Here is a 57,671-nt window from a genome sequence, read left to right as displayed (position 1 = left end):
GCAGCGGAAGTGCGAGTGGGTTGCTGCGAAACGTGGATTTCGGCGCGGGGCGAATCCGGCGGCGCGCACCGGCTCGTCGAGCGCGCCCGGCGGGCCCGATAGTCGGCGGCCGGGTTGTCGTAATCGGAGCATAGGGTTGACGCCGTGAGCCCTGCCAAGACCGCACCGGCGACCGACGTCAAGCCCACCCTGATGCTGCTGGACGGCAACTCGCTGGCGTTTCGCGCGTTCTACGCACTACCGGCCGAGAACTTCAAGACCCGGGGCGGCCTGACCACCAACGCGGTCTACGGATTCACCGCGATGCTGATCAACCTGCTGCGCGACGAGCAGCCGACGCATGTGGCCGCGGCGTTCGATGTGTCGCGGCAGACGTTCCGGTCGGAGAAATACCCGGAGTACAAAGCCAACCGGTCCTCGACACCCGACGAGTTCCGCGGGCAGATCGACATCACCAAGGAGGTGCTGCTGGCGCTGGGCATCACCGTGCTGGCCGAACCGGGATTCGAAGCCGACGATGTCATCGCCACGCTGGCCACCCAGGCGGAGGGCGACGGCTATCGGGTGCTGGTCGTGACCGGTGACCGGGACTCGCTGCAGCTCGTCAGCGACGACGTCACCGTGCTCTACCCCCGCAAGGGCGTCAGTGAGCTCACCCGTTTCACGCCGGAGGCCGTCGTCGAGAAGTACGGCCTGACCCCGCGGCAGTACCCGGATTTCGCGGCGTTGCGCGGCGATCCGAGTGACAACCTGCCCGGCATCCCCGGTGTGGGGGAGAAGACGGCGACCAAGTGGATCGCCGAGTACGGCTCGCTGCAATCGCTGGTCGACAACGTCGACAAGGTGAAGGGCAAGGTCGGCGAAGCCCTGCGCGCCCACCTGTCCGGCGTGGTGCTCAACCGTGAACTCACCGATCTGGTCAAAGACGTGCCGCTGGCCCAGACACCGGACACCCTTCGGATGCAGCCGTGGGACCGCGACCATATCCATCGGCTCTTCGACGACCTGGAGTTCCGGGTGCTGCGCGAGCGGCTGTTCGAGACACTGGCATCGGCCGATCCGGAGGTGGATGCCGGGTTCGACGTCACCGGTGGTGCGCTGGCGCCAGGAACGGTGCGGGCGTGGCTGGCCGGGCATGTCAGCGACGGCCGCCGCGCCGGGCTGGCCGTGGTCGGCACCCACCTGGCCTTCGATGCCGATGCGACCGCGCTGTCGATCGCCTCCCTCGACGGCGACAGCGCCTACATCGATCTGACGGGCAACGACCCCGACGACGATGCTGCGCTGGCGGCATGGCTCGCCGACCCCGATTCGCCCAAGTCGTTGCACGAGGCCAAACTCGCGATGCACGACCTGGACGGCCGCGGATGGCGGCTGGCCGGCGTCACCTCCGACACCGCGCTGGCCGCCTACCTGGTGCGGCCCGGGCAGCGCAGCTTCGCACTCGACGATCTGTCGCTGCGCTACCTGCGTCGTGAGCTGCGTGCGGAAAGTGCTGAGCAGCAACAGCTCTCGCTCCTCGATGATGCGGACGGGGTCGACGACCAGGCGGTCCAGACGCTGATCCTGCGGGCCAGGGCAGTCGTCGATCTCGCCGATGCGCTCGACGCGGAGCTGACCCGCATCGACTCGTCGTCTCTGCTCGGCGACATGGAGCTGCCGGTGCAGCGCGTGCTGGCCGAGATGGAATCCGCAGGCATCGCGGTCGACCTGCCGCAGTTGGCCGAGCTGCAAAGCGAATTCGCCGGCCAGATCCGTGACGCCGCGGAAGCCGCCTACTCGGTGATCGGCAAACAGATCAACCTCGGCTCACCCAAACAGCTGCAGGTGGTGCTGTTCGACGAACTGGAGATGCCGAAGACCAAGCGGACCAAGACCGGCTACACCACGGATGCGGATGCTCTACAGGGCCTTTTCGACAAGACCGGTCATCCGTTCCTGCAGCATATGCTCGCTCACCGCGACGCCACCCGGCTCAAGGTCACCGTCGACGGGCTGCTGAACTCGGTGGCCTCCGATGGGCGTATCCACACGACGTTCAACCAGACGATCGCCGCGACCGGCAGACTGTCCTCGACGGAGCCCAACCTGCAGAACATCCCGATCCGGACCGAGGCGGGGCGCCGGATCCGCGACGCGTTCGTGGTCGGGAAGAACTATTCCGAGCTGATGACGGCCGACTACAGCCAGATCGAGATGCGGATCATGGCCCACCTGTCCCGCGACGAGGGCCTCATCGAAGCGTTCAACACGGGGGAGGACCTGCACTCCTTCGTCGCGTCGCGGGCGTTCGGGGTGCCGATCGACGAGGTGACCGGTGAACTGCGGCGCCGGGTCAAGGCGATGTCCTACGGCTTGGCGTACGGGCTGAGCGCCTACGGGCTGGCGTCGCAGCTCAAGATCTCCACCGAAGAGGCGAAGGTGCAGATGGAGCAGTACTTCGACCGCTTCGGCGGGGTGCGCGACTACCTGCGCGACGTCGTCGACCAGGCCCGCAAGGACGGCTATACGTCGACCGTGTTCGGACGGCGCCGGTATCTGCCCGAGTTGGACAGCAGCAACCGCAACGTCCGGGAGGCGGCCGAGCGGGCGGCGCTCAACGCCCCGATCCAGGGCAGCGCTGCCGACATCATCAAGGTGGCGATGATCAACGTCGACGCGGCGATCAAAGAGGTGGGGCTGGCGTCGCGAATGCTGCTGCAGGTGCACGACGAGTTGTTGTTCGAAGTCGCCGACGGTGAGCACGAGCAACTGGAAGTGCTGGTTCGCGACAAGATGGGTGGCGCCTACCCGCTGGACGTGCCGATGGAGGTGTCGGTGGGATACGGGCGCAGCTGGGATGCGGCAGCACACTAGTCACCGGCTCTGCTGCGGCGTAACGTGCGCCAGAGCTGTCAATTGCCTGTGAGGGTGGCTGTGACGCGCTGACGCTCCGGGGGAACCGATGTACACAGGCGCACATGTCAAGGTCCGGCCGAATCAGCCCGCGTTCATCATGGCATCGAGCGGCGAGGCGGTGACCTACGGCGAACTCGAAGGCCGGTCGAACCGGCTGGCGCATTTCCTGCGGGCTCGCGGCGTGAAACGCCTCGACCACTATTCGATCTTCATGGAGAACAACGCGCGCTACCTGGAGTGCTGCGGGGCAGGCGAGCGATCGGGCCTGTATTTCACCTGTATCAACTCGTTCCTCACACCGGATGAGGTCGCCTACATCGTCAGCAACAGCGAGTCGAAGGTGCTGATCTTCTCCGAGGCGAAGCGTGCCGTCGCGACCGCGGCGCTCAAGCAGTGCCCGAATGTCGAGGTGGCGTTGGTCGCCGACGGGCCGGGTGACGGTGCCGAAATCCTGAATCTCGATGAGGCCACCGCCGGCATGCCCTGCACACCGATCCCGGACGAGTCGCTCGGCACCGCGATGCTGTACTCCTCGGGCACCACCGGACAGCCCAAAGGCATCCTGCGGCCGATACCGGAGCATCCGCCGGCGCAACCGTTGCCCGTAACGCAGTTCCTCGGCGGACTCTGGCGCTACCGGGAGGGCATCACCTATCTTTCGCCGGCCCCCCTCTATCACGCCGCACCCAATTTCGCCGTGAACCTCACCATCAGAAACGGCGGCACCGCCGTCATCATGGAACATTTCGACCCCGAGGCATACCTCAAGCTGGTCGAGAAGTACCGGGTGACCCACAGCCAGCTGGTGCCCACCATGTTCTGGCGGATGCTCAAACTTCCAGAAGACGTGCGTGCTCGGTACGACGTGTCGTCGCTGGAGGTGGTGGTGCATGCCGCCGCACCGTGCCCCGTCCAGGTCAAGGAACAGATGATCGACTGGTGGGGACCCATCATCCTGGAGTATTACGGCGCCACCGAGGGACTCGGTTTCACGGCATGTGACACCCACGAGTGGCTGGCGCACCGCGGGACGGTCGGCAAGGTGGTGTTCGGCGACCTTTCTGTGCTCGACGACGACATGCAACCCGTTCCGGTCGGCGAGCCCGGCACGCTCTGGTTCAAACCGGGCACCGAGTTCTACTACTTCAACGATCCGGTCAAGACGGCCGAGGGACGCTCACCCGATGGCACCATGAACACCGTCGGCGACGTCGGCTACGTCGATGCCGACGGATATGTGTACCTCACCGATCGGACCACGTTCACGATCGTCTCGGGCGGTGTCAACATCTACCCGCAGGAATGCGAGAACCTGCTCATCACCCATCCGAAAGTCGCGGATGCCGCAGTGTTCGGCGTGCCCAACGAGGATCTCGGCGAGGAGGTCAAGGCTGTCGTTCAGCCCATGCCCGGGGTGCCGGCCGGCCCCGAGCTTGCCGACGAGCTGATCGCATTCTGCGCCGAGCACCTGTCACGCCAGAAGGTGCCCCGCTCGATGGATTTCGACGACGCGTTGCCGAGGCTCCCGACGGGAAAGCTGTACAAACGCCAGTTGCGGGATCGCTACTGGGACGGTCACGCGAGCCGGATCGCGCACTGATCGGCAGCGGCGCTACGTGCTACGCGCCCGGTGCCAGCGCCGACGCGACCATCGCGCCGACGGTGAGTACCAGAAGGAAGACCCAGAAGGAAGACAGAGACACCGAATCGCGGAGGCCGATCTACGCTATAGCGACCAGGCCTCAGTTCGACGTGGTGTCGTGCCGAAGGGATTCTCGGGATGGTTCTCTTTGTGAGCTACGCGAGTAGCGACGAGGCCGCGGTTCGGGACTTGGTGAGCCATCTGGAAGCCGCCCGCATGTCGGTGTGGGTCGACCACGAGCTGAAGGGCGGAGATTCCTGGTGGGCGGAGATACTCCACCAGATTCGGTCGTGCTCCGTGTTCATCTGTGCAGTGTCGGAGAGATCGCTGCGTTCGGAACCGTGCAGAAGGGAATGGTGGTACGCGGGCGCCCTGAACAAGCCGATGCTGCCGGTCCAGATTGCCGATGTGCCCAGTCGCGGCGTGCACGAGAGTTTCCGGCAGCCGATGGTGGACTATCGCAATCCGACTCCCGCCAGCGCAGGGGCGCTGGTCATGAAGTTGAGGGAGTTGTCGCAACAGCGGACCGGGTTCCCGAATCCGATGCCCATGCCGCCACCGGTCCCGTACGAGTACCTGCTGAGGCTTTCGGCCGATATCGATCGCCCTGATCTGATTCCACCGACCGATCAGGGCAGGATCCTCGACGATCTGCGCAAGGCCCTGCGCGACGAAACGGAGCAAACGGTTCACCACGACATCCAGCAGTTGTTGCGCAAGCTGCGCGATCGGCCGGAGGTCACGAACGCGATTTTCAGCGAGATCGGGCAGTTGCTGCCGGCCCAGGTGGCAGTCGCCGGTCCGCAAACCGCCCGCGGCGTCGCCGCCGGGTGGTTTCCCGATCCGGCCGGAAATCCCGCACTGCTGCGCTATTGGGACGGCACGCACTGGACCCACCACGTTGCCCCCTCCGTGCGGTCCCACCTTGAGCCGGATGCGCCGGGCAATTGGCAGGCGAAAGCGGGTCATGCCCTCAAGAAGCTCGCCGACGTACCGGCGGTCGAGCGCGTCACTCGCCGCCGGCCACCGCCTTGACCACGATGCGTCTCTACGTGAGTGCGGCTGCCAGTGACGACGCCGCCGTCGCCGTGCTGGTGAGTGACTTGCAAGCCGCGGGCCACAGCGTTTGGGTGGACCGGAAACGATGGGGTGACGACAAGTGGTTCGCCGAGATCCTCGACAAGATCCGCGGCTGCTCCGTCTTTGTCTCCGCGGTGTCGGAGAACTCGCTGAACTCCAAGCTGTGCCGAACAGAACTGCAATACGCCCAGCGCCTGGGACTTCCGTATCTGCCGGTTCAGATCGGTGACGTGCTGAGTTATCGTTCGGCGGAGCTGTTGCAGCGGCAGACGGTGGACTATCGAAATCCCACGGCCGTATCCGGCGCGGAACTTCAGGCCACACTCCTCGAACTAGAGGCGAAACGCAGGCGATTGCCGGAACCGCTGCCGCCGCCCCCCGCGATGCCCTACCAGAACCTGCTGAGGATCGCTGTGGCCATCCATGGGGCTGCGCACATCCCGCCGTCCGACCAGGATGCCATCGTCAGCCAGCTCAGTCGTGGCCTGCGGGAGGAGAAAGAGGAGAACATCCGCGGTGAGATCCGCGGCTTGCTGACCACTCTGCAGCGACGCGGCGACACAACGAGGGCGGCCACCGAGGATGTCGACGCCATCCTGGCCGATGTGGCGGGTTCGAGATCGGCGGGCCGCGGCCTCGCCCAGCAGAGCGGCCCCGCGGGCTGGTTCGCCGACCCGTCGGGGGTGCCGGGAACAATGCGCTACTGGGACGGCTCCGGGTGGACGCAGCACACCACGAGCGCGGGGGCCGGCGCCCCGGTTGCGGGCGGGTACGCGGCGATACCGGCGGCCCCGGCCAAACCGGCGGGTGCGGGCAATACCAGGACCGTGCTGATCGTCGTCGGAGTCCTCGTCGTTGCGGGCATCCTGCTGGTCCTCGGTCTGGCGATGGCAGGCATGGACGCGGGGGATCCGTACCACGATGTGCCACCGGAACCCGTCGGGCCGGGCTACTTCGAGGAGTGCGACCCGTTCATGCAGCCGTGTTGAGCGCCGCGCGTCACAGCGCGCGGTAACCGGCCATCGCCTGCAGTGCCGGCGCGTGGGCGCGCGCGGCATACACGCCCTGCGTCTCCTCGTTCAGCAGGTTGTGCACCCGCTGGTCGCCGAACCCTCGGTCGATCCGGTCCCGCACGAACGCCAGCTCGATCACCTGAGCGGCAAAACTCTTCACTTCGTTGCCTGCCCGCTTTCCGCCGAACCGTCGCGCATGGTCTATCGCGGCCTTGCGGGCAGGAATCGAGCTCAGCCAGGTCGCCTCATTCGGTGTGACCAGTCCCGCGGCCACCATGCCCGGCAGCTTGGCCGCCGTGATCCGCTGCTCCCTGCGGCGGCTGTGCACCGCGAGGGTGATCGTCAGCGCGAAGATCGGCACCATCCACAGCGCGTAGACCGTGAAGTAGGCCTCGATGCCCACCAGCGCCGACCCGTTCCACAGCCCGTGCATGATCACCGCGACCGCGTACCCGAGCATCAGGCAGGCGAGCTTGCCCAGGACGTTGCGCCTCTGCAGCGCGAAGTACACCCCGATGCCGATGAACGTCGTGAACAGCGAATGGGCGAACGGCGCCATGATCAGCCGCATCGCCGCGGTGGCCAGCGAAGCGCCCAGCGACTCGGCGTTGGCGATGTAGAAGATGTCCTCCATCCAGCCGAATCCGGCGCCGACCAGGCCCGCGTAGACCAGGCAGTCGGTCAGCGAGTTGAGTTCGTTGCGGCGTATGCCGGTCATCATGACCAGCAGGAACATGCCCTTGGCCGCCTCCTCGATCAGGGGTGCCCCCACAGCAACGGTGAAGAAGCTGGTCTCCGACTCGACGGTGGCCGTCGGGTTCACCACCCCTTCGGCGATGACCTCGAGCACCACCGACAGCACGACCGCGATCGAGGCGCCCCAAAGGAATGCGAAGACGAGCAGCCGCGGCGGCTCGGGCTCCCAGCGGTCCAGCCACAGGTACGCCAGCAGCACGACGGCCATCGCGGCCGTGGTGAGCACGAACCCGATCAACGCCCCGACAGGGTTGACGGACGTGATCAGGATCAGCACCAGCGCCGCGAGCGTGCCGAGCAGAATGATGACGGTCAGTGGCGCGCCGACCTTGCGGATCTTCTTCGGCAGCGGGGACCCGAAGGAATACCGCGGCTGTGTCACCGGGTTGTGCACGTCAGAAGGGTAACGGTTAGGTGGGACCTGGTTTGTTCAGCGTGTACCCAGTCGAGTAGCCTCGGTAGGTACCTGTGTGCACGCTGCGCGGGTACTCGGCGATGATGTCGGCGCTGCCGCGCCGAAGCCAATCACAACTGTCCAATGAAGTCCCTACGAACAAACCTGTCCGGAGCAACCCAACAACATGCCAAGTCCCTCCGTCACCTCGCCGCAAGTAGCCGTCAACGACATCGGCTCGTCCGAGGACTTTCTCGCCGCCATCGACAAAACCATCAAATACTTCAACGATGGCGACATCGTCGAAGGGACCATCGTCAAGGTTGACCGCGACGAAGTCCTGCTCGACATCGGTTATAAGACCGAAGGCGTCATCCCGTCCCGTGAGCTCTCCATCAAGCACGACGTCGACCCCAACGAGGTCGTTTCCGTCGGCGATGAGGTCGAAGCACTGGTCCTCACCAAGGAGGACAAAGAGGGCCGGCTGATCCTGTCCAAGAAGCGTGCCCAGTACGAGCGCGCCTGGGGCACCATCGAGGAGCTCAAGGAGAAGGACGAGGCCGTCAAGGGCACCGTCATCGAGGTCGTCAAGGGCGGCCTGATCCTCGACATCGGCCTGCGTGGCTTCCTGCCCGCCTCCCTGGTCGAGATGCGACGCGTCCGCGATCTGCAGCCGTACATCGGCAAGGAGATCGAGGCCAAGATCATCGAGCTCGATAAGAACCGCAACAACGTGGTGCTGAGCCGCCGCGCCTGGCTGGAGCAGACCCAGTCCGAGGTGCGCAGCGAATTCCTCAACCAGCTGCAGAAGGGCGCCATCCGCAAGGGCGTCGTGTCCTCGATCGTCAACTTCGGCGCATTCGTCGATCTCGGCGGGGTCGACGGCCTGGTGCACGTCTCCGAGCTGTCCTGGAAGCACATCGACCACCCCTCCGAGGTGGTCCAGGTGGGCGACGAGGTCACCGTCGAGGTGCTCGACGTCGACATGGACCGCGAGCGGGTTTCGTTGTCGCTCAAGGCCACTCAGGAAGACCCGTGGCGCCACTTCGCCCGCACCCACGCCATCGGCCAGATCGTGCCCGGCAAGGTCACCAAGCTGGTGCCCTTCGGTGCGTTCGTCCGTGTCGAGGAGGGCATCGAGGGTCTGGTGCACATCTCCGAGCTCTCGGAGCGCCACGTCGAGGTTCCCGATCAGGTGGTCCAGGTCGGCGACGACGCGATGGTCAAGGTGATCGACATCGACCTGGAGCGGCGCCGGATCTCGCTGAGCCTCAAGCAGGCCAACGAGGACTACACCGAGGAGTTCGACCCGTCGAAGTACGGCATGGCCGACAGCTACGACGAGCAGGGCAACTACATCTTCCCCGAGGGCTTCGATCCCGAGACCAACGAATGGCTCGAGGGCTTCGACAAGCAGCGTGAGGAGTGGGAAGCCCGCTACGCCGAGGCCGAGCGCCGTCACAAGATGCACACCGCGCAGATGGAGAAGTTCGCCGCCGCGGAGGCCGAGGCCGCCAGCAAGCCGCAGTCCAGCAGCTCGTCGCGGTCCGAGGAGTCCGCGGGTGGTTCGCTGGCCAGCGACGCGCAGCTCGCCGCGCGCCGCCGCTCGTTGTGGACCTCCTGCCAGACTGGTGCGATGCTGCGAATCGGCCTGACCGGCGGTATCGGTGCCGGCAAGTCCACGGTGTCGGCCGCATTCCGCGACTGTGGCGGCATCATCGTCGACGGTGACGTCATCGCACGTGAGGTCGTCGAGCCCGGCACCGCGGGTCTGGCGGCCCTCGTCGACGCGTTCGGCCACGACATCCTGCTGGCCAGTGGCGGGCTCAATCGGCCCGCGCTGGCTGCCAAGGCGTTCACCGACGATGCGCAGCGGGCCCGGCTGAATGCGATCGTGCACCCGCTGGTCGCCCGTCGCCGATCGGAGATCGTCTCGGCGGTGGCCGACGATGCAGTAGTCGTCGAGGACATCCCGTTGCTGGTGGAAACCGGTCTGGCGCCGTCGTTTCCACTCGTCGTGGTGGTCTACGCCGACGTGGAGACGAGGGTTGGACGGCTCGTCGGATCTCGGGGCATGCCCGAAGTCGACGCCAGGGCGAGGATCGCGGCGCAAGCGTCCGACGACCAGCGGCGTGCGATCGCCGATGTGCTACTGGACAATTCGGGGTCGCCGGGCGCCGTCGTCGAGAAGGCCCGCGACCTTTGGCACCAGCGGATTGTGCCGCTGGCGCACAACATCCGTGCCCGCCAGTGCGTTTCGGGCGAGTACCGGGTGGTGCCCTACGACCCGGAGTGGCCGGCGCAGGCGCACCGCATCGTCAACCGGCTGAAGTTGGCGTGCGGGTCGCAGGCCGTGCGTATCGACCACATCGGCTCGACCGCGGTCCCCGGGATGGACGCCAAGGACATCATCGACATCCAGATCACCGTGGCTTCTCTCGACGCGGCCGGCGCGATCTCCGACGCGCTGGCCGATGCGGGATATCCCCGCGTCGGCCACATCACTCCCGACATCACCTCCGACATCACCTCCGACATCACCTCCGACGTCGCCAAGACCGATTCGCGCAGCACCGTAGCCGAGTTCGACCATCGCGATGATCCCGCGTTGTGGCGCAAGCGAATTCACTGTTCGGCCGATCCCGGGCGGCCCACCAATGTGCACGTGCGGGTGGACGGTTGGCCGGGTCAACAGTTCGCCTTGCTGTTCACCGCGTGGTTGGCGGCCAATCGCGGGGTGCAGGCCGACTACCTCGTCGTGAAACGCCGGGCACTCGAGCACGGACCCGACGGCTACGCCGACGCCAAGGAGCCGTGGTTCCTCGACGCCTACTGCCGGGCGTGGGAGTGGGCCGACACCACCGGATGGCGTCCCTAGCCGGCGGGTGCGGCCGGTTCGGGGATCGGCGATCCGACGGGTGCGGTGTTCACGACATTTCCAGGATCGGCAACAGGACTACCGCTGAGCGGCGCGCCGCAAATGAGTACGCCGTAGCCCGGGTCGTCGCGGGCGGGGGTCAGCCGCGGCGCGATGAACTGGTCGGCCTGTGCGACGGTCTGGTCGTCGACCAGGATCTCGCAGTGGAGGTTGGCCGAGTAGGGCCAGTCGATGGACACCTCCATGCCCGCCAATTGCGGATCCGACAGCACCGCGGAGGCCTCGAAGATGCGGCCCGGCAGCATCGTCGGGTCGGCGCTGTTGAGCTTTGTGTCGTCGAGTCTGTAGGTGATGGTGGCGCCGCGCGCCACGCCGTCCACCCGCGCCCGGTAGGTGACATTGTGCAGGTCAGTGGCTGGCGCCGGGTCGTCCTGCGGTTGGGGAGGGACTGCCGGGTCGGCCTGTGCGGTCGTCGGGCTCAGCAGCGACCCGGACAGCAGGGCGGCGAGTAACGCAGCCCCCGTCCATGGGTGCTTAGTCGGGCTCATGAGTCCAGAGACTACGCGTCCGCCCATGTGAGGGCCATGCCGTGACCTCCCAGCCAGCGGTGCAGGTCGTAGCCGTTGTTCGCTAGGCCGTCGACCGCGGCGACGGCCGATCGCATCGCGCGCTCCCCGTCTTCGGGCGAGAGCAGGCCGTGCCTGACCGCGGTGAGCAGCTCGTCGACATCGGCCAATTCCACTCCGAGTCCCGTGCGAAGTACGAGATCCAGGTAGTGGTCCTCGGCGTGCCAGCTGCGCTCGCCGGGGGTGTAGCGGCCGATGTCGAGGTAGAAGTCCTGCTCTCGTTCATGGCCGGGGTTGAAGTGGAAGACGGTCACCCGCAGGTCGAGCGAGGGCAGCAGCCAGGACTCCAGGTAGTGGAACTGTTCCCGGCCGGGGGTGGGCCTGGCGATGTACAGCCCCCACGGCTCGAGTTCGTAGACGTCGACACCGCGCCGGACACCCTTCGGATCCGTGTTGGTCCGGCCGACCAGGTCGAATGTCTCGTGCTTGGGCGCGTGAATGCCCTCAGGATAGGCCGTCGGGGTCGTCGCGGCGACGGTCGCGGGAAGAGAACATGTCGGTGCCTGGTTCTAGTCTTGGCATATGGCTTTCGCGACCGAACATCCCGTCCTGGCGCATTCGGAGTACCGCGCCGTCGAGGAGATCGTCCGTACCGGCGGTCGCTTCGAGGTCGTCAGCCAGTACGCACCCGCGGGGGACCAACCGGCCGCCATCGAGGACCTCGAACGGCGGATCAGGGCGGGGGAGCGCGACGTGGTGCTGCTCGGCGCGACGGGCACCGGCAAATCGGCGACCACGGCGTGGCTGATCGAGCGGCTGCAACGGCCGACCCTGGTGATGGCGCCCAATAAGACGCTGGCCGCTCAGCTCGCCAACGAGCTGCGGGAGATGTTGCCGCACAACGCCGTCGAGTACTTCGTCTCGTACTACGACTACTACCAGCCCGAGGCCTATATCGCCCAGACCGACACCTACATCGAGAAGGACAGCTCGATCAACGACGACGTCGAACGGTTGAGGCACTCCGCGACGTCGAGCCTATTGTCCCGCCGCGACGTGGTGGTGGTCGCATCGGTGTCGTGCATCTACGGTCTGGGCACCCCGCAGTCCTATCTGGACCGGTCGGTGGAGCTGCAGGTCGGCGACGAGGTGCCCCGTGACGGACTGCTGCGGTTGCTGGTGGACGTGCAGTACAACCGCAACGACACCGCGTTCACCCGCGGCTCCTTCCGGGTCCGCGGCGACACCGTCGAGATCATCCCGTCCTACGAAGAGCTCGCGGTGCGCATCGAGTTCTTCGGCGACGAGATCGAGGCGCTGTACTACCTGCACCCGCTGACGGGCGATGTCGTGCGCCAGGTGGATTCGCTGCGGATCTTCCCGGCCACCCACTACGTCGCAGGTCCGGACCGGATGGCGCACGCGATCTCGACGATCGAGGAGGAGCTGGCGGCGCGGCTCTCGGAATTGGAGACGCAGGGCAAGCTGCTGGAAGCGCAGCGGCTGCGGATGCGGACGAACTACGACGTCGAGATGATGCGCCAGGTCGGGTTCTGCTCGGGCATCGAGAACTATTCGCGCCACATCGACGCCAGGCCCGCGGGGTCCGCGCCCGCCACGCTGCTCGACTACTTTCCGGAGGACTTCCTGCTGGTCATCGACGAGTCGCATGTGACGGTGCCGCAGATCGGCGGCATGTACGAGGGCGATATCTCGCGCAAACGCAACCTCGTCGACTTCGGCTTCCGGTTGCCGTCGGCCATCGATAACCGGCCCCTGACTTGGGAGGAGTTCGCCGACCGGATCGGTCAGACGGTGTATCTGTCGGCGACCCCCGGCCCCTACGAACTGAGCCAGTCCGGCGGCGAGTTCGTCGAGCAGGTGATCCGCCCGACCGGGCTGGTCGATCCGCAGGTGGTGGTCAAGCCGACGAAGGGCCAGATCGACGACCTGATCGGCGAGATCCGGGTGCGCGCCGAGCGCGACGAGAGGGTGCTGGTCACCACGCTGACCAAGAAGATGGCCGAGGACCTCACCGACTATCTGCTGGAACTCGGCATCCGGGTGCGCTACCTGCATTCGGAGGTCGACACCTTGCGCCGTGTCGAGCTGCTGCGTCAGCTGCGGCTGGGCGACTACGACGTGCTCGTCGGCATCAACCTGCTGCGCGAGGGTCTGGACCTGCCCGAGGTGTCGCTGGTGTCGATCCTCGACGCCGACAAGGAGGGCTTTCTGCGCTCGACGCGCAGCCTGATCCAGACCATCGGGCGTGCCGCGCGCAACGTGTCGGGCGAGGTGCACATGTATGCCGACAAGATCACCGATTCGATGCGGGAGGCGATCGACGAGACCGAGCGGCGCCGGGCCAAGCAGACCGCCTACAACGAGGCCAACGGCATCGATCCGCAACCGCTGCGCAAGAAGATCGCCGACATCCTCGATCAGGTCTACCGCGAGGCGGCCGACACCGAAGCCAGCGAAGCGATCCCGGTGGGCGGTTCCGGGCGCAACGCCTCCCGCGGCCGCCGCGCACAGGGCGAGCCGGGACGGGCGGTCAGCGCGGGCGTGTTCGAGGGACGTGACACCTCGAACATGCCGCGGGCCGAGCTGGCCGACCTCATCAAGGACATGACCGAGCAGATGATGGCCGCCGCCCGCGACCTGCAATTCGAGCTCGCGGCCCGGATCCGCGACGAGATCGCAGACCTCAAAAAGGAGCTGCGCGGCATGGACGCTGCGGGCCTGAAGTAGCGCCGCCCGGGGGCCGGTCGCGGGGGTTGCCTTCCCCGCTGGAATGTGAAGCACGCCTGGGCGGCTTGATCTCAATCGCGGTTGAGAATCTAGTGTTCCTGCCATGGCCGATGTCACCGCCACCCATACCGGGTCCTGGCGTGACCTGCTGGGCCCGCGCAACCTGGGCACGTCGACAGTGCTCGCCGGCGGTGTGCTGCTGTACGCGACGAACGAGTTCCTGACCATCAGTCTGTTGCCCAGCGCGGTGGCAGACATCGGCGGCCAGCGGTTCTACGCCTGGGTCACCACCGTCTACCTGGTGGGTTCGGTCATCGCGGCCACCACGGTCCCCTCCTTGTTGGCCCGGCTCGGCCCGCGCGCCGCCTATCTGGTGGGTCTCGGGTTGTTCGGCGTCGGCAGCCTCGGCTGCGCGATGGCGCCCGACATGGAGATCCTGCTGGTGGCGCGCACCGTCCAGGGCGTGGCCGGTGGATTGCTGGCCGGGCTGGGTTATGCCGTCATCAACGCGGCGCTGCCGAGCACGTTGTGGACCAAGGCGTCGGCGCTGGTGTCGGCGATGTGGGGGGTCGGCACCCTGATCGGGCCCGCGTCGGGTGGACTGTTCGCGCAGTTCGGGCTGTGGCGATGGGCATTCGGGGTGCTGGTCATCCTCACCGGCGCGATCGCCTTGCTGGTGCCGCTGTCGCTGCCGGCACGCGAGACCGCACGAAGCCATCCGACGACTGCGCTGCGCATTCCGGTGGTGTCGCTGCTGCTACTGGGGGCAGCGGCGCTGGTGGTCAGTGTCGCGGCCATTCCCCACGACGCCCGGGCAACGGCATCCCTGTTGGTCCTCGGCGTGGCGATCGTCGCGGTGTTCGTGGTGGTCGACCGGCGTGCCACGGTGGCGGTGCTGCCGCCGAGCACGTTCAGGCCCGGTCCGCTGAAGTGGATCTACCTGACCCTCGGTGTGCTGATGGCCGCCACCATGGTCGACATGTACGTGCCGCTGTTCGGGCAGCGGCTCGCGCACCTGGCGCCGGTAATCGCCGGCTTCTTCGGGGCCGTGCTGTCGGTCGGCTGGACGGCCGGCGAGATCGGCAGCGCCACACTGCGCAACTCCCGGGTGATCGTGCGGACGGTAGCGGTGGCGCCGTTGGTTGTGGCCGCCGGCCTGGCTCTGGGGGCGTTGACGATGCGTGACGACACCGCCCCGTGGCTGCTGGCGCTGTGGGCGCTGGCCCTGCTGATCACCGGCGCGGGCATCGGCACGGCGTGGCCGCACCTGTCGGCGTGGGCGATGAGCCGCGTCGACGATCCGGCGGAGGGTCCCGCCGCGGCCGCGGCGATCAGCACCGTGCAGTTGATCTGCGGTGCGTTCGGCGCCGGCCTCGCGGGTGTGGTGGTCAACCTCAGCGACTCCGGCGATGCCACCGCCGCACGCTGGCTGTTCGCCGTGTTCGCTGTGCTGGCCGCACTGGCCACCGTCGCGTCCGTGCGAGCCGGCCGGCATCACCCATCGACCTGACATCACAGCACGGGAAGCAACCTCCGCAGGATCATGGCCGAGGAGGCGGCGACCTCACCGGCGAACGCGTCGAAGTCGAAACGCGAATCGCGCCCGGCGAGGTCGGACAGCGCCCGGATCACCAGCCACGGAATAGCGAAGGATTCACAGACCTGGGCGAGCGCGCCGCCCTCCATCTCGATGGCACGCCCGGCGAACTCGCGGCGAAGCCGGCCGCGCGTGTTCTCGCAATGCAGGAACTGGTCGCCGGAGAGCACTGTTCCGTAGGTGACCAGCGGTGCGCGGCCCGGCCCGCCGGCGTCGGGAGACAGGGCGGGTAGCGCGATCCCGTCGAGCCGTTCGCTCACCCGCACAAGGAGATCCGTGGCCACGGCGTAGCCGAGTTGGTCGGTCGGGTTGATGAACGGTACGTGCCCGGCCTGGTAGGTCCGCAAGCGCTCGTCCTCGATCAGACCCGCGTCATGCTGGATGATCCGGTCGGCCACCACGACATCGCCGATGCTCAGCATGGGATCGAGGCCCCCGGCGACACCGGAGAAAACGATTGCGCGACAACCGAATCTGTCGGCGAGCAGGGTTGCGGCCAGAGCCGCGTTGACCTTGCCCATCCCCGCGCCCGCCAGCACGACGTCGTGGCCGTCCAGCGCGCCGGTCTCGAACTGCACACCGGCCACGTCATTTCGCCGGGCCGACCGCATGGCGTCGCGCAGATGCTCGATCTCCTGGGGGATGGCGCAGATCAGCCCGATCGTCACGACCGCAGTGTGGCACGCGGTGTGGGCGATGAGTTCGGACGCCCACCGGGGTCGGTATGGACGAGGACCGATTCCAGCACATCGCCGAGGAGTGATCTGACATGCCGTCAACGCCGTCCGCCTACCCCGATATCGTCAGCCGAGACCAGTGGCTGCTCGCCCGCAGGGAACTGCTAGCCCGCGAACGGGAGGCCACCCACCTGCGGGATGCGGTCAACGCCCAACGGCGCAGGCTGCCGATGGTGAAGGTGGACAAGGAGTACCTGTTCGACGGGCCCGACGGTGAGGTCGGGCTGATCGACCTGTTCGAGGGCCGCTCCCAGCTGTACATCCATCACTTCATGTGGATCGACGACATCGATGAGGGCTGTCCGAGCTGCACGGCCGCGGCGGATCTGACGTTCACCGAACAGGACCGGGCGCTGCTGCACGGCCGGGGAGTGACGTTCGCCGCCGTGTCCCGCGCCCCCTACGCCAGCATCGCCCGCTACCGCGACGAGCACGGCTGGACGTTCCCGTGGTACTCCTCGCGCGACGGCGACTTCACCTACGACTACCACGTCACGCTCGACCCGCGACGGGGCCCAATCACGTACAACTACAAGACGATCGACGAGCTGCGCGCCGAGGGGTCCGGCGACGACGACCTCCGCGGTGACTGGCCGGGCGCGAGTGTCTTCCTGCGCCGCGGAGACGAGGTCTTCCACACTTACTCGACCTACGCGCGCGGCCTGGACCACACGTCGGCGGGGTACCCGTTCCTGGATCTCACCCCGTACGGAAGGCAGGAAGGCTGGGAGGATTCGCCGGCGGGCTGGCCGCAGGACGGCGTCGCCGCGGGGGTGCCGCTCGACAGCGCAGCGGAGCGGTAACGAATCACGGCGATCCGAATGGTGGGCAGCCGCGGGCACTCCTGGCAGGCTCATGGGTGTTCGCGGGTGTGGCCGAGTGGCTAGGCACCGGCCTGCAAAGCCGTTAACGCGGGTTCGACTCCCGCCACTCGCTCGTGCGCCGTACCGCGCCCCGGAAAATGGGGTACCGGATTACGCGTGTGGCGTAGCTGGCTCCATCGCTAGTTTGCAGGTGTCAGCGGCGAGACGACTCGTCGCCACCAGCAAGGATTCGCCATGTCGGACAGACGAGCATTTCGCCAGCTCACTGACCCGCGGGACGATGCCTCTGCGAACTGTTGTGAGGCAGTGATGCGGGTCTTCATTTGTCACTCCAGTCGGGACGACATCGCTGTCCGGGCGTTGGCCGAGCATCTGCGGGCCGCACGAGCGGCGGTATGGCTGGACCAGTCAATTCTCGGTGGTGATGCCTGGTGGTCGGAAATACTCAGCCAAATCCGTTCGTGCACAGTCTTTCTTGTGGCACTGTCCACCAGTTCTCTGCAGTCCAAGCCGTGCCAAGCGGAGATGGGATACGCGAAGGCGCTTGGACTTCCGATGCTGCCCGTGCTGGTCGCGGACGTCTACAGCTACCGGATCGACCCGATATTCACGCTGCAGTCTGTCGACTACCGCAAACCCGATGTGGCCTCAGGCATGGCCCTGATCGCGGCCCTTCATGACCTGGCTGCAGACCGGGCCGAGCTGCCCCGGCCGTTGCCCGAGCCTCCACCGGTTCCCTACGCGTACCTGCAGCGGCACGGCATTGCCATCGACTCCTCCGAAGGGCTATCGCCTGCCGCGCAGGAAACCATCGTCGCCGAACTGCGCGGGGCGCTTCGCGGCGAGGACGACGAGAGCGTGCGCGAGGACATCCGGCGGTTGTTGCGCGACCTACGGCGGCGGCCCGACACCACGCAATCCACGGTCGCCGAGATCGACGATCTGGTCGGGGACCCAGACACCGCCGAACGTCCCCCGGAGCGCGCAGCCACATGCACTTCCGAACACAACGGATCATCCACATCCGTCCCACCGCGTCGGCGGGTACCCAAAGCCGCCCTCGTCGTGGCTGTGCTGGCGGGCGTGGTGTCGGCCGGCATCGTCGGCGTCGCCGTCTTCGGTCGGGACCCCGGCGCAGCCGCATCGATCCCCGGCACAGCCGCATCGATCCCCGGCACAGCCGCATCGATCCCCGGCGCGCCCGCCCCCGCTGCGGTCGCCATGGTCGCCACCGTCATCGCCGACGTCGACGTCTATGACCGGCCGGACGGTGTCGGGAACCCCTACGACGGAACCTACCTACACGTGGGCCAGCAGTTTGCCCTTGTGGAGCCCTGCCGTGACAACTGGTGTCGGCTCGTCATCCCCGACGCTCCCGGCGGTTGGGGCTGGGTGTACCAGGACGGCTTCCTGCGGATCGCGGTCAGTTGAACGCGAGACGGCATCTGGGCGCACGGATGATGTTGTGCCGGTGATGGTCTGGGTCACGTCACGGGTCGGAACGCGACGCGGTCCGGCCTGTCCCGTGAGCCATCGTGTCGATCACCGTGCGCCCATCCGCAGCGATTCCGGGACTACCATCGATGCCGGTAGAACGTGGTTCGTGGCCTGCTTGTCGGGTGTCGTGATTTGCACCCGTGCGTAGAGGTGACGGGTTACTGTCGCGGGTGGCGTCGCACGCCGAGCACATTGACACCGGGAGGATACGGATGGGTGCCTATCGCACAGTGGTGGTCGGCACGGACGGATCGGATTCGTCCCTGCGCGCGGTCGAGCGGGCCGGTGAGATTGCCGCCGGGGCCAACGCCAAGCTGGTCGTCGCCACCGCCTACTTCCCGCAGAGCGAAGACCACCACGCCGCCGACGTGCTGCGCGACGAGGGCTACAAGATGGCGGGCAACGCCCCGATCTACGCGATCCTGCGGGAGGCGCGCGACCGGGCCAAGGCCGCTGGAGCCACCGACGTCGAGGAGAAGGCCATCGTGGGCGCACCCGTCGACGCCCTTGTCGACCTCGCCAACGACGTCAAGGCCGACCTGGTGGTGGTCGGCAACGTCGGCCTGAGCACGATCGCCGGCCGGCTGCTGGGCTCGGTGCCCGCCAACGTCGCACGTCGCTCCAAGACCGACGTGCTGATAGTGCACACCACGCCGTAATCGCACGGCACTCTTGACGGCAGCGCGGACTTCGACCGGGTGGCGCCGACCGCCGTGGAGGAGATCGTGCGGTGGGCTTCGCCGCTGAAGTTCATGCGCCGCAACCTGACCGAGGACGTCGATATGCGCTCCTGCGTTCGGCGTTCGTGCACGGCATCAAGCGGCTGTCGGTGGCCTGGACACCACCGGACTGAACGGCAGCCGACTTAACCGCTCTACCAGCCGCGCTCGCGCCACTCCGCGAGGTTCGGACGTTCCGCGCCGAGGACGGTGTCGTCGCCGTGCCCGGGATACACCACCGTCGAATCCTCGAAGGCGTCGAACACGCGGCTGGTGACGTCGCCGATCAGCTCCTCGAACTCGGCGGGTTTCGTCGTGCGCCCGACGCCGCCGGGGAACAGACAATCACCCGTGAACAGCTGCGTCACGTCGCCGGTCGCCGGGGATGTTACGGCCAGCGCGATCGATCCCGGCGTGTGGCCGCGCAGGTGAATGACGTCGAAGGACAGCTCACCGATCGTGATCGTGTCGCCGTTGGCCAGCAGGCGGTCGGGTTTGACGGGCAGGGGACCCGCATCGAGCTGGTGCGCCGCCGTCGGGGCGCCGGTGGCCTTGGCGACCTCGGTGAGGGCCTGCCAGTGATCCTGGTGCTGATGGGTGGTGACGATCAGTGACAGCTTGGGTGCGTAGCGCTCGATCAGGTCGAGCAGGATTCCGGCCTCGTTCGCCGCGTCGATGAGGAGCGTCTCGCCCGTCTGGGAACAGGACACCAGGTAGGAATCGTTGTCCATCGGACCCACCGACGCCTTGACGATGGTCGCACCGGGAAGTGTGCGCACGGCTGCGGTGTGGGGCCTGACATGGCCCGTGTAGTTGTCGTCGACGACTGTCATAGTGGTCACGTTACTGCGCGCCCACGCGCCCGAAGGCTTGTCGGTGGGCGGACATAGCATGGACCGGTACTGGGTTTGAGCGTCCGGATACATGTCCGGAGGGAGAGGACACCGTTGGCTGATCGCCTCGTTGTCAAGGGTGCCCGTGAGCACAATCTGCGAAGCGTCGACCTCGATTTGCCGCGCGACGCGTTGATCGTGTTCACCGGGCTGTCGGGTTCGGGTAAGTCGTCGCTGGCGTTCGACACGATCTTCGCCGAGGGGCAGCGCCGCTACGTCGAGTCGCTGTCGGCGTACGCGCGCCAGTTCCTCGGGCAGATGGACAAACCCGACGTCGACTTCATCGAGGGGCTGTCCCCGGCGGTGTCGATCGACCAGAAGTCCACCAACCGCAATCCGCGGTCGACGGTGGGCACCATCACCGAGGTGTACGACTACCTGCGCCTGCTCTACGCGCGGGCCGGCACCCCGCACTGCCCGATCTGCGGTGAGCGCATCGCGCGCCAAACCCCTCAGCAGATCGTCGACCAGGTGCTGGCGATGCCAGAAGGCACCCGGTTCCAGGTGCTCGCGCCGGTGGTGCGCACCCGCAAGGGTGAGTTCGTCGACCTGTTCGACAAACTCAACTCGCAGGGGTACAGCCGGGTCCGCGTCGACGGGGTGGTGCACTCCCTCACCGATCCGCCCAAGCTCAAGAAGCAGGAGAAGCACGACATCGAGGTCGTGGTCGACCGGCTCACCGTCAAGGCCAGCGCCAAGCAGCGGCTGACGGATTCGGTGGAGACGGCGCTGAACCTCGCCGACGGGATCGTCGTCCTGGAATTCGTCGATCGTGAGGATGACCATCCCCATCGTGAACAGCGGTTCTCCGAAAAGCTGGCCTGCCCCAACGGCCATCCGCTGGCGGTCGACGACCTCGAGCCGCGGTCATTCTCGTTCAACTCGCCCTACGGCGCCTGCCCCGAATGCACCGGCCTTGGCATCCGCAAAGAGGTCGATCCCGACCTCGTCGTGCCCGATCCCGACCTGACGCTGGCGGAAGGTGCCGTGGCCCCATGGTCGATGGGGCAGACCGCCGAGTACTTCACCCGGATGATGGCCGGCCTGGGCGAATCGCTGGGGTTCAACGTCGACACACCGTGGAAGAAGCTGCCCGCCAAGGCGCGCAAGGCGATTCTCGAGGGCTGCGACGAGCAGGTCCACGTCCGGTACAAGAACCGGTACGGCCGCACCCGGTCGTATTACGCCGACTTCGAAGGCGTGATGGCGTTCCTGCAGCGCCGCATGGAGCAGACCGACTCCGAACAGATGAAGGAACGCTACGAGGGCTTCATGCGTGACGTGCCCTGCCCGGAGTGCAACGGCACCAGGCTCAAACCCGAGATCCTCGCCGTATCGCTGACGGCGGGCAGTCACGGCACCAAGTCGATCGCCGAGGTGGCCGAGCTGTCGATTGCCGACTGCGCCGAGTTCCTCAACGCGCTCACCCTCGGTACCCGTGAGCAGGCGATCGCGGGTCAGGTGCTCAAGGAGATCCAGTCGCGGCTCGGATTCCTGCTCGACGTCGGGCTGGAGTACCTGTCGCTGTCGCGGGCGGCCGCCACCCTGTCCGGCGGCGAGGCGCAACGCATCCGGCTGGCTACCCAGATCGGTTCGGGCCTGGTCGGCGTCCTGTACGTGCTCGACGAGCCGTCGATCGGGCTGCATCAGCGCGACAACCGCAGGCTGATCGAAACCCTGCTGCGGCTCAAGGATCTGGGCAACACCCTGATCGTGGTGGAACACGACCTGGACACCATCGCCCACGCCGACTGGGTGGTCGACATCGGTCCTGCGGCGGGCGAACACGGTGGCCGGATCGTGCACAGCGGTCCCTACGCTGAGCTGCTGCGCAATCCCGAGTCGCTGACCGGCGCGTACCTATCGGGCAGGGAGAGCATCGAGATCCCCGCCATCCGCAGGCCCGTCGACCGCAAACGGCAGCTGACGGTGGTCGGCGCCAGGGAACACAACCTGCGCGAGATCGACGTGTCCTTCCCGCTTGGCGTGCTCACCGCGGTCACCGGCGTCTCCGGATCCGGCAAGTCCACCCTGGTCAACGACATCCTGGCCGCCGTGCTGGCGAACAAGCTCAACGGTGCGCGCCTGGTGCCCGGCCGGCACACCCGGGTCAACGGGCTCGATCGCGTCGACAAGCTGGTGCGGGTGGACCAGTCGCCCATCGGACGGACCCCGCGGTCCAATCCGGCCACTTACACCGGCGTATTCGACAAGATTCGGTCGCTGTTCGCCGCCACCACCGAAGCGAAGGTTCGGGGCTATCAGCCGGGCCGGTTCTCGTTCAACGTCAAGGGCGGCCGCTGCGAAGCCTGTTCGGGCGACGGCACGATCAAAATCGAGATGAACTTCCTGCCCGACGTGTACGTCCCGTGCGAGGTGTGCCACGGCGCGCGCTACAACCGCGAGACGCTGGAGGTGCACTACAAGGGCAAGACGATCTCCGAGGTCCTCGACATGTCCATCGAGGAGGCCGCGGAGTTCTTCGAACCGATCAGCAGCATTCACCGCTATCTCAAGACGCTGGTCGACGTGGGCCTGGGCTATGTCCGGTTGGGGCAGCCCGCGCCAACCCTGTCCGGCGGGGAGGCGCAGCGGGTGAAGCTGGCGGCCGAACTGCAGAAGCGGTCCACCGGACGGACGGTCTACATCCTCGACGAACCCACCACCGGCCTGCACTTCGAGGACATCCGCAAGCTGCTCAAGGTAATCAACGGCCTTGTCGACAAAGGCAATACGGTGATCGTCATCGAACACAACCTGGACGTGATCAAGACGTCGGACTGGATCGTCGACATGGGGCCGGAGGGCGGCGCCGGGGGTGGCACGGTCGTCGCCGCGGGCACGCCCGAGGACGTTGCGGCGAACCCACAGAGCTACACCGGGCATTTCCTCGCCGAGGAGTTGGGGCTACCAAGGGCGACGCGGAAGGCCAGCAAGGTCAGCGCCTGATCGGTACCCCGAAAACCGATTGCACGACCGCGGCCTGATTCCCGACACTTGCCACCATGGGCCATGTCGAGGTGGGGCACGTCAGCCATACGCTCCCGGACGGTCGGCTGCTGCTCGACGACGTCTCCTTCCGCGTCGGCGACGGTGCGACGGCGGCGCTGGTCGGACCCAACGGCGCCGGTAAGACGACGCTGCTGCGCCTGATAGCCGGAGACCTGAACGCACAGCGGGGCACCGTTTCGCACAGCGGCGGGCTGGGGGTGATGCGGCAGTTCATCGGCGGCATCCGCGACACCACCGACATCTCCGAGCTGCTGCTATCGGTGGCCCAACCGCGGATCCGCGCCGCCGCGGAGGTCGTCGACGCCGCGGAGCTGGCGCTGATGGAATGCGACGACGAACCCACCCAGCTGCGCTACGCACACGCCTTGGCGACCTGGGGCGACGCCGGCGGTTACGAAGCCGAGATCCTTTGGGACGCTTGCGCAGTTGCCGCGCTAGGGGTGGCGTTCCAATCCTGCCGGTGGCGCCGGGTCGCCACCCTGTCGGGTGGCGAGCAGAAGCGGCTGGTGCTCGAGGCGCTGCTGCGCGGGCCCGACCAGGTGCTTCTTCTCGACGAGCCGGACAACTATCTCGACGTCCCCGCGAAGCGCTGGCTGGAGGCGCGGCTGCGCGAGACCGCCAAGACGGTGCTGCTGGTGTCCCACGACCGGGAGCTGCTCAACCAGTGCGCCGAACGCATCGTCACCGTGGAATCCCGCAAGGTGTGGGTCCACGGCGGGCGGTTCGAAAGCTACGCGCAGGCGCGCCGGGACCGCAGCAGCCGGCTGGACGAACTGCGCAGGCGCTGGGACGAGGAGCACGCGAAACTGAAGCAGCTGGTGGCCGAGCTGCGGCGCAAGGCGGCCTACAACGACGGGATGTCGTCGCGCTACCAGGCGGCGCTGACTCGGCTGCACAGGTTCGAGGAGGCAGGCCCGCCCGAATCGGCTCCGCGCGACCAGGACATCGCCATGCGGCTGCGCGGGGGCCGGACCGGTCGCAGGGCGGTGATCTGCGAGCGCCTCGAGCTCACCGGTCTGATGCGGCCGTTCGATGCCGAGATCTGGTTCGGTGAACGGGTCGCGGTGCTCGGCTCCAACGGTTCGGGGAAATCGCACTTTCTGCGGCTGCTGATGTCGGTGGCCGAGGAGGTCCCGCGCGGCGCGCTGGCGGCCGATCAGGTGGCACACACCGGAATCGGCCGGCTCGGCGCGCGCGTCGTCCCAGGACTCTTCGCGCAGACCCACGCCCGCCACGACCTTGCCGGGCGCACCCCGTGCGAGATCGTGATGACCGAGCACGCCCGGCTGCGCAACGACGCGATGGGTGCGCTGGCCCGCTACGAACTCGCCGTCTGTGCCGAGCAGCCGTTCGAGACGCTGTCCGGCGGTCAGCAGGCCCGGCTGCAGATCCTTCTGCTGGAGCTGGGCGGGGCGACGCTGCTGCTGCTCGACGAGCCGACCGACAACCTCGACCTGGCCAGCGCCGAAGCCCTGCAGGAGGCGCTGGGCAGCTACCAGGGCACCGTGGTGGCCGTCACCCACGACCGGTGGTTTGCCCGTTCCTTCGACCGCTTCCTGGTGTTCGGCGCCGATGGTTCGGTGTACGAGTCACCCGATCCGGTGTGGGATGAGGCAAGGGTGGAGCGGCCTGCGACCGGGATTCGCTAGCGGCCGGCACAGCCGACGCGCCGTCGACTATTCGGCCATTTCCTGCCGCCGCCATTTGCCTGGGGTGAGAATGTAACTGCCCAGGTACGCGGCGACGATTGAATGCGCAGCAGAACGGCGATCGCACACGGGTTTCGGTGGTCTTACGGGGAGGACGATAGGCGAGAATGGCCGGAGAACGCACGAGCGACGGTCCACCCGCGGCGCAGGGCAGGATCGCCGCCGAGTTGGCCGACGCCGGATTCGCGGACGCCGTCGAGGTCGGCAGGGGCGGTGCGGGTGTGGTCTACCGCTGCTACCAGACGTCGCTGCGGCGAAGCGTCGCCATCAAGGTGCTCGCATCCGACCTCAACAAGGACAACCAAGAACGCTTCCTGCGTGAGGGTTACGCGATGGGCGGGCTGTCCGGCCACCCGAACATCATGAACATCCTCCAGGTCGGCGTGACCGAGAGCCGCAGGCCCTTCATCGTGATGCCCTACTACGCGGCGGGTTCACTCGCGGAGCGGCTGCGCCGGTCCGGGCGCATCGCCTGGCCCGACGCATTGCGCATCGGCGTGAAGCTGTCAGGGGCGTTGGAGACCGCGCACCGAGCGCGGACCCTGCACCGCGACATCAAGCCGGGCAACGTGCTCATCAACGAATACGGCGAGCCCCAGCTGAGCGACTTCGGGATCGCGCGCATCGCAGGCGGATACGAGACGGCCACCGGATTCTTCACCGGCACGTTGGCGTTCACCGCGCCCGAGGTGCTTGCCGGTTCGCCACCCACCGTCACCTCCGACGTGTATTCCCTGGGCGCCACCATCTACGCGCTGATCGCGGGGACGGCTGCGCACGAACGCAAGAGCGATGAAGAGGTGGTCGCGCATTACCTGCGGATCAGCTCGACGCCGGTGCCGGACCTGCGGCTGCAGGGGATCCCCTCCGATGTGTGCGCGGCGATCGAGAAGGCCATGTCGCTGGACCCGGCCGAACGCCACGGGTCGGCCTCGGAGTTCGGCCACGAGCTGCAGTCGGTGCAGCACCACTACGGATTGATCCCGGATTCGATGGCGCTCAGCGAGGTCAACGGCAGCCCGCCGGGAACCGACAGCACCGCGGCGATGCCGGTGGGCGCCTTCGGATTCACCGATGTGCATGGCGCCGATTCGGGTCCGCCGAGCGAACCACCGCACCCGCCCGCGCCGCCGCCCACCCCGCCGAGCACCCCGGAGCCATATCGCGTACCCGATGAGCCGACGCGCAACATCGGGGTGCAGCGCAGTCGGCGAAAGTCCCCGCTGCTGCTGGCCCTGGCCGCCATCCTGGCGGCGGTGCTCGTCGTCGTCGGCGGTGTCTACTTCATCTCCAACCGCGAGAGCGGCGACAGCACAGGCAGCTCCGCCGTCGCGGGCAGGCCGACCGTGGAGAACCAGTCCGGCTGGCGGCCGATCACCAATGCGCGCGTCGCCCGGGCCGCAGCGGCGACCACCGAGGCCGACGGCACCATCTGGATCTTCGGCGGCATCGGCGCGGACAACCGTCTCACCGGACGCCACGAGGGCTACGACCCGATCATCGACAGCTGGAAGGGCAGCGACGACCTGCCCGTCCCCGTGCAGCACGCGATGGCGGTGACCTGGCAGGGCACCCCGGTGGTGCTCGGCGGCTGGCGGGCCGAGGGCACCGACACCACCGTCGCGACCGACCGGGTGTGGCGGGTGGTCAACAGCCGCTGGGTCGAGCTACCACCCCTGCTGCAGCCCCGTGCCGCGGCCGCGGCGGCGGTGGTCGGGGACCGCATCATCGTCACGGGCGGCGTCGGCGCCAACGGCAGGCTGCTGGCCACTACCGAGATCTTCGACGGCACGTCATGGACGTTGGGTGCCGAGTTGCCAACGCCGAGGCAGTTGCTCAGCGCCGCAGCCGACGACTCCGTCATGTACACCGCCGGCGGATCCGACGGCTCGGCCGACCTGACGGCGGTGGAGGCCTACAACCCCGCCACGAACGCCTGGACCAGCCTGGCCGAACTTCCCGAGCCGCGCAGCGATCTGGGTGTTGCCGTCGCGGGAGGCAGGCTCGTCACGGTCGGCGGCAGATCCGGCGGGGAAGTCCTCGACAGCGTCGCCGCGCTGGATCTCACCACACTGACGTGGGCGGCGCTGCCGGACATGGGCACCGCGCGGCATGGCATGGCGGTCGCCGCGATCGGCAACAAGGTGTACGCGATCGGCGGGTCGTCTGGTCCGGGAGACACCCAGGTGACCTCCTCGGCCGAGGCGCTCACGCTGGCCGCCCGCAAGACGCAGCCCGACCAGTGGCGCACTCTGCCGGACGCCCCGACCGCCAGGCTGATGATGGCGTCGACAGTGCTCGACGGCAAGATCTGGATCATCGGCGGCATCCGGCACGGCGCGGCGCTCGACACCGTGGAGTCCTACGATCCACAGACCGGCCAGTGGCAGACGCAGCAGGCGCTGCCGATTCCGCTGCACCACGCAACCGCCGCCACCTACCGCGGACAGGTCGTCGTCATCGGGGGAGCCAGCGACGACATCGCGCAAGCGTCGAACAGGGTGTTCGTCATGACCGGAGGCAGCTGGACGGAGTTGCCCAGCCTCCAGCACGCGCGCGCCGGGGCGGCGGCCGCGGTAGCCGACGACAAGCTCGTGGTGGTCGGCGGGCAGAACGAGAAGCAGATCGTCCCCCAGACCGAGGTGTTCGATGGGCAGTCCTGGACGCAGGCCGCCGATCTGCCGACGCCGCGCGAACACCTCGCCGCGGTCTCCGACGGGGTGTATGTGTACACGGTCGGCGGCAGGTTCCTGGCCGCCGACAAGAACTCCGCCGCGTTCGAGCGCTTCGACCCGGCCTCGGGGGAGTGGGTCAGGCTGGTGGACATGCCGACGCCGCGTGGAAGCTACGGCGCGGCCTACATCGACGGCAGGATCGTGGTCGTCGGCGGAGAGGAGCCCACCCGGGTGCTCGACACCGTGGAGATGTACGACATCGCCGACGAGAAGTGGATCACCGTCCGGCCCTTGCCCACCGCGCGGCACGCGCAGGTGGTGGCCGCCGTCGGCCAGACCGTGTACTGCATCGGTGGCGCGAACAGGCCCGCTCACGAAGGCGCCGTCGCGACGATCGAAGCGCTGGACTTTGTCTGATTGCGGTCTGCGACCGCGTGTCTGATTGCGGTCTGCGACCGCGTGTCTGATTGCGGTCTGCGGTGTGTAATCCGGCCTAGCCGCCGTCGCGAAGCATGGCCAGGGTGACCGCGCCGCGCCGCAGCGCCTCGTTGGCCAGCCGAACGCGGCGTTCCCCGTCGGCGGCGATCGCGAACTTGTCGTACAGGTTCTGCAGATGCTGTTTGACCGCCGCCTCGGTGACCACCAGCTCGACGGCCAGCCTGCGCACCGAGGCCGGCTCGGGAAAGGGATCACCGGACACCAGGGGACGGCACAATGCGACCAGGACGTCCAGCTCGCGCGGAGTCAGCCGCGGCGGGATCGGTACGGGCTCCGCCGACACCGTGGCGTCGGCGATCGAGGTGTCCCCGGCCCGACGTTCCTCCCAGAACACCAACCGCGAATTGCCGACCCGGATCTCGTCACCGGCATGCAGGACGCGTTCGTGGGCGATCTTCTCGCCGTTGACGAACGTTCCGTTGCGGCTGCCGACGTCGCGGAGCGACCACGCGAAGCCGAGGTTCTCCAGTACCGCGTGAAGGCGTGAGACGGTCGAGTCGTGCTGGAGCGCCACGGTATTGGTCGAGGACTTGCCGATCGTCACCCGTGGCACGTCGAGCGAGATCAGCTCCCGTCCTGACGGTTTCCAGATCTCCAGGTGCGAAGGCATGCCGAAATCCTATTCAGTGCGGCGATCGACGCCGCCACCGCAGTGAAAACCGTCCCTCTCGGCGGGCTCCGCGGCCCATACCCCGGTAACCCCGGTCCACCTGGATCAGCCCTGCCGAAAGGATCCGATGAACACCAACCGCACCACATTGGCGCTGCGCAGACACAGCATCCGCACCCTGACCGCCACAGAGCTGCGGTCCGCATTCGGTGGCCCACACCGAGATCGACGTTAGCGCGGAGAAGTTCGAGTGGCGGCCGCGCCAGCGTCGATCTCGGCGATAGCCGGGGCCGGCGACCGGCCCCGAGACATCCAAAAACCATGACCGACGACGGCGACGTCCGCTACGAGTCGGTGGTCCGCCGTCCGCGCCGACGGGCGCCCTCCCGGGGTGAGCAGGTCCAATTCCGTGATTCCTCCGGCGCGACGCACGACGCCGTCGTCGTCGAGGTGACCGCGACCGAGGTCCTGGCCGAGCTGAACCGGTCGGGCCCGGCCGCGGCGGCGCCGGGCCAGCTCGCGGTCCCGGCGGGACGCGAACCGCTCATCAACATGCTGCTGCCGAGGTTCTGGTGACGCGGCGCGGGCGCGCGAGCCCGTTCAACGCGCAAGCCGAGATGGCCGACTGCGGCGCCGCCGCGCTGGCGATGGCGCTGCGCGCCCGTGAGGTCGCCACCGAACTCGACGACCTGCGCGAGCTGCCCAAGCTGCGCGACCCCGACAAACTGCGGCCGTGGCTCTACGCGATCGTGCGCCGCGCCGCGTTGCGAGAGTTGCACGTACAGCGCCGTGAACCCGCCTTCGAGGAGGTGCCCGACACCGTGGCGACCGGCCCCGGGCCCGTCACGGTCACCGCTCAGAACGAGCTCGCGCAGCTGATCTCCCACGTGTCGGCCCTGTCCGACCGCGACCGCCGCGTGCTGGAACTCGCCTACCGGCAGGGGCTCAGCGGCCCCGACCTCGCCAACGCCGTCGGCGTGAGCCACGAGTCGGCCAAAAAGCTGCTACAGCGGCTGCGCGACACGGTCGAACGCTCGCTGGGCGCCCCGCTGGTGGCGCGGCACGGGGCGCAGCACGGCTGCCCGCAACTGGCGCAGACACTGGCCCCATCCGACGGGGCGTTCACCATCCTGATGCGCAAACGCATTGCGCGCCACGTCGAGTCGTGCGCCGCCTGCGGTGCGTACCGCAGCAGCGTCGTCAACTCCGTCGCCGTCCTCAGCGGCGTCGTCCTCGACAGGCGCTCATAACCGAGACGGGCTCATAACCGCGACAGCCTCATGACCGAGACAGGGGCGACGGGAAGCGCGGACTGATCCGCACCCCGCCCAGCCAGTCGGTGAGCTCGGCGGCACACACGGTGAGCGCACGCAGGTCGTCGCGGCGGAGGTCTTCGGCGGGTCGCAGCACCACCCGTCCGTCGGCGTCCTGACTCCAGCTCCCGACGACACGGCCATTGCACCACGCGGTCGGCCCGGCGTTGCCGTTGGTGTCGAACACCTGGCCACGGTGCGCGCCGAGGTACCACGCCCGGTCCGACCAGCCCATCGGTGTGACATCCAGGCCGGGCAGCAGCGCCGCCCACGGCTCGACGTCGGGTTCCGGATCGAGATCGTCGGGCAGCACATAGCCCGTCCCGCCACCCTTTCCGTCACCCGTTGCGTCTTCGAAGTCCACCTCCAGCGCCCCGACGTCGCGCAGCGCGGTGCGCGCCCAGGTCACCGTCTGGCCGAACCACCATCGGACGTCGGCCAGGGTCGCCGGACCGAATGTGTAGAGCCAGCGCCGCACCAGCGCCGCGGACGAGCGATGGGCGGCGGGTGCGGGGGTGGGGTGCGGTGCGCCCAGCCAGTGCAGCCGGTCCGACCACAGCGGCCGGCTCGCTGTCCAGCCGCCGTCGTTGGGGCCGCGCACGATGTCGCCGCGGACCGCCAGCACCGTCAAAACCCTTGGCGCAAGCGGTGTCTCACCGCCCCAGCGGCGACCGGGCGCGGGGTCGTAGCGACCGGCCAACTCGGGTAGTGCGGTGCGCAGCTCGCTCGCGCTGGCCGGGCCGTTTCGGCGCAGATGCGCCAGCACCGCCGCGCAGGCGGCGTCGAGCCAGGTGGCGCCGTCGGGGGCCAGACCCGCCTTCTGCACGTCGGCGATCAACCGCCTGCGCTCGTTGGCGGCCACCCGATCGCTGGCGGCGGACTGGATCGCCGTCAGGTCGCTGCCGCACACCACCCACAGGGTGCGGCGCATCGCCAGATGCTTGACCATCGTCCGGTGTTCGTACAGTTGGGTGTCGAGGTCGGCGATCGTGAAGCCGGGCACCCGCGCCCACAACGTCAGATATGGCGTGGCGGGGTCGGTGGCGTGCAAGCCGACCAACTGCGAGGTCACCTGGGCGAGGGAGGCCGCCGCTTCCCCGGCGAGGAAGTGCCGCCGGGCCAGCCGGGCACGCCGCTCGGCGGTGCTGAACGTCCGCACCGGTCAGGCGTTCCCGCCGTGGTCCTTCCGCATGGATGCCCGGATCTGGGCGAGGCGTTCGGCCGCCGCCCGCTGCCGTTCCTCGTACTGTTCCGCTGCGGCTCGGCCCTCCGGTGTCTCACCGGCCAGCTCCGATGACCCGATCGCCGTCCCGAACCGCGTTTCGATCTTCTCCCGCACCGACTCGAACGTCGGGACTCCGCCCGGGGTGTAGCCGGTGTCGACCGGCTCCGCAGGCGGAACAGCCGGAGCCTGTTCGGGAGTGCGTTCATCGGCCATGACGTCACGGTACTCGCGGACGACGGGGTCCATCCGGAGGTACTGTCCGGGGATGGATGAGACCGAACCGGCGGGTGGGGACGATCTGGTCGTGGCACCGGGGTCGAGGGACGATCGCGAACTGGCTTATCCATCGGGAGAGGGCCACAGCTCCGCGCCGTCCGGCCATCAGCCGGCAGACATCGCGGAAGACGAAGGCCCACAAGGGCGAGCGACCGCAGGCACCGCCGTGCGCCGGGTCCCGTCGGACGGGGGAGAAGGCTGATGATGCGCTTCTGTAATTCACATCAGAGCGGGATCTGGGCGGCCATCTCGTTCTACAGCCCGCGACACTGCGGCGGGGAAGGCGGCAACTGGCGGAACATGGGCTGGTATCGCGTCGAGCCCAACGCGTGCAGGGTCGTGCACAACGCCGATGTCTGCGATGTCAACAGATACTGGTACTACTACGGCGAATCCGACGACGGCAGGACGTGGAGCGGCGATTACCGGACCTTCGTGAAGCGGCCGGACGCTTTCGACATCTGCGACGGCATCGGGTCCAGCGAATACTTCAGGGTCGGATTCCGCCAACTCGACGTCGGCGACGCCGACAACTACACGTTCACCTTCCTCCCGTAGCGCCCTACCTCGCCGCGGCCTGCACATACGGCGCGGCCGTCGGTGGGCCGGGCAGCGGGGCGGGGTCCACGTCCGGCGTCTCGAGTTGACCCGCCAGCCACGGCAGCGCGGCAGCGAATGCGGTCGACGCGAACGGCCAGTCATGGTTGCCGGGCTGCGTCACCACCGAGCAGCTGATCCCATTGGCCGAGCCGAGAGCGCACAGCGAGTCGGCGGCCGTCATCTGATCGCTGGGTTTGGTCGCGGCGGCGTTGGCGGAGCTGCCCGCGCCGACCGGGCCGGCAGACGCGCCGTTGACGTCGAACCATCCCGCGGTGTCGGCGTAGGGGCCGTGCTGCTTCATGACCGTCGAGGGGTCGAACGTCGCCCATTGGGCGGAGTTGCCGCCGAACAATCGCGCGATCGTCTGTTGCTTGTCGCCCGAGTTCGGCGTGAGGTCTCCGGCGATGTCCTCGAAGGCGCTGAACATATCCGGGTGCATGACGGTCAGGTCGACCGCGCAGGTGCCGCCCATCGACCAGCCCACCACACCCCAGTTCGTGCGGTCGGTGCTGACTCCGAAGTTCTGCTCCATGAACGGGACCACGTCGCGGGTCAGGTGATCGGCCGCGTTGCCGCGTGAGCCGTTGACGCACTCGGTGTCGTTGTTGAACGTCCCGCCGGGGTCGACGAACACGACCACCGGTGCGTAGCCGTGGTGCGCGGCGGCGAAGTCGTCGAGGGTTTTCACCGCTGCGCCCGTGCGCACCCAGTCGGCGGGCGTGTTGAACTCCCCGCCGATCATCATGATCGTCGGCAGGTGAGTGGGCGGGTTCGTGGCGTACCACGCCGGCGGCAGGTAGACGAGTTCGCCGCGATGCCGGAAGCCGGACGCGGAGTCGCCGATGGTCACCGGAACCACGCTGCCCGTGGCGGGCATCTTGTGCTGTTTGAGCATGGCGGTCACGGCGGCCTGGTCGGTCTGGTCGGGCAGCGGCCCCGCTGTCAGCTGGTTCCACATGGTGCCCGCGGTGGGGAAGTAGCCGACCCACATGTTCAGCGCCAGCGCAGTGCAGAGCACCGACAGGGGCAGCGCCAGCAGCGATACGCCGCGGCGCCACCACGCCGCGCTCGGCCAGCCCGCGATCAGGATCGCGGCCGCCACCCCGGACAGCGCGATCCAGATCCACAGCGACTGCGGCGCCGGATTGTCCGCCAGCCCCTGGGTGACGATGTACCAGTAGGTGGCGACGGCGAGCACGGCCCCGACGATCACCGCGATCGGCAGCCACAGCAGCCGCCAGCGCCGCGTTCGCCAGCCGACGGCCGTGATCAGCGTCAATGCGGCGACGACCTGAGCAGTCACCGGGATCCACCCGTGCATCAGCGAAAGGTGGCGGAAGGGTTCGGCCCACGTCACGGAAATCATGGTGGACGGCATTCCTTACGACCGGCTGTGCGCCCGCTGTCAACGCGCGGGGGGAAACTACCGGGGTTTGGCCAGCGGGAAAGGCAGCGTTTCGCGGATGCTGCGGCCGGTGATCAGCATGACCACGCGGTCCACGCCCATCCCGAGCCCGCCGGTCGGCGGCATCGCGTACTCCATGGCTTGCAGGAAGTCCTCGTCGAGCTCCATCGCCTCCGGGTCACCACCCGCGGCCAGCAGGGACTGCTCCTCGAGCCTGCGCCGCTGTTCGACCGGGTCGGTCAGCTCGCTGTAGGCGGTGCCCAGCTCGACGCCCCACGCCACCAGATCCCACCGCTCCGCGACACCGGGGATGCTGCGGTGCGGGCGGGTCAGCGGAGACACGGACGTCGGGAAGTCCTTGTAGAACGTCGGCGCCTCGGTGCGGTCCTCGACCAGGTGCTCGTACATCTCGAGCACCACCGCCCCGGCGTCCCAATGGGCCAGGTGGGGAATGCCGGCTGCGTCGGCCAGCGCGCGCAGGCGGGGCAGTTCGGTCTTGGCGTCGATGTGTTCACCGAGGGCCTCCGACACCGCCTCGTGCACGGTTCTGACGGCCCACTGCCCGGAGATGTCGACCGGTTGCAGTGTCCCGTCGGCGTCGGGCCGCCAGAACACGTGCTCTCCGTTGGCCGCCAGCGCCGCGTTCTGGATCAACTCGCGGCAACCGTCGATCCACACGTTGTAGTCCGCATGCGCCTGATAGGCCTCCAGCAGGGTGAACTCCGGGTTGTGCGAGAAGTCCACACCCTCGTTGCGGAATGCGCGGCCTAGTTCGAAGACCCGCTCCACCCCGCCGACGCACAGCCGTTTGAGGTAGAGCTCGGGTGCGATGCGCAGGTACAGGTCGAGGTCGTAGGCGTTGATGTGGGTGACGAACGGGCGGGCGTTGGCGCCGCCGTGGATCTGTTGCAGGATCGGGGTTTCAACTTCGAGAAAGCCTTTGGCGTAAAGGGTTTCGCGAATGGCGTGCAGTGCCGCGCTGCGAGCGCGGATCAGCTTGCGGGCGTCGGTGTTGACGGCCAGGTCAACGTAGCGTGCCCGTACCCGCGCCTCCTGGTCGGTCAGTCCCTTCCATTTGTCGGGCAACGGGCGCAGGCATTTTCCGGTCAGCCGCCACGTCTGCACCAGAAGCGAGTGCTCACCTTTGCGGCTGTATCCCATGGTGCCGGTCACCGAGATCAGGTCACCGAGATCGATGGCGGCCGTGTAGTCCGCGGTTGTCCCGGCGGCCAGTGTCGAATTGTCCAGCAGCACTTGGACTTCCCCGGACCAGTCGCGCAGCTGGGCGAACAGAACGCCGCCGTAGTCGCGGATCCGCAGCACCCGGCCGGCCACCGAGACCGCGGTGCCATCCGGTGCGTCCAGCGCCTCGGCGACGGTATGGCTGGGCTGCTCACCGACCGGGTAGGCGTCGACTCCACTGTCCTGCAATGCCTTGAGTTTGGCCATCCGCACCCGCACCTGCTCGGGCAGGTGGGCCAGGTCCTCGTCGTTCCTGTCGTCCTCGTCTGTCAGGCCGCTGATCTCGGGTGCCGAACCGTCGGCGTGTAACTGGACGCTGTAGGCGAGGTCGTTCGGGACGGCAGTGTGGTGGCCGGTGTGCGGCTGCTCGTGACGTTTCGAGAACGGAAGCACCAGAAAGCCTTCGGCGATGACGGAGGCGACACCCACCCGGGGGACCAATCGGGCGTCCTCGTAGCAGGCGTACCGCGGCACCCACTCCGGTTTGTATTTCATATTCGACCGGTACAGGGTCTCCAGTTGCCACCAGCGGGAGAAGAACACCAACAGTGCCCGCCAGAGCCGGGCCACCGGACCCGCCCCCAGCTGTGCGCCCTGTTCGAATGCCGAACGGAACATCGCGAAGTTGAGGGAGATCCGACTTACCCCGAAGTTCTCCGATTGCAGGCACAGTTCGCTGACCATCAGTTCGATGGTGCCGTTGGGGGACTTCGGAGAGCGCCGCATCAGGTCGAGTGAGACACCGTTGGCGCCCCACGGCACCAGCGAGAGCATCGCCACCGTGTGATCGCCCTGCAGGGCCTCGATCAGCATGCAATCGCCGTCGGCCGGATCACCCAGCCTGCCCAGCGCCATCGAGAATCCGCGTTCGTCCTCGGTGTCGCGCCAGGCGTCGGCCTGTTCGATCACCCGGGCCATCTCCTCACCCTTGAGTTGGCGGTGGCGCCGGATCCGCACGGTCAGGCCGGCTCGGCGCGCGCGGGTCACCGCCTGGCGCACCGCCCTCATGTCGGGGCCGGTCAGCCGGAACGAATCGGGGTGCAGGATGGCCTCGTCCCCGAGTTGCAGTGCGTTGAGTCCGGCGTCACGGAACGCCTGCGCCGCGGTGGAACTGGCCCCCATGGCACCCGGGGCCCAGCCATAGGTCTGGCACAGCTGCAGCCACGCCTCGATGGCCTGCGGCCAGGCCTTCGGATCGCCGACAGGGTCGCCGCTGGCCAGGCACACGCCGACTTCCACCCGGTAGGTGATGGCCGCGCGGCCGGTCGGGGCGAACACCACGGACTTGTCCCGGCGGGTGGCGAAGTAGCCAAGGGAGTCGTTCTTGCCGTAGATCTCGAGCAGACCCCGGATCGCCGATTCGTCCTCGCCGGTGAGAGCGTTCTCCGCACGCTGGGATTGGAACAGCACGATGGCTGCGGCCATCAGCGCCAGCGCGCCGAACAGGCCGAGCAGCGCGTTGACCAAGACGTGCGGATGGCCCGAGAAGATGTCGGAGTCGGCGCCTGCGAAGGCGCTGACTCGGTTGAGGGCGTAGAGGAACCGGTCCTCGCGGGCCAGGCTCCCCGGGAACAGTTCGAGCAGCCCCCAACCGACAAGCGTGCCGACGACCATCCCCGCCACGAGCGTTGCGGCGGCCTTGACCAGCGCCCCGCGGCGCACCTTGGCCCAGAACTCCTTGCGGGCCAGGATCAGGAAGGCCACCGCGGCACAGTGGAAGACGATGCCGATGACCTCGCCGATGTCCTCCATCACCGTGTCGCCGCCGACGACCAGATCCACGACGTTCCAGCCGATCGCCGCGACCATGTAGACAACCAGGATCCACCAGGCGATGCGTTTGCGCGCGGCCAGCGCCGCGGCCAGCAGCACCAGGACGAAGGCCCACGCGAAGCTGGTGTCGGGGAAGTTGAAGATGTAGTCGTTGACGAACTCGCGCGGCACCCTGATCAGCCACCGGACCCCCGGCGAGATGCTGGCGATCAGCGACAGGGTGGCGATGACGCCGACGGTCCACCCGGCCGCCGCGGGCACCCAGGCATACCTGGAGGTGCGCCGGTCAGTCGCGGTGCGAGCAAGGGTCACAGGCACGGAGGATATTCGCTCGGCGGCGGTAGTGGGGGGACGGACGGGCTACCAGACTGGACCCGTGTACTTCTCCCCGGGGCCGTGGCCGGGCTCGTCCGGGTGGGCGCTGGCGTCGCGGAATGCCAGCTGCAGCGACTTGAGTCCGTCGCGCACCGGCCCGGCGTGCGGACCTAGATACTCCGCCGACGCGGTCACCAGGCCGGCCAGCGCGGTGATGAGCCTGCGCGCCTCGTCGAGGTCGCGGTGGGGGCTGTCGTCGGGGTCGGGTGCCGAGAGGCCCAGTTTTTCGGCGGTCGCGCTCATCAACATCACCGCCGCGCGGGTGATCACCTCCACGGCGGGAATTTCGGCGAGCTCGCGGACGCTGGAACTGTCAGTCCGGGGGATGCCGGGATCATCGGTCATGGCTGCTAGACTTGCACGCGCGACCGTCCCGGCGAACGCCAGGGACAGCAAGTGGAGTCCCCTCCCACCGTTGGCCACGGAAACCTCCGAAGGCTCAGCGGTCCGGTCACCGGCATCAAGCATGCCGGTTTCGCGTTTCGGCGCGGGCGGTGAAAGCCGTGATCGGTCGGCATCGGGCCCTGCTCTTGAGCGGGGCCTTTCTGTTCTGACGAACAGAGGGCTGATGGCGTGGGCTCCCAGGACAACAGTGCCCAACTGTAGGAGGCCCCATCAGCACTGAGACCCGCGTCAACGAGCGCATTCGCGTACCGGAAGTACGCCTGATCGGACCAGGCGGCGAGCAGGTCGGAATCGTGCGCATCGAAGACGCTCTCCGCGTCGCCGCGGACGCCGATCTCGACCTTGTCGAAGTAGCCCCGGATGCCAAACCGCCGGTGTGCAAGATCATGGACTACGGCAAGTTCAAGTACGAGACGGCCCAGAAAGCGCGCGAGTCTCGCAAGAACCAGCAGCAGACCGTCGTCAAGGAACAGAAGCTGCGTCCCAAGATCGACCCGCATGATTACGAGACCAAGAAGGGTCACGTCATCCGCTTCTTGGAGGCGGGGTCAAAGGTCAAGGTGACCATCATGTTCCGCGGGCGGGAGCAGTCCCGGCCCGAACTGGGCTTCCGGCTCCTCCAACGGCTGGGTGCCGATGTCGCCGACTACGGCTTCATCGAGACGTCCGCCAAGCAGGACGGCCGCAACATGACGATGGTGCTGGCACCGCACCGCGGCGCGAAGACTCGTGCCAAGGCGGCGCAGCAGGCCGAGCGCCCCGCGCAGTCGGCCCCGCCAGCAGAACCCGACGTATCGCAGAACTGACTAGAACTGAGGACACATGCCCAAGGCCAAGACCCACAGCGGCGCCGCAAAGCGGTTCCGGCGCACCGGAACCGGAAAGATCGTGCGCCAGAAGGCCAACCGCCGCCACATGTTCGAGCACAAGCCGACCACGCGGACCCGCCGGCTTGACGGCCGCACCGTGGTGTCGTCCAACGACACCGCGCGCGTCACCAAGATGCTGAACGGCTGAGCCCGCCTTCGTTTGGCTGGCACACACGACCTTTTTGCCCGTACGAGAATAGGAACCACCCATGGCACGCGTTAAGCGCGCAGTCAACGCCCAGAAGAAGCGCCGTACAGTCCTGAAGGCTTCCAAGGGCTATCGCGGCCAGCGGTCGCGTCTGTACCGCAAGGCCAAGGAGCAGCAGCTCCATTCGCTCACCTACGCCTACCGGGACCGTCGTGCCCGCAAGGGAGATTTCCGCAAGCTGTGGATCTCGCGGATCAACGCCGCCGCCCGGGCCAACGACATCACCTACAACCGCCTCATCCAGGGCCTGAAGGCCGCCGGGGTCGAGGTGGACCGCAAGAACCTCGCCGAGATCGCAGTCAGCGATCCGGCGGCGTTCACCGCGCTGGTCGAGGTGGCCAAGGCCGCACTGCCCGCCGACGTGAATGCACCGTCGGCTGGCGCAGGCGAGGCCGCCTGACGGAGGGCAGGAGCGAATCGACCCGGGAGATGTCGACGCTCACCGAGCGCTCCGCCCGGGTTGCCGCGGCAGCCAAACTGCACCGCCACACCGGGCGCCGCCGCGCCGCACGCTTCCTAGCCGAGGGACCCAACCTGGTCGAGGCAGCGCTGCGGCGCGGTGTCGTTTCCGAGGTGTTCGCCACCGAAGCGGCGGTGCAGCGCTTCGGCGCCCTGCTCGGTGACGCACCAGTGCAGCTGGTCACCGACCGCGCCGCGAAGGCGTTGTCGGACACCGTGACACCGGTCGGGCTGGTCGCGGTGTGCGACGTGCCGCGCACCGCCCTCGACGACGTCCTGACGGCGCCGCGGCTGATCGCGGTCGCCGTGCAGATCTCCGAACCGGGCAATGCGGGCACCCTGATCCGCGTCGCCGACGCGATGGGTGCCGACGGTGTGGTGCTGGCCGGCCACAGCGTCGACCCGTACAACGCGAAGTGTCTGCGCGCCTCGGCCGGCAGCATATTCGCGATCCCGGTGGTCACCGAACCCGACGCCGACCGCGCGGTCGGGGCGCTGGGGGAGGCGGGCCTGCAGTTGCTCGCCACCACCATCGACGGTGAACTCACCCTCGACGACGCCGAGCCGCTGCTGTCCGCGCCGACGGCGTGGCTGTTCGGGCCGGAGGCGCAGGGTTTGCCGCCGGACCTCGCGGCGCGGGCCGACCACCGGGTGCGCATCGAGATGCCCGGGACCTCGGAGAGCCTCAACGTCGCCTCGTCCGCGGCAATCTGCCTGTACCAGAGCGCCAGGGCCGGTCGCACCGCCACCCGCTAGGCTGGCGCGGTGGATGCCGAGTCGTTCGACGAACGATCCGGCCCCGGCATCGACGGCGGACCGCTGCGATGGCTGAAGCGGACCAACCACAATCCTGCGCTGATCGCCCTCGTCAAACGCGCTCGCCACGCGCTGCCCGGCGATCCGGAATTCGGTGATCCGCTGTCGGCCACCGGTTTTGGTGGACCCCGCGCCGCCGCGCGAGTCGCGGACCGGCTGCTCGACCGCGACGCCGCAACTCGGGAGGTCAGCCTGGGGGCGCTGCAGGTGTGGCAGGCGCTCATCGAGCTGGTGTCGGGCCGGCCGGCCCAGCCCGAGGTCACGATCGTGTTCACCGACCTGGTTGGCTTCTCGTCGTGGTCGCTGCAGGCCGGCGACGAGGCGACGCTCAAGCTGCTGCGCAGGGTGGCTCAGGTTGTCGAGCCGCCGCTGCTGGAGGCCGGCGGGCACATCGTCAAACGGATGGGCGACGGGATCATGGCGGTGTTCCGCGATCCCTCCACCGCGGTGCGCGCGGTGATCGAATCGATGGACGCGCTGAAAAGCGTTGAGGTGCAAGGCTATACACCTAGAATGCGCGCGGGCGTGCACACCGGGCGGCCCCAGCGCATCGGCTCCGACTGGCTCGGCGTCGACGTCAATATCGCCGCCCGAGTCATGGAGCGCGCCACCCGGGGCGGCCTGGTGGTGTCGCAGCGGGCCCTCGAACGGATCTCGGACGACGATTTCGAGGCCCTTGAAGTGTCCGCCAAACGACAACGCAGGCCGCTGTTCACGGGCAGATCCGAGGGTGTGCCCGCAGATCTGACCATGTATCGCGTGAGAACTCGCAGGGATCTGCCAGGTGACGATGGCGGGGGACCGGGGTAGCGCGCGGATAGTGGTCACCGATGGTGTCGGCTGCCCTCTCGCTGGTGGCCAGGGTCCGGGTCACGGTGGCCTACGCAGTGATCCTGGCCGGTGTGACGACCGTCTTGGTGGCTCTCGGCCCGCGGGTCCAGGACCGGGTGATCAGCCACGCCAGCACCAACCTGCACAACCTCGGCCACGGTCACATCGCCACGCTGATCGGCAGCGCGTTCGTCACCGACGCAGGCCCGGTCTACCTGTGGCTGCCGGGCCTGGTGTGTCTGCTTGCGGTCGCCGAACTGATGTGGGGAAGCGGCAGGCTGGTCACCGCCTTCGCCGTCGGTCATATCGGCGCGACGCTGGTGGTGGCGGCAGGGCTGACCACCGCGGTGCGGCTGGGGTGGCTTCCGGTGTCGGTGAGCCGGGCCACCGACGTCGGGATGAGTTACGGCGCCGCGGCGGTCCTCGGCGCCCTTGCCCTGGCGATTGCGCCGCGATGGCGGCCCGCGTGGATCGGGTGGTGGCTGGCGGTGGCGATCGCCGTCGCCGTCATGGACGACGGCGACTTCACCGAAGTCGGCCATGCGGTGGCGCTGGTGCTGGGCATGCTCGCGTCGACGCGGTTCGGTGGCCCCGGCCGGTGGAGCCCACCCCGGTACCTGCTGTTGGCGGTGGCGGCCCTGTTCGGATACCTGATGCTGGTCGACACCGACTCCGCAATCCTGGCCGGCGTTGGGGGGCTGCTCGGCGCATCGCTGGCGTACGCCGTGTGGTGGCTGGTCCGGGACTTAAGGGCGCGCGAAGTCCCCGACGACGGTCATCTTGGTGCCGTCCCACGCGGTCGCGAAGCCACCTGCGGTGAATGAGCAGTCCATGATGATCGCCCGGTGCGCGGGACTTGCCATCCACAAGTCGAGTGCTGCGGACGGATCCGCAGCGGATCCGGTGCCCCAGAAGACGATCTCACCGTGGCCGGCGCCGGTGTAGCCCGCATCCGCGATACGCGCCCCCGGTGACGAGCCGTCCGACCCGATATGGCCGTCCACACCGTGCGTCAGCATGTCGTTGGCGTGCCGCTGCGCAGCCGCTGTCAATCGCGGATCGTCCTGGAGCGCGCCGCATGTCTGGCGCAGCCGTTCGACACCGTTGTATACCGCGGTCCCCGAATCATCCGCGTGCGCAGGGAACCCAGCAACCGTGCCAAGGGCCGCTGTGAGGACGGTGCAACTTACGACGACGGTCACGATCCTGCCTGTGATCATCTGTTGCCCCCTGCCATGTGCCCAGGTTTGTCTGCCCTCTGAGCAAACAAACGCTACCCATCGTGGACCCATAACGGGTTGGAATCCCGAATCTGTGCCACCGGCGCTCAGCGGAATTCGTCGGCGGACGCCTCGATCCAGTCCGAGCGCCACGCTTGCGGCGCGTCCTCGAGCAGTTCCCCGGGCATCAGCCAGTCGTAGATCTCGGCGTACGTGCGGCTGCGCTGACCCTCCACGCGGCGGTTGAGCATCGCGGGCGAGAGTTCGTGGAAGCCGGACAACCCCATGGACGCGACGATCTGGGCGGCGCTGGCCACGGTGGCGCGCTGGAAGTTGAAGACCCGCGCGGTCTTGTCGGTCACGTCGAGGGCGCGCGAACGTACCGGATCCTGGGTGGCCACACCCGTCGGGCAGCGGTTGGTGTTACACGCCTGCGCCTGGATGCAGCCGACGGCGAACATCATCGCCCGTGCCGACATGGTGAAATCCGCGCCCTGACAGATCCGGCTGACGATGTCGACGCCGCTGGCGACCTTGCCCGACGCCCCGACCCGGATGCGTTCACGCAGGCCGGTGCCGACCAGGCAGTTGTGCACGAGCATCAGCCCCTCCGTCAGAGGCATGCCGACGTGGTCCTCGAACTCCACCGGTCCCGAACCCGTCCCGCCCTCGGACCCGTCGACGATCACGAAATCCGGGGCGGTCCCGGTGGCCAGGATCCCCTTGCAGATCGAGAGGAACTCGGTGCGGGCACCGATGCACAGTTTGAACCCCACCGGCTTACCGCCGGACAGCCTGCGCAGCGTGGCGATGAACTGGGTGAACTCGATCGGCGTGCCGAAGGCGCTGTGCGCCGGCGGCGACACCACCGTCCGGCTGACGGGCACACCCCGGGTGGCCGCGATCTCCTTGCTGACCTTGGCGCCCGGTAGCACGCCGCCGAGGCCGGGCTTGGCGCCCTGTGACAGCTTGATCGAGATCGCCTTCACCGCTGGGATCTGCGCCTTCTGGCCGAATGCCACGGGGTCGAAGTGTCCGTCGGCGCTGCGGCACCCGAAGTAGCCCGACCCGATCTCCCAGATCAGATCGCCACCGCGAAGATGGTACGGACTGATCCCGCCTTCGCCGGTGTCGTGGGCGAACCCGCCCCGCGCCGCACCCTGGTTCAGCGCGGTGATGGCGTTGGCCGACAGCGCCCCGAAGCTCATCGCTGAAACATTCAGCAGCGCAATGTCATACGGCTGCGCACAGTCCGGCCCGCCCAGCCGCACCCGGGGATCGAGATTGTCGGCGAAGCGCGCCCGGATGGAGTGCCGCAGGAATTCGTAGCCGGTGGCGTTCACGTCGCGCTCGGTGCCGAACGGCTCGTCGCCCTTGGTGCCCTTGGCGCGCTCGTAGACGAGATCGCGGGTTTCCCGGTCGAACGGTGACGCCTCGGTGTTGGACTCGATGAAGTACTGGCGGATCTCGGGGCGGATGGCCTCCATCAGGAACCGGACATGCCCGACGATCGGATACAGCCGAAGGATGGTGTGGCGGGTCTGCACCAGATCCCAAGTGCCCAGCCCCGCCAGGCCTGCCAGCACCACGGCGACCGGCGCCCACCAGCCGTTCCACACCAGCGCGCAGAGCACGGCCGCGAGCGCGGCAAGCCATACGCAGGCGACGAGCAGTGGCCGCAGGATCACCGCGTGAGGGTATCGCCGGGGAAATGCCCGCGAGTGCCGATCCGGCCATCGCCTATGATCGCCGGGTGGCTGAGCGGCCAACCGACGTAGCGGGTCTTTCGGGGCTGTCCGAGGAAGCGTTGACCAAAGCGGTCAGCGCGGCTCGTCATGCGTTCGACCTTTCCGGTGACCTCGGTGCCCTGGCGCTGGCCAAGACCGAACACCTCGGTGACCGGTCGCCGATCGCGCTCGCGCGCCAGGCGCTGGGCTCGTTGCCGAAGGCCGACAGGGCCGATGCGGGCAAGCGGGTCAACGTCGCGCGCACCGAGGCGCAGCGTGCCTACGACGAGCGGCTGGTGACCCTGCGCGCGGAGCGGGACGCCGCGGTGCTGGTGGCCGAACGCATCGACGTCACGCTGCCTTCGACGCGTCAACCCCTCGGTGCGCGCCACCCGATCACCATCCTGGCTGAACACATCGCCGACACGTTCACCGCGATGGGTTGGGAACTGGCCGAGGGGCCGGAGGTCGAGACCGAGCAGTTCAACTTCGACGCGCTGAACTTCCCCGTCGACCATCCGGCCCGCAGCGAGCAGGACACCTTCTATATCGCGCCGGTATCACCTCCCGGCGCTTCGCTTGCCCAGGTATCACCTCCCGGCGCTTCGCTTGCCCAGGTATCGTCTCCCGGCGCTTCGCTTGCCCAGCAAGCCTCCCGGCAGGTGCTGCGCACCCACACCTCCCCGGTGCAGGTCCGCGCGCTGCTGGAGCGCGATCTGCCGGTGTACATCATCTCGATCGGGCGCACCTTCCGCACCGACGAACTCGACTCGACTCACACGCCCGTCTTCCACCAGGTGGAGGGCCTGGCCGTGGACAAGGGCCTGACGATGGCCAATCTGCGCGGCACCCTGGACGCGTTCGCCCGTTCCGAATTCGGCCCCCAGGGCCGCACCCGGTTCCGGCCGCACTTCTTCCCGTTCACCGAACCGTCCGCCGAGGTCGACATCTGGTTCGAGGGCAAGAAGGGCGGCGCCGGCTGGGTGGAATGGGGTGGCTGCGGGATGGTCAACCCGAATGTGTTGCGCGCCTGCGGCATCGACCCCGAGGTCTACTCGGGCTTCGCCTTCGGGATGGGACTGGAGCGCACCCTGCAGTTCCGCAACGGCATCCCCGACATGCGCGACATGGTGGAGGGTGACGTGCGATTCTCGCTGCCGTTCGGGGTGGGCGCCTGATGCGGCTCCCGTACAGCTGGCTGCGCGATGCTGTCCGCGCTGGCGCTCCCGGCTGGGACGTGCCCGCCGAGGAACTCGAGCAGACGCTGATCCGGATCGGCCACGAGGTCGAGGAGATCATCCCGGTCGGGCCGGTCTCCGGACCGCTGACCGTCGGACGGGTCGCCGACATCGAGGAACTCGCCGACTTCAAGAAGCCGATCCGGGCCGTCAAGGTCGACGTCGGCGAACAAGAGCTGCGCGACATCGTTTGCGGGGCAACGAATTTCGGCGTCGGCGACCTGGTCGTAGTGGCACTGCCGGGAGCCACGCTACCTGGGGACTTCACCATCGCCCGGCGCAAGACCTACGGGCGGACTTCCGACGGCATGATCTGCTCGTCGTCTGAATTGCGTTTGGGCGCAGACCATTCCGGGATCCTGGTGCTTCCACCGGGCACGGCGCGGCCCGGTGACGCGGCGGCCGACATCCTCGGCCTGAACGACGTGGTGTTCCACCTGGCCATCACCCCCGACCGCGGCTACTGCCTGTCGATTCGCGGCATGGCCCGTGAGATCGCCTGCGCCTACGACCTGGATTTCGTCGATCCGGCCGATGTCGCCCCGTTGCCCGTCGACGGCGAGGCGTGGCCGTTGACGGTGCAGCCCGGCACCGGCGTCATCCGGTTCGGTCTGCGGCCGGTGACCGGTATCGACCCCGCCGCGGTGTCGCCGTGGTGGATGCAGCGGCGGCTGCTGCTCAGTGGCATCCGGGCGATCTCACCCGCGGTCGACGTCACCAACTACGTGATGCTTGAGATCGGCCACCCGATGCACGCCCATGACCGCAGCCTGATCACCGGCGGATTCGACGTGCGCTTCGCGCGCGAGGGCGAGACCGTCGTCACCCTCGACGACATCGAACGCAAGCTCGACCCCGGTGACGTGCTGATCGTCGACGACGTCGCCACCGCCGCGATCGGCGGCGTGATGGGCGCGGGCACCACCGAGGTCCGCTCGACCACCACCGACGTGCTGCTCGAAGCGGCCGTGTGGGACCCGGCCGCCGTCTCGCGCACTCAGCGCAGGCTGCACCTGGCCAGTGAAGCCGGCCGCCGCTACGAACGCTCGGTCGATCCGGCCATCTCGGTCGCCGCGCTGGACCGGTGCGCGGCGCTGCTGGCCGACATCGCAGGCGGAACCATCGACTCGACGCTGACCGACTGGCGCGGCGACCCCCCGCGCGCCGACTGGTCGCACCCGCCGGTGACCATGGCCACCGACCTTCCCGACCGCACCGCCGGTGTGCGCTACCCCGACGGCGCCGCGCAGCGCAGGCTGACCCAGATCGGTGCGGCCGTCGTCAGCGACGGCGCAGCGCTGACCGCGACCCCGCCCAGCTGGCGGCCCGATCTGGTGGAGTCGGCCGACCTCGTCGAGGAGGTGCTGCGGCTGGAGGGGTTGGAGAAGATTCCGTCCGTGCTTCCGCTGGCGCCGCCGGGACGCGGGCTGACGCCGGATCAGAAGCGCCGCCGGGCGATCGGAAAGTCTTTGGCGCTGGCCGGTTTCGTCGAAATCCTGCCGACGCCGTTCCTGCCCGCGGGTGTGTTCGACCAGTGGGGCCTGCCCGCCGACGACCCGCGCCGGGCCACCACCCAGGTGCTCAACCCGCTGGAAGCCGACCGGCCGCACCTGGCCACCACACTGCTGCCCGGCCTGCTCGAAGCGCTGACCCGCAACGTCTCCCGTGGCGCGGTGGACACCGCGCTGTTCGCGATCCAGCAGGTCGTCGAACCCACCGAGCTCACCGGGGCGGTCGAGCGGATCCCGAACACCCGCCGTCCCACCGACGAGGAGATCCGCGCGCTGGACGCGTCCCTTCCGCGCCAGCCGCGCCACGTCGCCGTCGTCCTGGCCGGGTTGCGCGAACCCGCAGGGCCGTGGGGTCCGGGGCGACCGGTGGAGGCCGCCGACGCGTTCGAGGCGGTGCGTGTGGTCGGCCGCGCCGCCGGGGTGGACCTGACGCTGGTCGAGGCGCCCGACCGGCTGCCGTGGCACCCGGGCCGGTGCGCGGCGGTGCTGATGGGTGACACCGTGATCGGCCACGCCGGCCAACTGCACCCCGCGGTCATCGAGCGCGCCGGACTGCCGAAGGGCACCTGCGCGGCCGAGCTTGACCTCGACGCCATCCCGATCGTGGAGTCGCTGCCCGCCCCGTCGGTGTCGCCGTTCCCTGCGGTGTTCCAGGACGTCGCGCTGATCGTGGCCGACGATTGTGCTGCGCAGAGTGTCGTGGATGCCGTGCGTGACGGCGCGGGGGAGCTGCTGGAGGATATCCGGCTGTTCGACGTCTACACCGGTCCGCAGATCGGCGATGGCCGCAAGTCGCTCGCGCTGGCGCTGACCTTCCGCGCGCCGGACCGCACGCTGACCGAGGACGAGGCCAGCGCGGCGCGCGATGCCGCGGTGCGGACCGCTGCCGACCGGGTCGGAGCCGAGCAGCGCCGCTGATCCCCGCCCCCTTCTGCCGCGAGCGTGCGGGTCTGTACGCGACACGCCGTGCCATGGCCTACAAATGCGCACGCTCGGCCAAGTGATCTAGTAATGAGTTTGCAGATCACTGCATAACGATGCAAGGATGGTGCCCATGGTTTCTGTCGCGGTGGCCGGTGCCAGTGGCTATGCGGGTGGGGAGATCCTGCGCCTGTTGCTCGGGCATCCCGCCTACGGCGACGGCCGGCTGACCATCGGTGCGTTGACGGCCGCGGCCAGCGCGGGCACCACATTGGCGGAGCACCATCCGCACCTGCTGCCGCTGGGCGGCCGGGTGCTCGACGGCACCGAGATCGAGGTGCTGGCTGGACATGACGTGGTGTTCCTGGCCCTGCCGCACGGACATTCCGCGGCGCTGGCGGAGCAGCTGGGCCCCGACACGGTCGTCATCGACTGCGGCGCCGACTTCCGGCTCACCGACCCCGCCGCATGGGAACGCTTCTACGGCTCGCCGCATGCGGGCAGCTGGCCCTACGGGCTGCCCGAGCTGCCGGGCTGCCGTGAACGCCTGCAGGGCGCCACGCGCATCGCTGTACCCGGCTGCTACCCGACGGCGGCGCTGCTGGCGCTGTGGCCCGCGGTCGCCGACGACCTCATCGAACCCGCGGTGACGGTCGTCGCGGTGAGCGGCACGTCGGGGGCGGGCAAGTCCGCCAACGTCGACCTGCTGGGCTCCGAGGTCATCGGATCGGCACGCGCGTACAACATCGGCGGAAAGCACCGGCACACCCCGGAGATCGCGCAGGGTCTGCGATCGGTCACCGACAAGCAAGTGACGGTGTCCTTTACCCCGGTGCTGATCCCCACCTCACGCGGCATCCTGGCCACCTGCACCGCCAGGACCCAGGCGCCGCTCTCGCAGGTGCGCGCCGCCTACGAAAAGGCCTACGACGCCGAGCCGTTCGTCCACTTGCTGCCCGACGGCCAGCTGCCCAAGACGGGCGCGGTGATCGGCAGCAACGCCGCCCAGCTGGCCCTGGCCCTCGACGATGACGCCAAGACACTGGTGGTCGTCGCTGCCATCGACAACCTGGTCAAGGGCACCGGGGGCGCGGCGGTGCAGTCGATGAACCTGGCGCTGGGCTGGCCGGAGACCGAAGGACTGTCGATCGTAGGGGTGGCGCCGTGACCGGATCCGATGTGGCCGACCAGGTCTCGCCGATCAGGACCCGACTGATCCGCACCCAGGGCGTCACCGCCCCTGCGGGATTCCGGGCGACCGGTATCGCCGCGGGCATCAAGGCCTCCGGCGCGCTGGATCTGGCGCTGGTGTTCAACGAGGGCCCCGACTATGCCGCCGCGGGGGTGTTCACCCGAAACCAGGTCAAAGCAGCGCCGGTGCTGTGGACGCGGCAGGTGCTCACCACCGGCAGGCTGCGGGCGGTCATCCTCAACTCCGGCGGCGCCAACGCCTGCACCGGACCGGTCGGTTTCCAGGACAGCCACGCGACGGCCGAGGCGGTGGCGGCGGCGCTGTCGGACTGGGGCACCGATACCGGGGCGATCGAGGTCGCGGTGTGTTCGACAGGTCTGATCGGCGACCGGCTGCCGATGGAGAAGATGCTCGCGGGAGTCCAGGACATCGTGCACGAGATGGCCGGCGGCCTGACCGGCGGCGAAGAGGCGGCGCGGGCCATCATGACCACCGACACGGTGCCGAAACAAGCTGCGCTGCACCACCGCGACGACTGGACCGTCGGCGGCATGGCCAAAGGCGCTGGCATGCTGGCCCCGTCGCTGGCGACCATGCTGTGCGTGATCACCACCGACGCCGTCGCCACTTCGGCGGCCCTTGACCATGCGCTGCGGCGCGCGGCCGCGCTCACCTTCGACCGCCTCGACGTCGACGGCAGCTGCTCCACCAACGACACCGTGCTGCTGCTGTCCTCCGGTGCGAGCGAGATCGCGCCCAGCCAACGCGATCTGGACGACGCGGTGCTGCAGGTCTGTAATGATCTGTGCGCCCAGCTGCAGGCCGACGCCGAGGGCGTCACCAAGCGCATCGCAATCACGGTCACCGGCGCCGCGACCGAGGACGACGCCGTGACCGCCGCCCGTGTGGTGGCCCGCGACAGCCTGGTCAAAACCGCGCTGTTCGGCTCCGACCCGAACTGGGGGCGGGTCCTCGCCGCGGTCGGGATGGCCCCGGTGACATTGGATCCGGAACGAATCAGCGTGTCGTTCAACGGTTCTCCGGTATGCATCGACGGAGTCGGCGCACCGGGAGCTCGTGACGTCGACCTGTCGGGTGCCGACGTCGACGTCACCATCGACCTCGGCGCCGGATTGCAACGCGCGACGATCCGGACCACCGACCTGTCGCACGCCTACGTCGAAGAGAACTCGGCCTACAGCTCATGAGCCAGGCCACTACAGCCACGACGACGACAGCCACGACGACGACCAAGGCACAGGTGCTGGCCGCGGCGCTGCCGTGGCTCAAACGGCTGCACGACAAGATCGTCGTCGTCAAATACGGCGGCAACGCCATGACCGACGACACCCTCAAGGCCGCGTTCGCCGCGGACATGGTGTTCCTGCGCAACTGCGGCATCCACCCCGTCGTCGTGCACGGCGGCGGCCCGCAGATCAGCGCCATGCTCAAACGCCTCGGCATCCCCGGCGACTTCAAGGGCGGCTTCCGGGTCACCACACCGGAGGTCCTCGACGTGGCCCGCATGGTGCTGTTCGGGCAGGTCGGCCGCGAACTGGTCAACCTCATCAACGCGCACGGCCCCTACGCGGTCGGCATCACCGGCGAGGACGCGCAGCTGTTCACCGCGGTGCGCCGCAGCGTCACCGTGGACGGCGTGGCCACCGACATCGGCCTGGTCGGCGATGTCGAGCGGGTCAGCTCGGCCGCGGTGCTCGACCTGATCCAGGCCGGCCGCATCCCGGTGGTGTCCACCATCGCGCCCGACGCCGACGGCGTCGTGCACAACATCAACGCCGACACCGCCGCCGCGGCGCTGGCCGAGGCGCTCGGGGCCGAGAAGCTGGTCATGCTCACCGACGTCGAGGGCCTCTACACCGATTGGCCCAATCGCGAATCGCTGGTCAGCGAGATCGACGCCGGGGCGCTGACGCAACTGCTTCCCACGCTGGAGGCCGGCATGATCCCCAAGATCGAGGCCTGCCTGCGGGCGGTCGGCGGCGGCGTACCCAGCGCGCATGTCATCGACGGGCGCGTCGAGCACTGCGTGCTGGTCGAACTGTTCACCGACGAGGGGACGGGCACCAAGGTGGTGGGCACCCATGGCTGAAACGGGAACCGAGGCGGTCCAGCAGCGCTGGTCGGCGGTGATGATGAACAACTACGGCACCCCGCCGGTCGCGCTGGCCAGCGGTGACGGCGCAGTTGTGACCGACGTCGACGGCAAGTCCTACGTCGACCTGCTCGGCGGGATCGCGGTGAACGTGCTCGGGCACCGCCACCCCGCGGTCATCGAAGCGGTGACCCGTCAGCTCAACACCCTGGGCCACACGTCGAACCTGTACGCCACCGAACCCGGCATCGCGCTGGCCGAGGCCCTCGTCGGGCTGCTCGGTGTCCAGGCGCGGGTGTTCTTCTGCAACTCCGGCACCGAGGCCAACGAGGTCGCCTTCAAGATCAGCCGACTCACCGGCCGGACCAAACTCGTTGCCGCACAAGGCGCTTTCCACGGCCGCACGATGGGCTCACTGGCGCTCACCGGCCAGCCCTCCAAGCAGGCGCCGTTCGCGCCGCTGCCCGGCGACGTCGTCCACGTGCCCTACGGCGATGTCGCCGAACTCGAGCGCGTCGTCGACGCGCAGACCGCCGCGGTGTTCCTCGAACCGATCATGGGGGAGGGCGGCGTCGTCGTCCCGCCCGCCGGATACCTGGCCGCGGCGCGGGAGCTGACCACCAAACACGGTGCGCTGCTGGTGATCGACGAGGTGCAGACTGGCGTCGGCCGCACCGGGACCTTCTTCGCCCATCAGCACGATGGCATCACCCCCGACGTGGTGACCCTGGCCAAGGGTCTCGGCGGCGGGCTGCCGATCGGGGCCTGCCTGGCCGTCGGCGCGGCCGGCGACCTCCTCATCCCGGGCCTGCACGGCAGCACCTTCGGCGGCAACCCGGTCTGCACGGCCGCGGCGCTCGCGGTGCTGCGCACGCTGGCCGCCGAGGATCTGGTCGACCGGGCCCAGGTGCTCGGCAAGACACTCAGCCACGCCATCGAGGCATTGGGCCACCCCCTGGTCGACCACGTCCGCGGACGCGGCCTGCTGCGGGGCATCGTGCTCACCGCCCCGGAAGGCAAGGCCGTGGAGTTGGCGGCGCGCGAGGCCGGCTATCTGGTCAACGCTGCCGCACCCGAGGTGATCCGGCTGGCGCCGCCGCTGGTCATCACCGAGGCGCAGATCGAGGCGTTCATCGCCGACCTGCCCGAGATCCTGGACGCCGCACGATGACACGGCATTTTCTGCGCGACGACGACCTGACGCCGGGGGAGCAGGCGGAGGTGCTGGCACTGGCCGCCGAGCTGAAGAAGGATCCGTTCTCGCGGCGCCCGCTGGAAGGTCCGCGCGGTGTCGCCGTGATCTTCGACAAGAACTCCACCCGCACCCGGTTCTCCTTCGAGATCGGCGTGGCCCAGCTCGGCGGTCACGCCGTCGTCGTCGACGGCCGCAGCACCCAGCTGGGCCGCGAGGAGACGCTGGAGGACACCGGCCGGGTGCTGTCGCGCTATGTCGACGCGATCGTGTGGCGCACCTTCGCCCAGGAGCGCCTGACGGCGATGGCCGCCGGCGCGACGGTGCCGCTCGTCAACGCACTGTCCGACGAGTTCCATCCCTGCCAGGTGCTCGCGGATCTGCAGACGCTGGTCGAGCGCAAGGGGGGGCCGTCGGGCCTCAAAGGATTGAAGTTGTCGTACTTCGGGGACGGCGCCAACAACATGGCGCATTCGCTGATGCTGGGCGGGGTCACCGCCGGGATCCATGTGACCGTCGCGGCACCAACGGGTTTCGGACCGCACGCCGAGTTCGTCGCCGCCGCCGAAGCGCGCGGCAGGCAGACCGGTGCGACGGTGACACTGACGGACGACCCCAAGCGGGCCGCCGACGGCGCCGACGTCCTGGTGACCGACACCTGGACGTCGATGGGCCAGGAGAACGACGGGCTCGATCGGGTGCGGCCGTTCCGCCCGTTCCAGATCAACGCCGAACTGCTGGCGCTGGCCGATTCGGATGCCGTTGTGCTGCACTGCCTTCCGGCGCATCGTGGCTACGAGATCACCGACGAGGTGATCGACGGCCCGCAGAGCGCGGTGTTCGACGAGGCCGAGAACCGGCTGCACGCGCAGAAGGCGCTGCTGGTGTGGCTCCTGGAAAAGTCGGGATGAGTAACCCCGATGAGTAACCCCAAGGCCGCCGCTGATTCCGATGTCGCCGCCGGGGCGGCTCCGGTGTCCGATGTCGCCGGCCGGGCGGCCCCGGAAGTGGCGGCGACGCGCGCGGGCCGTCAGAGTCGCATTGTGGCAATCCTGTCGGCGAATTCGGTGCGCAGCCAGGGCGAACTCGCCGCGATGCTGTCCGCGGAGGGCATCGAGGCCACGCAAGCGACGCTGTCGCGCGACCTGGAGGAACTCGGCGCGGTGAAGCTGCGCGGTGCCGACGGGGGCGTCGGGGTGTATGTCGTGCCCGAGGACGGCAGCCCGGTGCGTGGCGTCTCGGGTGGCACCGAACGGGTATCGCGGCTGCTGAGCGAGCTGCTGGTGTCGACCGACGCGAGCGGCAACCTCGCGGTGTTGCGCACGCCACCCGGTGCGGCCCACTACCTCGCCAGCGCCATCGATCGCGCCGCGCTGCCCTACGTGGTGGGCACGGTGGCCGGGGATGACACCATCTTGGTGGTGGCGCGCGAACCCATGACTGGCGCGGAACTCGCCGCGACCATCGAGAACTTTCAATAGCGAACAGTCAGAAGGAGATTGGGCATGTCACAACCGGGGTCCGAACGCGTCATCCTGGCGTATTCCGGCGGTCTGGACACTTCGGTTGCGATCAGCTGGATCGGCAAGGAGACCGGCCGCGAGGTCGTCGCCGTCGCGATCGACCTCGGTCAAGGCGGCGAGGATATGGAGGTCGTCCGCCAGCGGGCGCTGGACTGCGGTGCAGTGGAGGCCGTCGTCGTCGACGCCCGCGACGAGTTTGCCGAGCAGTACTGCCTGCCGACCATCCAGTCCAACGCGCTGTACATGGACCGCTACCCGCTGGTGTCGGCCATCAGCCGGCCGTTGATCGTCAAGCACCTGGTGGCCGCGGCCCGCGAACACGGCGGCGGCATCGTCGCGCACGGCTGCACCGGCAAGGGGAACGACCAGGTCCGCTTCGAGGTCGGATTCGCCTCGCTGGCACCGGATCTGGAGGTGCTCGCACCGGTGCGCGACTACGCGTGGACCCGGGAGAAGGCCATCGCCTTCGCCGAGGAGAACGCGATCCCGATCAACGTCACCAAGCGCTCGCCGTTCTCCGTCGACCAGAACGTGTGGGGCCGGGCGGTGGAGACGGGCTTCCTCGAACACCTCTGGAACGCGCCCACCAAGGACGTCTACGACTACACCGAAGATCCCACGCTGAACTGGAACACCCCCGACGAGGTGGTCGTCGGCTTCGAGGGCGGTGTGCCGGTCGCGATCGACGGCAAGCCGGTCACTGTGCTGGAGGCCATCGTCGAACTGAACCGGCGGGCCGGCGCGCAGGGTGTGGGACGGCTCGACGTCGTCGAGGACCGCCTGGTAGGCATCAAGAGCCGGGAGATCTACGAGGCCCCGGGCGCGATGGTGCTCATCACCGCGCACACCGAACTCGAGCACGTGACGCTGGAGCGGGAGCTGGGCCGGTTCAAGCGCACCACCGACCAGAAGTGGGGCGAGCTGGTGTACGACGGCCTGTGGTACTCGCCGCTGAAGCGGGCGCTGGAGTCCTTCGTCGCGCACACGCAGGAGCACGTCACCGGCGACATCCGGATGGTGTTGCACGGCGGGCACATCGCCGTCAACGGCAGGCGCAGCCCCGAATCGCTCTACGACTTCAACCTCGCGACCTACGACGAGGGCGACTCCTTCGACCAGTCCAGCGCCAAGGGTTTCGTGCACGTGCACGGCCTGAGCTCCAAGATCGCCGCGCGCCGGGACCTCCGTCAGTGACGCGCCCCCACACCTGTCCGCGACCGTGCGTGTCTGTACAGGGACACGCCGCCGATCGCGTACACATGCGCACGCTCGCAGGAGTGGTGGCGCGCCGGTGAGCACCAACGAGGGGTCGCTGTGGGGCGGTCGGTTCGCCGACGGCCCGTCCGACGCGCTCGCCGCGCTGAGCAAGTCCACCCACTTCGACTGGGTGCTGGCGCCCTACGACGTCGCCGCGTCCAAGGCGCACGCGCGGGTGCTGTTCAACGCGGGACTTCTCACCGCCGAACAGCGCGACGGCCTGCTGGCGGGTCTCGACAGCCTCGGTGCGGACGTCGCCGACGGCAGCTTCGGGCCGCTGGTCACCGACGAGGACGTCCACGGCGCGCTGGAACGGGGCCTGATCGATCGCGTGGGGGACGACCTCGGCGGTCGGCTGCGGGCGGGCCGTTCCCGAAATGACCAGGTGGCCACGCTGTTTCGGGCCTGGTTGCGCGACGCCATCCGGCGGGTCGCCGGCGGTGTGCTCGACGTCGTCGGGGCGCTGGCCATGCAGGCGGCTTCGCACCCGACGGCGATCATGCCTGGCAAGACCCACCTGCAGTCCGCACAGCCCGTGCTGCTCGCGCACCATCTGCTCGCCCACGCCCACCCGCTGCTGCGCGACGTCGACCGCCTCTGCGACGTCGACAGGCGGGCGGCGGTGTCGCCGTACGGATCCGGCGCGCTGGCCGGGTCGTCGCTGAACCTGGACCCCGACGCGATCGCCGAGGAACTCGGCTTCGACTCGGCGGCGGACAACTCCATCGACGCCACCGCAGCGCGCGACTTCGCCGCGGAGGCAGCGTTCGTCCTGGCCATGATCGGAGTGGATCTCTCGCGGCTGGCCGAGGACATCATCCTGTGGAGCACAACCGAATTCGGCTATGTGACGCTGCACGACGCGTGGTCGACCGGCAGTTCGATCATGCCGCAGAAGAAGAATCCCGACATCGCGGAGTTGGCCCGCGGCAAGTCGGGCAGGCTGATCGGCAACCTCACCGGCCTGCTCGCCACGCTCAAGGCCCAGCCGCTGGCCTACAACCGTGACCTGCAGGAGGACAAGGAGCCGCTCTTCGACTCCGTGGCCCAGCTGGAGCTGTTGCTGCCCGCGGTGGCCGGACTGGTCGGCACGCTGCGCTTCGACACCGACCGGATGGCCGAACTGGCGCCGCTCGGCTACACCCTGGCCACCGACGTCGCGGAGTGGTTGGTGCGCAGGGGGATTCCGTTCCGGGTCGCCCATGAGGCGGCCGGCGCGGCGGTGCGGGCGGCCGAGGCCCGCGGGGTCGGGTTGGAGGACCTGGAGGACGCCGAGCTGGCCGGGATCCACCCAGAGCTGACGCCCCAGGTGCGTGAGGTGCTGACCATCAGCGGGTCGGTGGACTCCCGCGACGCCCGCGGCGGCACCGCGCCCGTCCAGGTGGCCAAGCAATTGGGCGTGGTCCGTGACACCGGAGAGAGGTTGCGGGCCCGGCTGCGCCGGTGAACTCAGAGCTGTTCGCTGAGCTCCAGCCAGCGTTCCTCGAGTTGCGCGTTCTCCCTTTGGATCTCATCGATGGCCTGCATCTTCACCCGCAGGCCCTGATAGTCCGACTGGTCGTGTTCGGCCAGTGCGATCCGCTGGGCGTCTATCTGTTCGGCCAGCTTCGTCAGCCGGCGTTCGATCGCCGCGAGTTCCTTGTACGCGGCGCGCAACTCGGCACCTGACAGTGCCGCCTGCGAGGCGTCGCCGGTGGAAGCGGACGCCTGGGTGGCAGCACGCTGGCGCTGGTCGTGGCGCAGCCGCAGGTACTCGTCGACGCCGCCGGGCAGGTGGCGCAGCTTGCCGCCGAAGATCGCGTACTGCTGATCGGTGACCCGCTCGATGAAATACCTGTCGTGGGACACCACGATGAGCGTGCCGGCCCAGGAGTCGAGCAGGTCCTCGATCGCGGCAAGCAGATCGGTGTCCAGATCGTTGGTCGGCTCGTCGAGGATCAGCACGTTGGGCTGGTCGAGCAGGATCAGCAGCAGCTGAAGGCGCCGCTTCTGCCCTCCGGAGAGGTCCTTGACGGGGGTGGAGAGCTGGGGCGTGGTGAAGCCCATGCGTTCCAGTAGCTGGCCCGGTGTGAGCTCCTGCGCCTTGGATCCGGTGCCGATGGTGTAGCTGGTGGCCAACCGGGAGACGACGACGCGCACCGGCTCGTCGAGGTGCTCGTCGAGGTCGTCCAGCTTCTGTGTCAGCGTCGCGACCCTGACGGTCTTGCCGCGCTTGACGCGTCCCACGGTGGGTTCGACCGCGCCGGACACCAGCCCGAGCAGCGTGGATTTACCCGCGCCGTTGACGCCGAGGACGCCGGTGCGCTCGCCGGGCGCGATGCGCCACTCCACACCGTGCAGCACCTCGCGCCCGTCGTAGGACACCGACGCGTCGAGCAGATCGACCACCTCCTTGCCCAGCCGCGACACGGCCAGCGAGTGCAGGGAGACCTTGTCGCGGATCTCGGGAACGTCGGCGATGAGTGCGTTGGCTGCGTCGATGCGGAACTTCGGCTTCGAGGTGCGCGCCGGCGCGCCGCGGCGCAGCCAGGCGAGTTCCTTGCGGGCCAGGTTCTGCCTGCGCGCTTCGATCGCCGCGGCCTGACGGTCCCGCTCGACGCGCTGCAGGATGTAGGCCGCATACCCGCCCTCGAACGGCTCGACGACGCGGTCGTGAACCTCCCACGTCGTCGTGCAGACCTCGTCGAGGAACCACCGGTCGTGGGTCACGACGAGCAGCCCGCCCGCGCTGGCCGCCCAGCGCCGCTTCAGATGCTCGGCGAGCCAGGCGATCCCCTCCACGTCGAGGTGGTTCGTCGGCTCGTCCAGGGCCAGGACATCCCACGGCCCGGCGAGTAACGCAGCCAGGGCCACCCTGCGCCGCTGCCCGCCCGACAGGGTGCCCAGCCGCGCGTCCCAGTCCAGGTCCTCGAGCAGTCCCGCAATGACGTCGCGAACGCGGGCGTCACCCGCCCACACGTGTTCGGCGGCGTCGCCGACGACGGCGTGTCCGACGGTGTCGCCGTCATCGAGGGTGTCGGCCTGGTCGAGCATTCCGATGCTCACGCCGGCGCGCACCGTCACCCGTCCGGAGTCCGGCCGGCCGCGGCCTGCGAGCAGGGACAGCAGGCTCGACTTTCCGTCGCCGTTGCGGCCCACGATGCCGATCCGGTCCCCCTCGTCCACGCCGAGCGAGACGCCGTCGAAGACCACCTTGGTGGGGTATTCGAGGTGCAGGGCTTCGGCCCCGAG

46 protein-coding genes, 1 tRNA gene and 2 pseudogenes are annotated in these 57,671 nt (G+C 68.5%); 35 read left to right on the top strand and 14 right to left on the bottom strand.

Features of this window, described 5'->3' with window-relative positions:
• The first annotated feature begins 192 nt into the window (after positions 1 to 192).
• The 4 genes from polA (at position 193) to ADBZ6K_RS23030 (ending at position 6,609) form a co-directional block, all read left to right on the top strand.
• The gene (gene polA / locus ADBZ6K_RS23045; RefSeq protein ID WP_526351070.1) at positions 193 to 2,856 is read left to right on the top strand and encodes a DNA polymerase I; all 2,664 of its coding nucleotides are present in this window, start codon (positions 193 to 195) and stop codon (positions 2,854 to 2,856) included.
• 88 nt (positions 2,857 to 2,944) lie between these two features.
• Positions 2,945 to 4,498, top strand: a complete 1,554-nt coding sequence (locus ADBZ6K_RS23040; RefSeq protein ID WP_526351033.1) for an AMP-binding protein — start codon at positions 2,945 to 2,947, stop codon at positions 4,496 to 4,498.
• 180 nt (positions 4,499 to 4,678) lie between these two features.
• Positions 4,679 to 5,575, top strand: a complete 897-nt coding sequence (locus ADBZ6K_RS23035; RefSeq protein ID WP_526351031.1) for a TIR domain-containing protein — start codon at positions 4,679 to 4,681, stop codon at positions 5,573 to 5,575.
• Positions 5,576 to 5,592: 17 nt separating this feature from the next.
• Complete coding sequence (locus ADBZ6K_RS23030; RefSeq protein WP_526351029.1) at positions 5,593 to 6,609, top strand: TIR domain-containing protein; 1,017 nt, start codon at positions 5,593 to 5,595, stop codon at positions 6,607 to 6,609.
• Between the two features lie 10 nt (positions 6,610 to 6,619).
• On the opposite strand, the gene ADBZ6K_RS23025 is transcribed toward ADBZ6K_RS23030, so the two are convergent.
• Positions 6,620 to 7,783, bottom strand: a complete 1,164-nt coding sequence (locus ADBZ6K_RS23025; RefSeq protein WP_526351027.1) for a PrsW family intramembrane metalloprotease — start codon at positions 7,781 to 7,783, stop codon at positions 6,620 to 6,622.
• Between the two features lie 187 nt (positions 7,784 to 7,970).
• Between ADBZ6K_RS23025 and rpsA the strand changes: the two are divergent.
• Positions 7,971 to 9,395 (top strand): annotated as a pseudogene (gene rpsA, locus ADBZ6K_RS23020) (30S ribosomal protein S1); the annotation flags it as partial.
• A 24-nt stretch (positions 9,396 to 9,419) separates the two neighbouring features.
• Positions 9,420 to 10,661 (top strand): dephospho-CoA kinase, encoded by a 1,242-nt coding sequence (gene coaE / locus ADBZ6K_RS23015; protein ID WP_526351068.1) that lies wholly within the window; start codon positions 9,420 to 9,422, stop codon positions 10,659 to 10,661.
• On the opposite strand, the gene ADBZ6K_RS23010 is transcribed toward coaE, so the two are convergent.
• Positions 10,658 to 11,209 (bottom strand): hypothetical protein, encoded by a 552-nt coding sequence (locus ADBZ6K_RS23010; RefSeq protein WP_526351025.1) that lies wholly within the window; start codon positions 11,207 to 11,209, stop codon positions 10,658 to 10,660. The two genes, coaE and ADBZ6K_RS23010, sit on opposite strands and share 4 nt — an antisense overlap.
• Before the next feature lie 11 nt (positions 11,210 to 11,220).
• Positions 11,221 to 11,727 (bottom strand): ribonuclease FAU-1 family protein, encoded by a 507-nt coding sequence (locus tag ADBZ6K_RS23005; protein WP_526351066.1) that lies wholly within the window; start codon positions 11,725 to 11,727, stop codon positions 11,221 to 11,223.
• A gap of 82 nt (positions 11,728 to 11,809) precedes the next feature.
• Here ADBZ6K_RS23005 and uvrB point away from each other — a divergent pair, with 82 nt between their 5' ends.
• Positions 11,810 to 13,978 (top strand): excinuclease ABC subunit UvrB, encoded by a 2,169-nt coding sequence (gene uvrB, locus ADBZ6K_RS23000; protein ID WP_526351023.1) that lies wholly within the window; start codon positions 11,810 to 11,812, stop codon positions 13,976 to 13,978.
• A 103-nt stretch (positions 13,979 to 14,081) separates the two neighbouring features.
• Positions 14,082 to 15,488, top strand: a complete 1,407-nt coding sequence (locus tag ADBZ6K_RS22995) for an MFS transporter (RefSeq protein WP_526351021.1) — start codon at positions 14,082 to 14,084, stop codon at positions 15,486 to 15,488.
• A 2-nt stretch (positions 15,489 to 15,490) separates the two neighbouring features.
• Here ADBZ6K_RS22995 and ADBZ6K_RS22990 read toward each other — a convergent pair whose 3' ends face one another.
• Positions 15,491 to 16,243, bottom strand: coding sequence for a 5'-methylthioadenosine/adenosylhomocysteine nucleosidase (locus ADBZ6K_RS22990; RefSeq protein WP_526351019.1), 753 nt, complete (start codon positions 16,241 to 16,243; stop codon positions 15,491 to 15,493).
• A 101-nt stretch (positions 16,244 to 16,344) separates the two neighbouring features.
• On the opposite strand from ADBZ6K_RS22990, the gene ADBZ6K_RS22985 reads away from it, so the two are divergent.
• The 5 genes and pseudogenes from ADBZ6K_RS22985 to ADBZ6K_RS22965 form a co-directional block, all read left to right on the top strand.
• Positions 16,345 to 17,115 carry a DUF899 domain-containing protein gene (locus tag ADBZ6K_RS22985; protein WP_526351017.1) on the top strand — a complete coding sequence of 257 codons (771 nt, stop codon included), beginning with the start codon at positions 16,345 to 16,347 and terminating at the stop codon, positions 17,113 to 17,115.
• A 62-nt stretch (positions 17,116 to 17,177) separates the two neighbouring features.
• Positions 17,178 to 17,248 (top strand) — tRNA-Cys (locus tag ADBZ6K_RS22980).
• Positions 17,249 to 17,370: 122 nt separating this feature from the next.
• Positions 17,371 to 18,567 carry a TIR domain-containing protein gene (locus ADBZ6K_RS22975; protein ID WP_526351015.1) on the top strand — a complete coding sequence of 399 codons (1,197 nt, stop codon included), beginning with the start codon at positions 17,371 to 17,373 and terminating at the stop codon, positions 18,565 to 18,567.
• A gap of 278 nt (positions 18,568 to 18,845) precedes the next feature.
• Positions 18,846 to 19,292, top strand: coding sequence for a universal stress protein (locus ADBZ6K_RS22970; RefSeq protein ID WP_526351013.1), 447 nt, complete (start codon positions 18,846 to 18,848; stop codon positions 19,290 to 19,292).
• A gap of 24 nt (positions 19,293 to 19,316) precedes the next feature.
• A pseudogene (locus ADBZ6K_RS22965) lies at positions 19,317 to 19,421 on the top strand (hypothetical protein); the annotation flags it as partial.
• Positions 19,422 to 19,507: 86 nt separating this feature from the next.
• On the opposite strand, the gene ADBZ6K_RS22960 reads toward ADBZ6K_RS22965, so the two are convergent.
• Positions 19,508 to 20,185 carry an MBL fold metallo-hydrolase gene (locus ADBZ6K_RS22960; RefSeq protein WP_526351011.1) on the bottom strand — a complete coding sequence of 226 codons (678 nt, stop codon included), beginning with the start codon at positions 20,183 to 20,185 and terminating at the stop codon, positions 19,508 to 19,510.
• A gap of 114 nt (positions 20,186 to 20,299) precedes the next feature.
• Between ADBZ6K_RS22960 and uvrA the strand changes: the two genes are divergently transcribed.
• The 3 genes from uvrA to ADBZ6K_RS22945 all read left to right on the top strand — a co-directional run bounded on the left by uvrA (position 20,300) and on the right by ADBZ6K_RS22945 (position 28,058).
• Complete coding sequence (uvrA, locus tag ADBZ6K_RS22955) at positions 20,300 to 23,194, top strand: excinuclease ABC subunit UvrA (RefSeq protein WP_526351009.1); 2,895 nt, start codon at positions 20,300 to 20,302, stop codon at positions 23,192 to 23,194.
• 56 nt (positions 23,195 to 23,250) lie between these two features.
• Entirely contained in the window at positions 23,251 to 24,906 is a 1,656-nt protein-coding gene (locus ADBZ6K_RS22950; protein ID WP_526351007.1) for an ATP-binding cassette domain-containing protein, read from the top strand.
• 167 nt (positions 24,907 to 25,073) lie between these two features.
• Positions 25,074 to 28,058: a Kelch repeat-containing protein gene (locus tag ADBZ6K_RS22945; protein WP_526351004.1), complete on the top strand. Its 2,985-nt coding sequence runs from the start codon at positions 25,074 to 25,076 to the stop codon at positions 28,056 to 28,058.
• A 76-nt stretch (positions 28,059 to 28,134) separates the two neighbouring features.
• On the opposite strand, the gene ADBZ6K_RS22940 is transcribed toward ADBZ6K_RS22945, so the two are convergent.
• Entirely contained in the window at positions 28,135 to 28,749 is a 615-nt protein-coding gene (locus ADBZ6K_RS22940; RefSeq protein WP_526351002.1) for an FHA domain-containing protein, read from the bottom strand.
• A gap of 321 nt (positions 28,750 to 29,070) precedes the next feature.
• On the opposite strand from ADBZ6K_RS22940, the gene ADBZ6K_RS22935 reads away from it, so the two are divergent.
• Entirely contained in the window at positions 29,071 to 29,325 is a 255-nt protein-coding gene (locus ADBZ6K_RS22935) for a hypothetical protein (protein ID WP_526351000.1), read from the top strand.
• On the top strand, positions 29,322 to 29,999 hold the full coding sequence (locus ADBZ6K_RS22930; RefSeq protein ID WP_526350998.1) for an RNA polymerase sigma factor: 678 nt from the start codon (positions 29,322 to 29,324) through the stop codon (positions 29,997 to 29,999). The genes ADBZ6K_RS22935 and ADBZ6K_RS22930 overlap by 4 nt, the downstream gene beginning before the upstream one ends.
• 28 nt (positions 30,000 to 30,027) lie before the next feature.
• Here ADBZ6K_RS22930 and ADBZ6K_RS22925 read toward each other — a convergent pair whose 3' ends face one another.
• Together ADBZ6K_RS22925 and ADBZ6K_RS22920 are read right to left on the bottom strand one after the other, a co-directional pair.
• Positions 30,028 to 31,221 (bottom strand): DNA glycosylase AlkZ-like family protein, encoded by a 1,194-nt coding sequence (locus ADBZ6K_RS22925; RefSeq protein ID WP_526350996.1) that lies wholly within the window; start codon positions 31,219 to 31,221, stop codon positions 30,028 to 30,030.
• A gap of 3 nt (positions 31,222 to 31,224) precedes the next feature.
• Positions 31,225 to 31,500 carry a hypothetical protein gene (locus ADBZ6K_RS22920; protein ID WP_526351064.1) on the bottom strand — a complete coding sequence of 92 codons (276 nt, stop codon included), beginning with the start codon at positions 31,498 to 31,500 and terminating at the stop codon, positions 31,225 to 31,227.
• A 264-nt stretch (positions 31,501 to 31,764) separates the two neighbouring features.
• On the opposite strand from ADBZ6K_RS22920, the gene ADBZ6K_RS22915 reads away from it, so the two are divergent.
• Entirely contained in the window at positions 31,765 to 32,121 is a 357-nt protein-coding gene (locus ADBZ6K_RS22915) for a DUF1036 domain-containing protein (protein WP_526350994.1), read from the top strand.
• A 4-nt stretch (positions 32,122 to 32,125) separates the two neighbouring features.
• On the opposite strand, the gene ADBZ6K_RS22910 is transcribed toward ADBZ6K_RS22915, so the two are convergent.
• The 3 genes from ADBZ6K_RS22910 to ADBZ6K_RS22900 are packed head-to-tail and all read right to left on the bottom strand — an operon-like array spanning position 32,126 to position 37,303.
• Entirely contained in the window at positions 32,126 to 33,529 is a 1,404-nt protein-coding gene (locus ADBZ6K_RS22910; protein WP_526350992.1) for an alpha/beta hydrolase, read from the bottom strand.
• Between the two features lie 57 nt (positions 33,530 to 33,586).
• Complete coding sequence (gene lysX / locus ADBZ6K_RS22905; protein WP_526350990.1) at positions 33,587 to 36,895, bottom strand: bifunctional lysylphosphatidylglycerol synthetase/lysine--tRNA ligase LysX; 3,309 nt, start codon at positions 36,893 to 36,895, stop codon at positions 33,587 to 33,589.
• 48 nt (positions 36,896 to 36,943) lie between these two features.
• Positions 36,944 to 37,303 (bottom strand): DUF1844 domain-containing protein, encoded by a 360-nt coding sequence (locus ADBZ6K_RS22900; protein ID WP_526350988.1) that lies wholly within the window; start codon positions 37,301 to 37,303, stop codon positions 36,944 to 36,946.
• Positions 37,304 to 37,572: 269 nt separating this feature from the next.
• On the opposite strand from ADBZ6K_RS22900, the gene infC reads away from it, so the two are divergent.
• From infC to ADBZ6K_RS22870, 6 genes are all read left to right on the top strand, one after another.
• Positions 37,573 to 38,169 carry a translation initiation factor IF-3 gene (gene infC, locus ADBZ6K_RS22895; RefSeq protein WP_526351062.1) on the top strand — a complete coding sequence of 199 codons (597 nt, stop codon included), beginning with the start codon at positions 37,573 to 37,575 and terminating at the stop codon, positions 38,167 to 38,169.
• Between the two features lie 16 nt (positions 38,170 to 38,185).
• Positions 38,186 to 38,380, top strand: a complete 195-nt coding sequence (gene rpmI, locus ADBZ6K_RS22890) for a 50S ribosomal protein L35 (protein ID WP_526350986.1) — start codon at positions 38,186 to 38,188, stop codon at positions 38,378 to 38,380.
• Between the two features lie 61 nt (positions 38,381 to 38,441).
• Positions 38,442 to 38,840, top strand: a complete 399-nt coding sequence (gene rplT / locus ADBZ6K_RS22885; protein ID WP_526350984.1) for a 50S ribosomal protein L20 — start codon at positions 38,442 to 38,444, stop codon at positions 38,838 to 38,840.
• 29 nt (positions 38,841 to 38,869) lie between these two features.
• The gene (locus ADBZ6K_RS22880) at positions 38,870 to 39,655 is read left to right on the top strand and encodes a TrmH family RNA methyltransferase (protein ID WP_526350982.1); all 786 of its coding nucleotides are present in this window, start codon (positions 38,870 to 38,872) and stop codon (positions 39,653 to 39,655) included.
• A 9-nt stretch (positions 39,656 to 39,664) separates the two neighbouring features.
• Positions 39,665 to 40,525, top strand: coding sequence for an adenylate/guanylate cyclase domain-containing protein (locus tag ADBZ6K_RS22875; RefSeq protein ID WP_526350980.1), 861 nt, complete (start codon positions 39,665 to 39,667; stop codon positions 40,523 to 40,525).
• Positions 40,526 to 40,545: 20 nt separating this feature from the next.
• On the top strand, positions 40,546 to 41,370 hold the full coding sequence (locus tag ADBZ6K_RS22870; RefSeq protein WP_526350978.1) for a rhomboid-like protein: 825 nt from the start codon (positions 40,546 to 40,548) through the stop codon (positions 41,368 to 41,370).
• On the opposite strand, the gene ADBZ6K_RS22865 is transcribed toward ADBZ6K_RS22870, so the two are convergent.
• Both ADBZ6K_RS22865 and ADBZ6K_RS22860 read right to left on the bottom strand, forming a co-directional pair.
• Positions 41,293 to 41,766, bottom strand: coding sequence for a CAP domain-containing protein (locus ADBZ6K_RS22865; RefSeq protein WP_526350976.1), 474 nt, complete (start codon positions 41,764 to 41,766; stop codon positions 41,293 to 41,295). The two genes, ADBZ6K_RS22870 and ADBZ6K_RS22865, sit on opposite strands and share 78 nt — an antisense overlap.
• Positions 41,767 to 41,873: 107 nt before the next feature.
• Positions 41,874 to 43,451 carry an FMN-binding glutamate synthase family protein gene (locus tag ADBZ6K_RS22860; RefSeq protein ID WP_526351060.1) on the bottom strand — a complete coding sequence of 526 codons (1,578 nt, stop codon included), beginning with the start codon at positions 43,449 to 43,451 and terminating at the stop codon, positions 41,874 to 41,876.
• A gap of 68 nt (positions 43,452 to 43,519) precedes the next feature.
• Between ADBZ6K_RS22860 and pheS the strand changes: the two genes are divergently transcribed.
• The 10 genes from pheS (at position 43,520) to argH (ending at position 55,887) form a co-directional block, all read left to right on the top strand.
• On the top strand, positions 43,520 to 44,671 hold the full coding sequence (gene pheS / locus ADBZ6K_RS22855; protein ID WP_526350974.1) for a phenylalanine--tRNA ligase subunit alpha: 1,152 nt from the start codon (positions 43,520 to 43,522) through the stop codon (positions 44,669 to 44,671).
• The gene (gene pheT / locus ADBZ6K_RS22850; protein WP_526350972.1) at positions 44,671 to 47,160 is read left to right on the top strand and encodes a phenylalanine--tRNA ligase subunit beta; all 2,490 of its coding nucleotides are present in this window, start codon (positions 44,671 to 44,673) and stop codon (positions 47,158 to 47,160) included. The genes pheS and pheT overlap by 1 nt, the downstream gene beginning before the upstream one ends.
• A 136-nt stretch (positions 47,161 to 47,296) precedes the next feature.
• Positions 47,297 to 48,331: an N-acetyl-gamma-glutamyl-phosphate reductase gene (gene argC, locus ADBZ6K_RS22845; protein ID WP_526350970.1), complete on the top strand. Its 1,035-nt coding sequence runs from the start codon at positions 47,297 to 47,299 to the stop codon at positions 48,329 to 48,331.
• A gap of 32 nt (positions 48,332 to 48,363) precedes the next feature.
• Entirely contained in the window at positions 48,364 to 49,563 is a 1,200-nt protein-coding gene (gene argJ / locus ADBZ6K_RS22840; RefSeq protein ID WP_526351058.1) for a bifunctional glutamate N-acetyltransferase/amino-acid acetyltransferase ArgJ, read from the top strand.
• Positions 49,560 to 50,465 (top strand): acetylglutamate kinase, encoded by a 906-nt coding sequence (gene argB / locus ADBZ6K_RS22835; RefSeq protein WP_526350968.1) that lies wholly within the window; start codon positions 49,560 to 49,562, stop codon positions 50,463 to 50,465. The genes argJ and argB overlap by 4 nt, the downstream gene beginning before the upstream one ends.
• On the top strand, positions 50,458 to 51,639 hold the full coding sequence (locus tag ADBZ6K_RS22830) for an acetylornithine transaminase (protein ID WP_526350966.1): 1,182 nt from the start codon (positions 50,458 to 50,460) through the stop codon (positions 51,637 to 51,639). Before argB ends, ADBZ6K_RS22830 begins: the two co-directional genes overlap by 8 nt.
• Entirely contained in the window at positions 51,636 to 52,571 is a 936-nt protein-coding gene (gene argF / locus ADBZ6K_RS22825) for an ornithine carbamoyltransferase (RefSeq protein WP_526350964.1), read from the top strand. The genes ADBZ6K_RS22830 and argF overlap by 4 nt, the downstream gene beginning before the upstream one ends.
• 9 nt (positions 52,572 to 52,580) lie before the next feature.
• On the top strand, positions 52,581 to 53,141 hold the full coding sequence (locus ADBZ6K_RS22820) for an arginine repressor (protein WP_526350962.1): 561 nt from the start codon (positions 52,581 to 52,583) through the stop codon (positions 53,139 to 53,141).
• 24 nt (positions 53,142 to 53,165) lie between these two features.
• Complete coding sequence (locus ADBZ6K_RS22815; RefSeq protein WP_526350960.1) at positions 53,166 to 54,377, top strand: argininosuccinate synthase; 1,212 nt, start codon at positions 53,166 to 53,168, stop codon at positions 54,375 to 54,377.
• 97 nt (positions 54,378 to 54,474) lie between these two features.
• Positions 54,475 to 55,887: an argininosuccinate lyase gene (gene argH, locus ADBZ6K_RS22810; RefSeq protein ID WP_526350958.1), complete on the top strand. Its 1,413-nt coding sequence runs from the start codon at positions 54,475 to 54,477 to the stop codon at positions 55,885 to 55,887.
• Between the two features lie 2 nt (positions 55,888 to 55,889).
• On the opposite strand, the gene ADBZ6K_RS22805 is transcribed toward argH, so the two are convergent.
• The coding region (locus ADBZ6K_RS22805; RefSeq protein ID WP_526350956.1) for an ATP-binding cassette domain-containing protein at positions 55,890 to 57,671 on the bottom strand (1,782 nt) is incomplete at its 5' end.

It is taken from the genome of Mycobacterium sp. (genome assembly GCF_044223235.1).
In the GTDB taxonomy this organism is placed as follows: domain Bacteria; phylum Actinomycetota; class Actinomycetes; order Mycobacteriales; family Mycobacteriaceae; genus Mycobacterium.
This window is presented reverse-complemented; position numbering and strand designations above follow the sequence as displayed.

What these genes read in the sequence shown, in the direction of transcription:
- ADBZ6K_RS22820 (WP_526350962.1), top strand. Translation starts at nt 52,581, where the DNA reads ATGAGTAACCCCAAGGCCGCCGCTGATTCCGATGTCGCCGCCGGGGCG.
- ADBZ6K_RS22910 (WP_526350992.1), bottom strand. Translation starts at nt 33,529, where the DNA reads ATGATTTCCGTGACGTGGGCCGAACCCTTCCGCCACCTTTCGCTGATG.
- argB (WP_526350968.1), top strand. Translation starts at nt 49,560, where the DNA reads ATGAGCCAGGCCACTACAGCCACGACGACGACAGCCACGACGACGACC.
- uvrB (WP_526351023.1), top strand. Translation starts at nt 11,810, where the DNA reads ATGGCTTTCGCGACCGAACATCCCGTCCTGGCGCATTCGGAGTACCGC.
- argF (WP_526350964.1), top strand. Translation starts at nt 51,636, where the DNA reads ATGACACGGCATTTTCTGCGCGACGACGACCTGACGCCGGGGGAGCAG.
- ADBZ6K_RS23035 (WP_526351031.1), top strand. Translation starts at nt 4,679, where the DNA reads ATGGTTCTCTTTGTGAGCTACGCGAGTAGCGACGAGGCCGCGGTTCGG.
- rpmI (WP_526350986.1), top strand. Translation starts at nt 38,186, where the DNA reads ATGCCCAAGGCCAAGACCCACAGCGGCGCCGCAAAGCGGTTCCGGCGC.
- rplT (WP_526350984.1), top strand. Translation starts at nt 38,442, where the DNA reads ATGGCACGCGTTAAGCGCGCAGTCAACGCCCAGAAGAAGCGCCGTACA.
- argC (WP_526350970.1), top strand. Translation starts at nt 47,297, where the DNA reads ATGGTTTCTGTCGCGGTGGCCGGTGCCAGTGGCTATGCGGGTGGGGAG.
- ADBZ6K_RS22995 (WP_526351021.1), top strand. Translation starts at nt 14,082, where the DNA reads ATGGCCGATGTCACCGCCACCCATACCGGGTCCTGGCGTGACCTGCTG.
- ADBZ6K_RS22870 (WP_526350978.1), top strand. Translation starts at nt 40,546, where the DNA reads ATGGTGTCGGCTGCCCTCTCGCTGGTGGCCAGGGTCCGGGTCACGGTG.
- ADBZ6K_RS23040 (WP_526351033.1), top strand. Translation starts at nt 2,945, where the DNA reads ATGTACACAGGCGCACATGTCAAGGTCCGGCCGAATCAGCCCGCGTTC.
- ADBZ6K_RS22975 (WP_526351015.1), top strand. Translation starts at nt 17,371, where the DNA reads ATGTCGGACAGACGAGCATTTCGCCAGCTCACTGACCCGCGGGACGAT.
- coaE (WP_526351068.1), top strand. Translation starts at nt 9,420, where the DNA reads ATGCTGCGAATCGGCCTGACCGGCGGTATCGGTGCCGGCAAGTCCACG.
- ADBZ6K_RS23010 (WP_526351025.1), bottom strand. Translation starts at nt 11,209, where the DNA reads ATGAGCCCGACTAAGCACCCATGGACGGGGGCTGCGTTACTCGCCGCC.
- ADBZ6K_RS22915 (WP_526350994.1), top strand. Translation starts at nt 31,765, where the DNA reads ATGATGCGCTTCTGTAATTCACATCAGAGCGGGATCTGGGCGGCCATC.
- polA (WP_526351070.1), top strand. Translation starts at nt 193, where the DNA reads ATGCTGCTGGACGGCAACTCGCTGGCGTTTCGCGCGTTCTACGCACTA.
- ADBZ6K_RS22950 (WP_526351007.1), top strand. Translation starts at nt 23,251, where the DNA reads ATGGGCCATGTCGAGGTGGGGCACGTCAGCCATACGCTCCCGGACGGT.
- ADBZ6K_RS22945 (WP_526351004.1), top strand. Translation starts at nt 25,074, where the DNA reads ATGGCCGGAGAACGCACGAGCGACGGTCCACCCGCGGCGCAGGGCAGG.
- ADBZ6K_RS22900 (WP_526350988.1), bottom strand. Translation starts at nt 37,303, where the DNA reads ATGACCGATGATCCCGGCATCCCCCGGACTGACAGTTCCAGCGTCCGC.
- ADBZ6K_RS22970 (WP_526351013.1), top strand. Translation starts at nt 18,846, where the DNA reads ATGGGTGCCTATCGCACAGTGGTGGTCGGCACGGACGGATCGGATTCG.
- ADBZ6K_RS22940 (WP_526351002.1), bottom strand. Translation starts at nt 28,749, where the DNA reads ATGCCTTCGCACCTGGAGATCTGGAAACCGTCAGGACGGGAGCTGATC.
- ADBZ6K_RS22815 (WP_526350960.1), top strand. Translation starts at nt 53,166, where the DNA reads ATGTCACAACCGGGGTCCGAACGCGTCATCCTGGCGTATTCCGGCGGT.
- ADBZ6K_RS22935 (WP_526351000.1), top strand. Translation starts at nt 29,071, where the DNA reads ATGACCGACGACGGCGACGTCCGCTACGAGTCGGTGGTCCGCCGTCCG.
- pheT (WP_526350972.1), top strand. Translation starts at nt 44,671, where the DNA reads ATGCGGCTCCCGTACAGCTGGCTGCGCGATGCTGTCCGCGCTGGCGCT.
- ADBZ6K_RS22985 (WP_526351017.1), top strand. Translation starts at nt 16,345, where the DNA reads ATGCCGTCAACGCCGTCCGCCTACCCCGATATCGTCAGCCGAGACCAG.
- ADBZ6K_RS22865 (WP_526350976.1), bottom strand. Translation starts at nt 41,766, where the DNA reads ATGATCACAGGCAGGATCGTGACCGTCGTCGTAAGTTGCACCGTCCTC.
- ADBZ6K_RS22960 (WP_526351011.1), bottom strand. Translation starts at nt 20,185, where the DNA reads ATGACAGTCGTCGACGACAACTACACGGGCCATGTCAGGCCCCACACC.
- ADBZ6K_RS22880 (WP_526350982.1), top strand. Translation starts at nt 38,870, where the DNA reads ATGTCGACGCTCACCGAGCGCTCCGCCCGGGTTGCCGCGGCAGCCAAA.
- ADBZ6K_RS22920 (WP_526351064.1), bottom strand. Translation starts at nt 31,500, where the DNA reads ATGGCCGATGAACGCACTCCCGAACAGGCTCCGGCTGTTCCGCCTGCG.
- ADBZ6K_RS22830 (WP_526350966.1), top strand. Translation starts at nt 50,458, where the DNA reads ATGGCTGAAACGGGAACCGAGGCGGTCCAGCAGCGCTGGTCGGCGGTG.